40 protein-coding genes and 2 pseudogenes are annotated in these 50,878 nt (G+C 42.4%); 29 read left to right on the top strand and 13 right to left on the bottom strand.

Annotated elements, in window-relative coordinates; all coding sequences use genetic code 11:
• Nucleotides 1-571 precede the first annotated feature (571 nt).
• On the top strand, nt 572-718 hold the full coding sequence (locus tag HWQ23_RS33600; RefSeq protein WP_375466649.1) for a DUF6888 family protein: 147 nt from the start codon (nt 572-574) through the stop codon (nt 716-718).
• Nucleotides 719-744: 26 nt separating this feature from the next.
• Complete coding sequence (locus HWQ23_RS06605) at nt 745-969, top strand: DUF6887 family protein (protein ID WP_292825308.1); 225 nt, start codon at nt 745-747, stop codon at nt 967-969.
• Nucleotides 970-982: 13 nt separating this feature from the next.
• On the opposite strand, the gene rsmH is transcribed toward HWQ23_RS06605, so the two are convergent.
• A complete protein-coding gene (gene rsmH / locus HWQ23_RS06610) occupies nt 983-1,870 on the bottom strand; it encodes a 16S rRNA (cytosine(1402)-N(4))-methyltransferase RsmH (protein WP_292825311.1) in 888 nt (295 codons plus the stop codon).
• A gap of 340 nt (nt 1,871-2,210) precedes the next feature.
• Between rsmH and HWQ23_RS06615 the strand changes: the two genes are divergently transcribed.
• The 3 genes from HWQ23_RS06615 to HWQ23_RS06625 all read left to right on the top strand — a co-directional run bounded on the left by HWQ23_RS06615 (nt 2,211) and on the right by HWQ23_RS06625 (nt 7,575).
• On the top strand, nt 2,211-3,395 hold the full coding sequence (locus tag HWQ23_RS06615) for an NAD(P)H-quinone oxidoreductase subunit H (RefSeq protein WP_292825314.1): 1,185 nt from the start codon (nt 2,211-2,213) through the stop codon (nt 3,393-3,395).
• 526 nt (nt 3,396-3,921) lie between these two features.
• Nucleotides 3,922-7,356 (top strand): helicase-related protein, encoded by a 3,435-nt coding sequence (locus HWQ23_RS06620; protein ID WP_292825317.1) that lies wholly within the window; start codon nt 3,922-3,924, stop codon nt 7,354-7,356.
• Nucleotides 7,357-7,413: 57 nt separating this feature from the next.
• Nucleotides 7,414-7,575 carry a hypothetical protein gene (locus HWQ23_RS06625; RefSeq protein ID WP_292825320.1) on the top strand — a complete coding sequence of 54 codons (162 nt, stop codon included), beginning with the start codon at nt 7,414-7,416 and terminating at the stop codon, nt 7,573-7,575.
• 241 nt (nt 7,576-7,816) lie between these two features.
• Here the strand turns inward: HWQ23_RS06625 and HWQ23_RS06630 are convergent, their stop codons facing one another.
• A complete protein-coding gene (locus HWQ23_RS06630) occupies nt 7,817-8,011 on the bottom strand; it encodes a hypothetical protein (RefSeq protein ID WP_292825323.1) in 195 nt (64 codons plus the stop codon).
• Here HWQ23_RS06630 and HWQ23_RS06635 point away from each other — a divergent pair.
• From HWQ23_RS06635 to HWQ23_RS06670, 8 genes and pseudogenes are all read left to right on the top strand, one after another.
• Nucleotides 8,004-8,177, top strand: a complete 174-nt coding sequence (locus tag HWQ23_RS06635) for a hypothetical protein (protein ID WP_292825326.1) — start codon at nt 8,004-8,006, stop codon at nt 8,175-8,177. The genes HWQ23_RS06630 and HWQ23_RS06635 overlap by 8 nt on opposite strands.
• 337 nt (nt 8,178-8,514) lie before the next feature.
• Nucleotides 8,515-12,033 carry an Eco57I restriction-modification methylase domain-containing protein gene (locus HWQ23_RS06640; protein ID WP_292825329.1) on the top strand — a complete coding sequence of 1,173 codons (3,519 nt, stop codon included), beginning with the start codon at nt 8,515-8,517 and terminating at the stop codon, nt 12,031-12,033.
• A gap of 195 nt (nt 12,034-12,228) precedes the next feature.
• Nucleotides 12,229-12,765, top strand: coding sequence for a GAF domain-containing protein (locus tag HWQ23_RS06645; RefSeq protein WP_292825332.1), 537 nt, complete (start codon nt 12,229-12,231; stop codon nt 12,763-12,765).
• Nucleotides 12,766-12,856: 91 nt separating this feature from the next.
• On the top strand, nt 12,857-13,246 hold the full coding sequence (locus HWQ23_RS06650) for a VOC family protein (protein WP_292825335.1): 390 nt from the start codon (nt 12,857-12,859) through the stop codon (nt 13,244-13,246).
• A gap of 268 nt (nt 13,247-13,514) precedes the next feature.
• A pseudogene (locus tag HWQ23_RS33605) lies at nt 13,515-13,723 on the top strand (ATP-binding protein); the annotation flags it as partial.
• A 149-nt stretch (nt 13,724-13,872) separates the two neighbouring features.
• Nucleotides 13,873-14,058 (top strand): hypothetical protein, encoded by a 186-nt coding sequence (locus HWQ23_RS06660; RefSeq protein ID WP_292825340.1) that lies wholly within the window; start codon nt 13,873-13,875, stop codon nt 14,056-14,058.
• A gap of 103 nt (nt 14,059-14,161) precedes the next feature.
• Nucleotides 14,162-15,394, top strand: a complete 1,233-nt coding sequence (locus tag HWQ23_RS06665; RefSeq protein ID WP_292825342.1) for a class I SAM-dependent methyltransferase — start codon at nt 14,162-14,164, stop codon at nt 15,392-15,394.
• Nucleotides 15,395-15,882: 488 nt separating this feature from the next.
• Nucleotides 15,883-16,761, top strand: coding sequence for an NAD(P)-dependent oxidoreductase (locus HWQ23_RS06670; protein ID WP_292825345.1), 879 nt, complete (start codon nt 15,883-15,885; stop codon nt 16,759-16,761).
• A 238-nt stretch (nt 16,762-16,999) separates the two neighbouring features.
• Here HWQ23_RS06670 and HWQ23_RS06675 read toward each other — a convergent pair whose 3' ends face one another.
• Together HWQ23_RS06675 and hslO are read right to left on the bottom strand one after the other, a co-directional pair.
• Nucleotides 17,000-19,084 (bottom strand): chromosome segregation ATPase, encoded by a 2,085-nt coding sequence (locus HWQ23_RS06675; RefSeq protein ID WP_292825348.1) that lies wholly within the window; start codon nt 19,082-19,084, stop codon nt 17,000-17,002.
• A 153-nt stretch (nt 19,085-19,237) separates the two neighbouring features.
• Nucleotides 19,238-20,143 carry an Hsp33 family molecular chaperone HslO gene (gene hslO, locus HWQ23_RS06680; protein WP_292825351.1) on the bottom strand — a complete coding sequence of 302 codons (906 nt, stop codon included), beginning with the start codon at nt 20,141-20,143 and terminating at the stop codon, nt 19,238-19,240.
• Nucleotides 20,144-20,283: 140 nt separating this feature from the next.
• Here hslO and HWQ23_RS06685 point away from each other — a divergent pair, with 140 nt between their 5' ends.
• From HWQ23_RS06685 to HWQ23_RS06695, 3 genes are all read left to right on the top strand, one after another.
• Complete coding sequence (locus tag HWQ23_RS06685) at nt 20,284-20,670, top strand: hypothetical protein (protein ID WP_292825354.1); 387 nt, start codon at nt 20,284-20,286, stop codon at nt 20,668-20,670.
• A 1,295-nt stretch (nt 20,671-21,965) separates the two neighbouring features.
• The gene (locus HWQ23_RS06690) at nt 21,966-22,196 is read left to right on the top strand and encodes a hypothetical protein (RefSeq protein WP_292825357.1); all 231 of its coding nucleotides are present in this window, start codon (nt 21,966-21,968) and stop codon (nt 22,194-22,196) included.
• Nucleotides 22,197-22,662: 466 nt separating this feature from the next.
• Nucleotides 22,663-22,926, top strand: coding sequence for a hypothetical protein (locus HWQ23_RS06695; protein ID WP_292825360.1), 264 nt, complete (start codon nt 22,663-22,665; stop codon nt 22,924-22,926).
• Nucleotides 22,927-23,247: 321 nt separating this feature from the next.
• On the opposite strand, the gene HWQ23_RS06700 is transcribed toward HWQ23_RS06695, so the two are convergent.
• Nucleotides 23,248-23,439 carry a hypothetical protein gene (locus tag HWQ23_RS06700; protein ID WP_292825363.1) on the bottom strand — a complete coding sequence of 64 codons (192 nt, stop codon included), beginning with the start codon at nt 23,437-23,439 and terminating at the stop codon, nt 23,248-23,250.
• A gap of 789 nt (nt 23,440-24,228) precedes the next feature.
• On the opposite strand from HWQ23_RS06700, the gene HWQ23_RS06705 reads away from it, so the two are divergent.
• The 3 genes from HWQ23_RS06705 to HWQ23_RS06715 all read left to right on the top strand — a co-directional run bounded on the left by HWQ23_RS06705 (nt 24,229) and on the right by HWQ23_RS06715 (nt 26,460).
• Nucleotides 24,229-24,513 carry a hypothetical protein gene (locus HWQ23_RS06705; RefSeq protein ID WP_292825366.1) on the top strand — a complete coding sequence of 95 codons (285 nt, stop codon included), beginning with the start codon at nt 24,229-24,231 and terminating at the stop codon, nt 24,511-24,513.
• Between the two features lie 534 nt (nt 24,514-25,047).
• A complete protein-coding gene (locus tag HWQ23_RS06710) occupies nt 25,048-25,353 on the top strand; it encodes a hypothetical protein (RefSeq protein ID WP_292825369.1) in 306 nt (101 codons plus the stop codon).
• A gap of 861 nt (nt 25,354-26,214) precedes the next feature.
• The gene (locus HWQ23_RS06715; RefSeq protein ID WP_292825372.1) at nt 26,215-26,460 is read left to right on the top strand and encodes a hypothetical protein; all 246 of its coding nucleotides are present in this window, start codon (nt 26,215-26,217) and stop codon (nt 26,458-26,460) included.
• A 701-nt stretch (nt 26,461-27,161) separates the two neighbouring features.
• On the opposite strand, the gene HWQ23_RS06720 is transcribed toward HWQ23_RS06715, so the two are convergent.
• Complete coding sequence (locus tag HWQ23_RS06720) at nt 27,162-27,587, bottom strand: universal stress protein (protein ID WP_292825374.1); 426 nt, start codon at nt 27,585-27,587, stop codon at nt 27,162-27,164.
• Between the two features lie 408 nt (nt 27,588-27,995).
• Nucleotides 27,996-29,297: a histidinol dehydrogenase gene (hisD, locus tag HWQ23_RS06725; RefSeq protein ID WP_292825377.1), complete on the bottom strand. Its 1,302-nt coding sequence runs from the start codon at nt 29,295-29,297 to the stop codon at nt 27,996-27,998.
• A gap of 738 nt (nt 29,298-30,035) precedes the next feature.
• Between hisD and rpsT the strand changes: the two genes are divergently transcribed.
• The 6 genes from rpsT to HWQ23_RS06755 all read left to right on the top strand — a co-directional run bounded on the left by rpsT (nt 30,036) and on the right by HWQ23_RS06755 (nt 43,387).
• Nucleotides 30,036-30,338 (top strand): 30S ribosomal protein S20, encoded by a 303-nt coding sequence (gene rpsT, locus HWQ23_RS06730; protein ID WP_292825379.1) that lies wholly within the window; start codon nt 30,036-30,038, stop codon nt 30,336-30,338.
• 420 nt (nt 30,339-30,758) lie between these two features.
• The gene (locus tag HWQ23_RS06735; protein WP_292825418.1) at nt 30,759-31,556 is read left to right on the top strand and encodes a TatD family hydrolase; all 798 of its coding nucleotides are present in this window, start codon (nt 30,759-30,761) and stop codon (nt 31,554-31,556) included.
• A 736-nt stretch (nt 31,557-32,292) separates the two neighbouring features.
• Nucleotides 32,293-35,592, top strand: a complete 3,300-nt coding sequence (rpoB, locus tag HWQ23_RS06740; protein ID WP_292825382.1) for a DNA-directed RNA polymerase subunit beta — start codon at nt 32,293-32,295, stop codon at nt 35,590-35,592.
• Between the two features lie 137 nt (nt 35,593-35,729).
• Nucleotides 35,730-37,607, top strand: coding sequence for a DNA-directed RNA polymerase subunit gamma (locus tag HWQ23_RS06745; RefSeq protein ID WP_292825385.1), 1,878 nt, complete (start codon nt 35,730-35,732; stop codon nt 37,605-37,607).
• Nucleotides 37,608-37,680: 73 nt separating this feature from the next.
• Nucleotides 37,681-41,754 (top strand): DNA-directed RNA polymerase subunit beta'', encoded by a 4,074-nt coding sequence (locus tag HWQ23_RS06750; protein WP_292825388.1) that lies wholly within the window; start codon nt 37,681-37,683, stop codon nt 41,752-41,754.
• 304 nt (nt 41,755-42,058) lie between these two features.
• Nucleotides 42,059-43,387 (top strand): hypothetical protein, encoded by a 1,329-nt coding sequence (locus tag HWQ23_RS06755; protein WP_292825391.1) that lies wholly within the window; start codon nt 42,059-42,061, stop codon nt 43,385-43,387.
• A 157-nt stretch (nt 43,388-43,544) separates the two neighbouring features.
• Here HWQ23_RS06755 and HWQ23_RS06760 read toward each other — a convergent pair whose 3' ends face one another.
• The 3 genes and pseudogenes from HWQ23_RS06760 to HWQ23_RS06770 all read right to left on the bottom strand — a co-directional run bounded on the left by HWQ23_RS06760 (nt 43,545) and on the right by HWQ23_RS06770 (nt 46,109).
• Nucleotides 43,545-43,982 (bottom strand): response regulator, encoded by a 438-nt coding sequence (locus HWQ23_RS06760; RefSeq protein ID WP_292825394.1) that lies wholly within the window; start codon nt 43,980-43,982, stop codon nt 43,545-43,547.
• 171 nt (nt 43,983-44,153) lie between these two features.
• A complete protein-coding gene (locus HWQ23_RS06765; protein ID WP_292825397.1) occupies nt 44,154-45,542 on the bottom strand; it encodes a DUF3370 domain-containing protein in 1,389 nt (462 codons plus the stop codon).
• Between the two features lie 40 nt (nt 45,543-45,582).
• Nucleotides 45,583-46,109 (bottom strand): annotated as a pseudogene (locus HWQ23_RS06770) (C15 family peptidase).
• A 58-nt stretch (nt 46,110-46,167) separates the two neighbouring features.
• Between HWQ23_RS06770 and hisH the strand changes: the two are divergent.
• Together hisH and rsmD are read left to right on the top strand one after the other, a co-directional pair.
• The gene (hisH, locus tag HWQ23_RS06775) at nt 46,168-46,803 is read left to right on the top strand and encodes an imidazole glycerol phosphate synthase subunit HisH (RefSeq protein ID WP_292825400.1); all 636 of its coding nucleotides are present in this window, start codon (nt 46,168-46,170) and stop codon (nt 46,801-46,803) included.
• A gap of 67 nt (nt 46,804-46,870) precedes the next feature.
• Nucleotides 46,871-47,410 (top strand): 16S rRNA (guanine(966)-N(2))-methyltransferase RsmD, encoded by a 540-nt coding sequence (rsmD, locus tag HWQ23_RS06780; RefSeq protein WP_292825403.1) that lies wholly within the window; start codon nt 46,871-46,873, stop codon nt 47,408-47,410.
• Between the two features lie 75 nt (nt 47,411-47,485).
• Here the strand turns inward: rsmD and petG are convergent, their stop codons facing one another.
• Nucleotides 47,486-47,599: a cytochrome b6-f complex subunit V gene (gene petG / locus HWQ23_RS06785; RefSeq protein ID WP_292800335.1), complete on the bottom strand. Its 114-nt coding sequence runs from the start codon at nt 47,597-47,599 to the stop codon at nt 47,486-47,488.
• A gap of 209 nt (nt 47,600-47,808) precedes the next feature.
• On the opposite strand from petG, the gene HWQ23_RS06790 reads away from it, so the two are divergent.
• Both HWQ23_RS06790 and HWQ23_RS06795 read left to right on the top strand, forming a co-directional pair.
• Nucleotides 47,809-48,183: a c-type cytochrome gene (locus HWQ23_RS06790; RefSeq protein WP_292825406.1), complete on the top strand. Its 375-nt coding sequence runs from the start codon at nt 47,809-47,811 to the stop codon at nt 48,181-48,183.
• A gap of 539 nt (nt 48,184-48,722) precedes the next feature.
• Complete coding sequence (locus tag HWQ23_RS06795; protein ID WP_292825409.1) at nt 48,723-49,517, top strand: peptidylprolyl isomerase; 795 nt, start codon at nt 48,723-48,725, stop codon at nt 49,515-49,517.
• 126 nt (nt 49,518-49,643) lie between these two features.
• Here HWQ23_RS06795 and HWQ23_RS06800 read toward each other — a convergent pair whose 3' ends face one another.
• Together HWQ23_RS06800 and HWQ23_RS06805 are read right to left on the bottom strand one after the other, a co-directional pair.
• Nucleotides 49,644-49,826 carry a hypothetical protein gene (locus HWQ23_RS06800; RefSeq protein ID WP_292825412.1) on the bottom strand — a complete coding sequence of 61 codons (183 nt, stop codon included), beginning with the start codon at nt 49,824-49,826 and terminating at the stop codon, nt 49,644-49,646.
• Between the two features lie 567 nt (nt 49,827-50,393).
• The gene (locus HWQ23_RS06805; protein ID WP_292825415.1) at nt 50,394-50,582 is read right to left on the bottom strand and encodes a hypothetical protein; all 189 of its coding nucleotides are present in this window, start codon (nt 50,580-50,582) and stop codon (nt 50,394-50,396) included.
• Nucleotides 50,583-50,878 lie beyond the last annotated feature (296 nt).

Consider the following 50,878-nt stretch of genomic DNA (forward strand, 5'->3'; position numbering starts at 1 on the left):
TCCCTCCTTATGGATTTAGGCTGAACGAATCGCACTCCCCACCTTCAATGTACTCTAATGGTAGGTATAGGGAGCGGGGGGTGAGTAGGGCATAGGCGTATTGTTTTTTTGCGTCAGCAAAAACAATACGCTTATGGATGACGAATCCCCAAGATTTTCTGATAGAATTATTTGATATTGACCATCAATGCCATAAGCGAAAACCAAGCTAATAGGTATATGTTGCAAGAGAAAGATTTGGGTCTTGGGAACCAGGACTCCTGCCCTTGGAGGGAATGTCAGACCAACTAGAACTACGGAGTTCTCTTGGCTATTCCCAATGAATTGGGAAGCTCCGTCCGTCTTACGGCGGAGTAGTTCACCTCTCCAACAACGCTAGATTAACAGATCGTTGTTTTATAGCAATCCTGAATCATTCGTGAAAAACAAGATCCCCGACTTCTTTAAAGAAGTCGGGGATCTGCGGGTTAGAATACTCTTTGGGCTATCCTCAGTTTGGCCGATCGCGATCGCAGGTTATTGAGAATTTCTTTTTAGCAGTAACTTTAACAAATGTTAAGGAGTTTAGATTATTCCTACACCAGAACAAAAAACACAGTGCTACATATTGTGCTGCTGGTTTACTAAGCTTTACTTGCCTATTAATATCGTTCGTATGGATGAACGGACAAAAAATCTATTTTTATTAGCAGGTGAGGAAAATATCGTAGAGATATAGCCTAACGGTAAATGGAGATACATAGGATGAGCAAGCCTAATTTTCATGCAATGAGTCAGAAAGAGTTACATGATTACGTTCTTGCTCATCGGGAAGATCAGGAAGCCTTCTACGCTTATGTGGATAAGCTACATATCGAAGGTAATTGGATTGAAATGCCAGCGTTACAGCCAGAACAGGATTTAGAAAATTATCCTAAGTTCATTGAGCGTATTCGCAGCAGTTCTGAGCCACGAGATGGAGCAGTTTAAGGCTGGATTGTAGTTACAGCACCTTTTGGGCTATCCTCAGTTTGGCCGATCGCGATCGCGGATTATTAGCAATTTCCTCTTCTGATGCAATAATCGGCTTTTTTGTCAAGACCTTTAATAAAGGTGAATTTCTTAAACCATGCTTCACCGGACGGTCTTCTAAACTGTGAAAACTGATAATCGCAATTCTGCCACCAGGGACAAGGGCATTTGGTGCTTTATCTAGAAAGGTTTCGAGGGATTTTAACTCATCGTTAACGACAATTCGCAGAGCTTGAAAAACACGGGTAGCGGGGTGAATTCTACCATAACGGTATTTAGGGGGAACTGAAGAAGCGATCGCTTCTGCCAACTCAACAGTTGTGTGCAAAGGACGCCGTTCCACAATGCGTCTAGCAATGCGCCGCGATAATCTCTCCTCACCGTACTTAAAGAAAATGTCTGCTAAATCCGCTTCATCCCAATTATTAATCACATCGGCAGCAGTTAGCGATCGCCCTCGATCCATTCGCATATCTAAATTCGCGGATTGGCGAAAGCTGAAACCCCGTTCTGCCTGATCTAAATGGTAAGAACTTACTCCCAAATCGGCGAGGATACCATCGAAAGTGTTAGGGGTAAACTCGTAGGCAGCAAAGTTGCTATGAATAAATTGTACGCGATCGCTATATTCAGCTAAATTCTTCTGCGCTGCTGCTAAAGCATCTTCATCTTGGTCAATCGCCGTTACCCGCACATCCAATCCAGCTTCTAAAATCAAGCGACTGTGACCACCACCGCCTACCGTCACATCTAAATAATGCCCGCCTGGACGTACCGTCAAACCCTCAATTACTTCCCGACCCAAAACGGGAATATGGGAAAAATTCTGCGCTTCAAGTCCCTGATATCCAGCTTCCATATAATAATTGAAGAAGTGCAACAAAATGAAACATCAAGTAAAATCCCTCCTCTGTCACCCCCTCTCCAACATACCCCTGTATGGGCAATACATGTAGACGCTCTCAAGGTAGCTTCCCCTAAAAGTATTGCCCCTAATAATCTGCCCAGTTGAAATTGACGGGTTACGGCTGACGCTTCCCTGTCACCGCGTCTGACCATCGATACCCTTAACAGATTACTACAGTCCTTAGTTTGGCTTCACAAACAAGATAAATTGGGTCTGGTTGGCATCTGGGCGGTTCAATTCCAAATTTTGCCTTTGGCACGCTACACGAACACAACAGGAGAACACAAAATCTATGACCAGACTAGAAACCCGCACTGAACCAATGCTGCTAAACATGGGGCCACAACACCCCTCAATGCACGGGGTTCTGCGGCTAATTGTCACCCTGGATGGCGAGGATGTGGTTGACTGTGAACCGGTTATCGGCTACCTACACCGGGGAATGGAAAAAATCGCCGAGAACCGTACTAATGTTATGTACGTTCCCTACGTCAGTCGCTGGGACTACGCTGCGGGAATGTTCAACGAAGCCGTTACTGTCAACGCCCCAGAAAAGCTTGCAGGTGTCGCTATCCCCAAACGCGCTAGCTACATCCGCGTCATCATGCTGGAGTTGAACCGTATCGCTAACCACTTGCTGTGGTTTGGCCCCTTCCTCGCTGACGTGGGCGCTCAAACTCCCTTCTTCTACCAGTTCCGGGAACGGGAGATGATTTATGATTTGTGGGAAGCCGCCACAGGTTATCGGATGGTGAATAACAATTACTTCCGCGTTGGTGGAGTAGCAGCCGATTTGCCTTACGGTTGGGTAGATAAGTGTACGGAATTCTGCGACTACTTAATACCCAAAATTGATGAGTACGAACGCTTAGTAACCGATAACCCCATCTTCCGGCGACGTATTGAGGGTATTGGTACTATCACCCGTGAAGAAGCAATTAACTGGGGACTTTCTGGGCCAATGTTACGCGCATCTGGCGTGCAATGGGATTTGCGGAAAGTTGACCATTACGAATGCTATGACGATTTCGACTGGGACGTGCAGTGGGAAACCGCCGGTGATTGCTTTGCCCGTTACGTGGTACGGATGCGGGAAATGCGCGAATCTGTGAAGATTATTCGCCAAGCAATTAAAGGACTTCCTGGCGGCCCTTACGAAAATCTGGAAGCTAAACGTTTAGCCGCAGGTAAAAAATCAGAATGGGACGCATTTGATTATCAATTCATCGGCAAAAAAGTTTCCCCTACTTTCAAGATTCCCAAGGGTGAAATCTACTCTCGTGTAGAAAGTGGCAAAGGTGAATTGGGAATTTATTTGGTTGGCGATGATAATGTCTTCCCCTTTCGTTGGAAGATTCGCGCAGCCGACTTCAACAACCTCCAAATTCTCCCACATTTACTGCGCGGAATGAAGGTTGCAGATGTTGTGGTCATCCTCGGCAGCATTGACATCATCATGGGGTCTGTGGATAGGTAGATAATATCTATCTAAGTATTTTTTAGAGCAGTTGTATTACAGTGCAACTGCTCTATTTTTTTAGGATTGGGTAAAACTGCTGATTTTATCACAATACGTTTGGGTTAAGGCTTTTTCCTTCCTAACCTTTCTTTTGAAACTTGTTATTAGCAACATCTTTATAAATCTTCCGCTTCGTTGCCATCCCGCCTGGGAATAAATTCCAAGGCTAATAGCTAAAGTCCTCTCAAGAGGACTAAGGGACTGACAACAAATAAATTACCCAATCTTGTGGGGTGGGCATCTTGCCCGCCTCTGGCTTAAGGCTCTCGTGTCGCCCACCCCACAAGAAGTAGTTGAGTATTTTTTTATTTGTCAGTCCCTAACTCGTGCGTAAGTCCTATATTACAAAAATGTGGGTAAGAAGAAGCCAGTAGGGACGCACAGCTAGCTGTGCGCCCCTACCCGTGTATCTCATTCAAATGAGAAACGCTATAACATAGGTACGAAATATTTATAAATGCTCTGTTTTTAAGAGTTTTAAATAATGCCCCGGATTTTTGACAACATTGATTTACAACTGCTACCGATTTTACGAGAAACTCTCAAAGTCTCTTATCGGGCAGATTTTTGCGTTGGCTACTTCAACCTTAGAGGTTGGCGAAGAATTGATGATTTAATCGAACAGTATGTTGGTAGTGAAAAGGCTTGTTGCCGTTTGCTAATCGGGATGCAAAGCTTACCCAGTGATGAAGTTCATGCGGCATTTAGCCTTGGTAGTGTTGATGGACGGATTGATAACAGTAGCATTGTGCGGTTTAAAAAACGCATGGCTTCGGAATTTCGCAAGCAGTTGACTATCGGTGCGCCGACTAATCAGGATGAAGCGGGGTTGCGGCGGTTAAGTCATCAGCTAAAAAGTCAGAAACTAATTATTAAACTGTTTCTCCGTCACGCCCTCCACGCCAAGTTATATCTTGTGCATCGTAATGATCCCAATACTCCAACTGTGGGATTTTTGGGTAGTAGTAATTTAACTCTTCCAGGATTGGCGAAACAAGGGGAGTTAAATGTTGATATTTTAGATCACGATGCTTGCAATAAACTGCAAAAATGGTTTAGCGATCGCTGGCAAGATTACGGTTGTGTAGATATATCTCAAGAACTAGCAGAGATTATTGATCAGAGTTGGGCAAGAGTTGAGTTAGTTTCACCTTACTACATCTACCTGAAGATAGCTTACCACTTATCCCATGAAGCGATCGCTGGACTTTCAGAATTTCGTATACCCCGCGAATTTAACAATTTGTTTGACTTCCAAAAAGCCGCCGTGCAGCTAGCAGCGCGTCATGTAACTAGGCGTGGTGGCGTGTTAGTGGGCGATGTGGTTGGTTTGGGTAAAACTTTAGTTGGAACCGCCCTAGCTAAGATATTACAAGAAGATTGTTATTTAGAAACATTGATTCTTTGCCCGAAAAACTTGGTGCCAATGTGGCAAGAATATGTAAATAATTATCGGCTACTTGCCGAAGTTATGTCCATTAGTCAAGTACAAAATAAGCTACCAAAACTCCGCCGTTACCGAGTTGTGTTAATTGATGAAAGTCACAACTTACGTAACCGCGAAGGTAAACGTTATCGAGCGATTACAGAATATATTGCTGCTAACGAAAGCAAATGTATTTTATTATCTGCTACTCCTTACAATAAAAGTTATCTTGACCTTTCAGCCCAACTGCGGCTATTTGTGCCAGAAGACGAAGATTTAGGGTTAAGGCCAGAAGCTTTAATTAATCAACTTGGTGGCAGTTCTATCGGAGAATTAGAGTTTATTAGAAAGCATCAATGTTCTGTGCGTTCCTTAGCTGCCTTTGAGAAAAGTGAACATCCTGATGACTGGCGAGAATTGATGAAGCGTTACATGGTGCGGCGCACTCGCTCTTTTATTAAAGATAATTATGCCCATACAGATGAAACAGGGCGGAAATATTTAGAATTTTCTGATGGCAGACATTCTTATTTTCCCCAGCGCGTACCTCGGAGTCTCAAGTTTCCTTTACAAGGTTCTAACACTGACTTTTATTCTCATCTTTACTCAGAGTTAGTAGTCGAAGTAATTAATCAACTTAATTTACCTCGTTATGGGCTAGGAAATTACGTTATTGCTAAACCCAAACAACCCGCTACAGACACCGAGCAACGCTTTATTAATAGCTTATTTCGTGGTGGTAGGAGGTTAATGGGTTTTTCTCGCACTAATTTGTTTAAACGTTTAGAAAGTAGTGGTGTTGTTTTTATCCAATCAATTCAACGCCACATTTTACGGAACTTCATTTATTTATATGCCTTAGAGCAGGGGCTTGATATTCCGATTGGAACTCAGGATGCTGAGTTATTAGATACAAGGAATAATGATGAAGATGCTGATTCTGTGGCAGCAGCTTTGTTTGATACTGAAACGGAAGAAGATGATTCTACTACTTTGCTGCAAGTAGAGACAGAGGAAGGAGAAGAAACTGCTTTTTTTAACGACGATGACAAGGCATCTAAAACAGAGAAAGTTTTTCGTCAAAGAGCAGAGTCAATTTACCAAGAATATACAAGCCGATATCAACGACGATTTAAGTGGTTGCGTTCTACACTTTTTGATATTAAAAAACTGAAACGGGATTTGTTAGAGGATGCCAAAGCACTGATTAACGTGTTGCAAGACTGTGGCGAGTGGAATCCTCAAGCAGATGAAAAACTTGCTGCTTTAATTAAACTGCTAACAAAAACTCATCCTAAAGATAAAGTACTAATTTTCACACAGTTTGCCGATACAGTCCGCTACCTTGCAGATAATTTGCAGTCGAGTCATATTACTAATGTAGCTGGGGTGACAGGTCAATCTAAAGACCCGACAGTAATGACGGGAAGATTTAGCCCTGTGAGTAATGGAAAACGTGAGCAAATTTCATCATCAGATGAGTTGCGTATTTTAATAGCTACCGATGTTTTGAGTGAAGGTCATAATTTGCAAGACTGTGCAATTATCGTCAATTGGGATTTACCTTGGGCGATTATTCGTTTAATTCAACGCGCCGGAAGGGTAGACCGCATTGGACAAAATGCTGACCAAATTCTTTGTTATTCTTTTTTACCAGCCGAGGGAGTAGAACGGATTATTAATTTGCGGGGACGACTCCGCAAACGATTGCAAGAAAATGCGGAAGTGGTAGGAACTGATGAAGCTTTTTTTGAAGATGATGATGCACGGGTAATTCTTGACCTCTACAACGAGAAATCTGGAGTTTTAGATGGTGAAGAAGATACAGAAGTTGACTTGACATCTGAAGCATTTCAAATCTGGAAAAAAGCCACTGATGGTAATCCCGGCTTGAAAAAGACGATTGAAGAAATGCAAAATGTGGTTTATTCTACTCGCGCCCATACTTCTCAACCTGTGCAACCGGAGGGGGTATTGCTTTATATGAAAACCACTGAGGGAAATGATTCTTTGATTTATGTTGACCGCGATGGAAATAGCGTTACTCAATCACAATTAACAGTTCTTCGGGTGGCGGCATGTGAAGAATCTACCCCAGCGATACCCAGAGACAAACAGCATCACGAGTTAGTGAAAAAGGGCGCTGAATTGATTGCTGAAGAAGAGAAAAATGCCGGCGGTCAATTGGGGCGACCATCAGGTGCAAGGTTCCGCACTTATGAACGGCTGAAGGGTTATGTTGAAGATATGAAGGGAACACTATTTGTTAGTGAAGAACTTTTAAAAGCAATTGATGAAATTTACCGTTATCCTTTGCGACAGTCAGCCATTGATACTCTGAATCGTCAACTGAGAAGCGGGGTTAATAATCAGCAGTTGGCTGAGTTAGTCGTGTCGCTACGGATAGATGACCGTTTGTGTATTGTGACTGAAGAAATGGAGAAGCGAGAACCTGAGATTATTTGTTCTTTGGGATTATTCGAGGGTTCCTAATTCGTAAATTAAAGTTTGTAGTAAGGACTTTAGTCCTAATAATCCTTGTTTTGAACGATGATACCTCGTTCCCAGTCTCCGACTGGGAATGCCTATTTTGAGGCTCTGCATAAGTTGCCAGAAGTAAAATATAATCATGATAAATTGACTGTTCTTAATGTATTAGCAGATTGGGAAATTACGCCAGCAGATATATTTAGTTGGTTAATGGTGAAATAGTTGAAGAAGAATTCAGAAGTCAGAATACTCGTTCCCAGTCTCCGACTGGGAACGCATTCATTGAGTCTCTGACTCAATTTCTGATTGGAGGCAGAGCCTCTAATCAGGCATTCCCAGTCGGAGGCTGGGAACGAGATAAATAGAAATAGATTCGGGAGCGTCTCAGATATAGTAGGTTGGGTGAGCGGAGCGCAACCCAACATATATCAGGATGTTGGGTTACGCAAAGCCTCCACCCAACCTACAATTTTTTTACTGATTTTACTTGCGTAAAATACTCAAATGAGAAAGCAAAAGCTTCTTTTGAGTAAGTAAAAGCTTGTTTTGCTTGCAGAAAACACCAAAATGAGTAAGCAAAAGCTTGTTTTGAATAAGCAAAAGCTTCTTTTGAGTAGTAAAAGCTTGTTTTGCTTGCGGAAAACACTAAAATGAGCAAGCAAAAGCTTCTTTTGAATAAGCAAAAGCTTGTTTTGCTTGCGGAAAACACTAAAATGAGCAAGCAAAAGCTTCTTTTGAATAAGCAAAAGCTTGTTTTGCTTGCGGAAAACACTAAAATGAGCAAGCAAAAGCTTCTTTTGAATAAGCAAAAGCTTGTTTTGTGAAAGCATTTAAGTATTTTGAGAAAGTAATTAGGTATTTTTATAAAGCAATGAGGCTGTTTTGATAAAGTAATCAGCAAATATACGTGACGATTAAAAATTGTGGCTGCACAAATAAAGTCAGCGCTGAAATAAATCAATAACTTTGGGTAATATTACTCAACCTTAATCAAAGATAAAGGATTTATAAAGGTATCAAGAGCATGGTTAAAAATTTAACTCGTATAAATAGGGTATTTTAAAGTCCGCGCTGGTGGATTTTATTTTTAGAGCCACAGATTTCTTTTCTGAGTGGCTAGTTTACCATGCTTGTTTTTCCCCAAGCTATTTAAGGTAAATTATGTCACTTAATTTTCAACGAACACGCGATTTACTCTATAACTTTCAATTTAGTGATTTGTTTATAGAAGAATTAGGTTGGTCTAAACCTTCCAGACAAAAACCTGTCACCTTAAAGATTGAGAATAAGTCATATCTATACCAGAAAATTGCTGAACTTTCAGGTGTTGCAATCTTTGAAATCACCGCAAAAGATGGGAAAATACCAGACGCTAAAGCTAGAGTTGATATTCACAAAGAAATTACTAAACTCATAGCTGAAAATCTCTTAATCTTTATTACCCAAGAACGCACGCGTAGTCTTTGGTATTGGGTGAAACGAGAAGGAAGTAAAAGCTTTGTTCGTGACCATTTATATGTGAAAGGTCAACCCGGAGATTTATTTTTAAGCAAGCTTGGTTCTTTAGTCATTGATATTACTGAATTAGAACATGGGGAACCGACTGTTGTCGAAATTGCTTATAAACTACAACGTGGGTTTGATGTTGAGCCAGTCACTAAGAAGTTTTATAAGGAATTTCAAGAGCAACACCAGAAGTTTTTGCTGTTTGTTCAAGGAATTGATAATGAGACAGATAGACGTTGGTATACATCGGTAATTCTCAATCGCCTGATGTTTGTTTATTTTCTCCAACGTAAGGGTTTTATTGATAATAAGGATTTAAATTATCTTCAAAATAAGCTGGAGTTAAGTAAGCAAAAAGGTGATAATTATTTTTATAGTGAATTTCTCAAGGCTTTGTTTTTTGAAAGCTTTGCTAAACCTGAGATTGACCGCGATTTATCTGTACAGGAATTGGTAGGAAAGGTTAAATATCTGAATGGTGGTCTATTTCTCAAACATCATATTGAAGATAAATATGATATTTCTATAGTTGATGAGGCGTTTGAACAAGTTCTAGATTTATTTGAGCGTTATTCTTGGAATCTGGATGATACGCCGGAAGGGAAAGATGATGAGATAAATCCCGATGTTTTAGGATATATTTTTGAAAAATACATTAATCAAAAGGCTTTTGGAGCATATTATACTAGACCGCAGATTACAGAATATCTTTGTGACAGAACTATTCACAAGTTAATTGTAGACCGCGTAAATGATACGCTATCTGATAAGTATAAGCCATTTGAGGATATCAATGAACTTCTCATCAAGTTGGATACAAATGTTTGTCATCTGCTAATGGAAGATATTCTTCCTAATTTATCAATTCTTGACCCAGCTTGCGGTTCGGGTGCTTTTCTTGTGGCGGCGATGAAGACGCTAATCCAAGTTTATAGTGCGGTAATTGGGACAATTCAATTGATGGGTAATTGCTCTCTGAAAAAGACGCTTGAAGATATCCAAAGTTCTCATCCATCAGTACTTTATTTTATCAAGAAGCGGATTGTTTCTGATAACCTCTATGGTATAGATATCATGGCGGAAGCAACAGAAATTGCTAAATTACGTCTTTTCTTAGCTTTGGTTTCTTCGGCTCACGATGTGGAAGAGTTAGAGCCTTTACCTAATATTGATTTTAATATTATGGCGGGTAATTCGTTAATTGGATTGATTAAAGTTGATGATACTGCTTTTGATGCTGTGGGAAATTCACTACAAGGAAATCTATTACAGTCTTTAGCCGCAGATAAATATCAGAAAATTCTGGAAGAAAAGAATAAATCTGTTGAACTGTACAAAAAACACGCTTTTTTATCTAAAGAATTACCCGATACAGATACTCCTCAAGAGATTCGATTGATACACATCCGCACAAATATTGAGGAACTCAACAACAAATCGCAAGAAAAGTTAAATGTTTTGCTGTTGGATGAGTTTAGTAAGCGTTTGGGTATCAAGTATGAGGAAGTTCAGTTAACTGGAAAATCACTGAAGCGGGTTTTGAAGGTTGAGGATATTGCAGCTTTGAAGCCCTTTCACTGGGGTTATCATTTTGACAAGGTTTTAGAACGCGGCGGTTTTGATGCAATTATCACGAATCCACCTTGGGAAGTATTTAAGCCGAATGCAAAAGAATTCTTTGCCCATTACAACGATTTAGTCACAAAGAAGAAGATGGACATTCATGCTTTTGAGCAGGAACAAGAAAAACTTCTTAAAGACTTAGAAATTGCTGCGGCTTGGCTAGATTATCAAAAACAGTTTCCTTACATCAGTGATTATTACCGTTTATCTGAACAGTATAAAAATCAAGTCCCTATTATAAACGGTAAAAAAGTAGGCACTGATATTAACCTTTATAAAATATTTTTGGAGCAGTGCTTTAATTTATTAAGTCCAGGTGGTGAGTGTGGCATCGTTGTTCCTAGTGGTATCTACACCGACTTAGGAGCAAAAAAACTACGGGAAATGTTATTTAATCAAACTCAAATATCTGGATTATTCTGCTTTGAAAACCGTAAAGAAATCTTTGAAGGAGTTCATCGTAGTTTTAAGTTTGTTGTCCTCACATTTGAGAAGGGTAGTAAAACTGAAGAATTTCCAGCGTCATTCATGCGCCATGATGTGCAGGAACTGCAAAACTTTCCCAATGATGAAAGCTTCTCTATCAGTGTTGAATTAGTACGCCGTTTCTCACCTGATTCTATGTCAATAATGGAATTTAGGAGTAGAGAAGATTTAGACATTACTGAAAAGTTACTGAGTTATCCATTGCTCTCTGATTCTCACTTGGGTTGGGGACTTGAGCTTTACGGTGAAGAGCTTCACATGACTCGCTCAAAAAAGTATTTTCAGCAATCAGCAACTAAGTATGCCTTATATGAAGGAGGAATGATTTGGCATTTTAAGCATGACTATGATAAACCTCATTACTGGATTAAAGAATCAGATTTAAGAGAAGTATTTTTGCATAAACGTGCGAAAAGAATAGGATTTAATGGGAAAGTTACCGAAGATTTAAAAAATGATTATGAGGTTTATAGACTGGCAATACGCAAAATAGCTTCCAACACCAATGAAAGAACGTTAATATCTACTGTAATTCCAGCTTGGTCATTTGCTGGTAACTCGCTTACAGTAAATTTTCCTTTCCATCACAATACAGATAGATATAACGATTTAAGAATATCAAATTCGGAGTTACTCGTTCTTTCTTCATTACTAAATACCTTCGTAGTTGACTATACTCTTCGCTCACGTATGACTACGAATCTTAATTCTTTTTATCTTTACCAGTTACCCGTCCCACGTTTAACAAAAAACGATCGCTACTTCAACGATATTGTACAACGCGCTGCCAAACTCATCTGCACGACACCAGAATTTGATGAACTCGCGCAAGAAGTCGGTCTAGTTTCCCATCAACAAGGCGTTACCGATGAAACAGAACGCGCTAAGTTACGCGCTGAACTTGATGGGATGATAGCACACCTTTACGGTTTAACTGAAGATGAGTTTAGCTACATCCTCACTACATTTCCGATTGTGAATGCAACTGTTAAAGAAGCAGCATTGTCAGCTTTCCGTAGCTTTGCGCCAATGTTTGGAGATTCAGAAATATTAGCATCTATCTAATCGCGGAAGAAAACCTCACCCTGGTTATGCTACGCAAAACCTGTCCCTCTCCTTAGTAAGGAGAGGGATGTTTGTTAGGACGGGGTTAGGTTAAAATGAATTGTTGGTATAAATGCAAGAATGTGTTTATATAAGGTCTAATAAATTACTATATAAATCCGGCAGCATTTACTTAGTCGTAATTATAATATAACTGTGCAAATTCATTCTGACTCAGAATTTCACCATAGCCGCGATCGCCGTGAACAGGGTTTGCAAAATTTGCTCGATCGCCTTGTTAAAACAATGCAGCGCGATCAGTTAGTCCGGCAAACAACTAATCAACTCAGAGAATCGCTTCAGGTTGATCGCGTGGTGTTGTATTATTTTTACGGGCAGTGGCAAGGACAGGTGACTTTTGAATCTTTGAGTTCTAAAGAATTCTCAATACTTGGTTCCACTGGCCCAGATGATTGTTTTAACAACGAGTATGCTGGTTTATACTTAGGAGGACGGGTAAGAGCGATCGCTGATATTCAATTAGAGCCAATCCAGCCTTGCCACCGCGATTTTCTCCGCAATATGCAGGTTCGCGCCAACCTAGTTGTACCAATTTTGATTAAGAGAGGATTATGGGGATTGCTAGTAGCACATCACTGCCAAAGTCCTCATCATTGGTCGCCATTAGATATAGAAATGATGCAAACAGGGGCACAAACTCTCGCAACAGATCGTAACATTCTGGAGAGTTAAAAGGGCGGTTAGAAACCGCGTCTACACAAGCAAAACCCACCTTCGTGGGTTGGAAATACTCAATTTGATTTTTATATAAGGAGAAAAAATTGTGAAATTTGGTTACACGGTCATTTGGGTAGAGGATGTAGTTAAGACGGTTGAGTTTTACGAAAAAGCTTTTGGTCTAGTTCGTCGCACTCTGTTAGATAAGGGGCAATCTATCTGGGCGGAAATCGAAACCGGAAGCACTACACTAGCTTTTTCCTCCAGTAACGAAGCGCAGAAGTTATTTCCTGGCGGCTTCCATGCCAACGATGCCACACAATCACCAGCATTAATCCAGATATCATTTATCACTCCTGATGTTGGTAGCGCTTATATGAGAGCAATCGGGGCAGGCGCAAAAACACTAGATGCCCCTAAAACCCATCCTGGGGGACAAACTATTGCTCGTGTCCGCGATCCCAATGGCGTGCTGGTGTCGTTGGTGAGTGCCTAAGTTGCAAGTTGTCTTACTTGTACTTAGTAGTTGCTGCTGAAAGAAGCTTTTATAGTTTAATTTGGCGTTGGACACAATTGATTGCCCAAGCGATCGCGATCGCTTGGGCAAAAATCAATACCTAATAAACTATTTTTCAGCAGGCAGAAGTAATTTAATTTTTAGACTTCCTTAATAAAGAAATTAGTCTAAGTAAACAAATATAAATTAACGCACCCTACAATTTAAATTTCTTAACATAGTTATAAATATTTCCACTTACCTACTTATTAATATTAAAGATAATGGTAAGGGGATGAATGAAGAAGTCAAACAAAAGCTTTTTGATCATTTGTTTACCACTAAAGCCGTTGGTAAAGGAACAGGATTAGGATTAGCGATCGCTCGTCAGATTGTCGAAGAAACCCACTGCGGAAAATTGAGTTTTAGTCTGTTCTGGGTGAGGGTACAGAATTCTTCATTGAAATCATGGTGTAAATTTTTGCTTTTAGAGGTTATTTATAAAGGTTTATCCGCTTACTGCGACCCGCAGGCTAACACGACAATGAAAAGTGAGTATCGCGAGTTGGTGAATGAAGTCCTAAGAAAAATAGGACGAAAAAACAAACACAGATAAAATAGGTGATATGACTTTGCTGGCAAGAGCGGAAAAATTTATTAAGAGTCAAGGCCCTGAGTGTATGCCTAATAAATATGGAATTAAGACACTAAAAGGTATTTTAAAGGCTTCTGGCTTATTTGAAATTACCGAGCCTCAAGATAGGGAGCAGAATAGCGTCTTTATTTTATATAAAAGTAAACTTCCGCACTAACAAATAGCTGCACTAAACGACAGGTTTAAATTTTTACACTTCGGTTAAATTGATTGTGCTGCTGGCAAGCATTTATTATCTGTACTCCCCAATATCAAATTTTATGGATTCAAATCCAGCATTGTGTGCAGCGATCGCTCATCAGATTACCACCACTCCTCAACAACGAATTACTTTCGCCCAATTCATGGATATGGTATTATACCACCCTGAACACGGCTACTATTCCAGCGATGCAGTCAAAATTGGCTTTCAAGGTGGTGATTTTTTTACCTCTCCAAACCTCTGTGCTGACTTTGGCGAGTTACTAGCAGAACAATTTTTGCAAATGTGGGAGATTTTAGGAAAACCTGTACCCTTTTCTTTGGTAGAAATGGGAGCAGGTCAAGGATTGCTGGCATTGCATATCCTCAAATATCATCAGCTACGCTACCCAGATTTTTTTAGGGCGCTGGAGTACATCATTGTTGAAAAGTCCCCAACTTTAAGACAAGAACAGCAGCAACGCTTGCAAGATTTACCTGTGCGTTGGTGCAATCTAGAGGATATACCACCGAATGCGATCGCAGGCTGCTTTTTTTCTAATGAGTTAGTAGATGCTTTCCCCGTGCATCAATTCATTCTAGAAACGGGAGAACTGCGAGAAATTTATGTGACAATCCAACCTCCTTCCCAAGAAACTAAGGGTGAATCTTTCTCCCCTCCCCGCATCGGGGAGGGGTTGGGGGAGAGGTCAAATTTTGCATTTGTAGAAGTTACAGGAGAACCTTCAACGCCCCAACTAGCTGAGTATTTGAATTTACTGGGAATCAACTTTGCTCAAAGTGCATATCCAGATGGCTATCGCAGTGAAATTAATTTGGCTGCTTTAGACTGGTTGAGTATAGTAGCAGACCGCTTGCAGCGCGGCTATGTGTTAACAATTGATTATGGCTACCCCGCAAGTCGTTACTATAATCCCAGGCGATCGCAAGGAACGCTACAGTGTTATTATCATCACCGTTTCCATGACAACCCCTATATCAATATTGGAAGACAAGATATTACTGCCCATGTTGACTTTACGGCTTTGGAACGCTGGGGCGAGAAGTACAATTTAAGGAATGTTGGTTTTATTCAGCAGGGATTATTTTTGATGGCGTTGGGGTTAGGCGAACGCATTGCTGCCCTTCGTGATCAACAGCAATCCCTCTCACAGGTACTAAAGCGGCGGGAGGCACTACACCAACTTATAGATCCCACAGGACTAGGTGGTTTTGGAGTCCTAGTTCAAAGCAAAGGTTTGGACAAGAGAGAAATTTCTCAACCACTAAAAGGATTGACTCTGCCAGAGTAAACGTAAAAAAAGAAAAGTTAAAATAGCATCACAGTGATTACTGTAAAGTTAAACACACTACAAAAGTAATAATTATGAACACTCACGACCTTTTAATGCTAGTAACCTTACTTACTCCAGGTATTTTACTTTCAGTGATAATTATGGCGACTTTTGCTGCTGGTGGTTGATTGCCAGAGTTAGGGAGTAGGGAGTAGAGAAACTGGGATTTGCGATCGCATCTTAAATCTTAAATAACTACTTCCTTTATTAATTTGAATCAAACAATGCGATCGCGATGTCCACGATGGTCTGTTCGCGCAGCGCCTCCAAGAGTTAAGCCTGAATTTATACTCGCTCCGCCAGAAGGAAGCTACGTGGAATAATTCTAAAATCCAAAATCTAAAATTAAATGACACAGCTAGTGGCTTGATTGCTCTTTTCTTCAATCCAAAATCCAAAATCCAAAATCCAAAATTGTTTGACGCTGTACCAAAGGAACATGAAAAATGAAGGTGGCATTTCTGGGAACTGGACTGATGGGACTACCAATGGCTCAAAGGTTATTAGCCGCAGATATACAGCTAGTTGCCTACAATCGCACCCCAGAAAAATTAGCGCCACTACAAGCAGCTGGGGCTGAAATTGCTACACATCCGCGCCACGCCATTCGTGCTGCTGAGTGTGTAATCCTCATGCTTACTAATGCCTCCGCTATTTATAATGTGTTGCTTTCAGATACTGCTTGGCAAACTCTAGAAGGGCGCACGATCATCCAAATGGGAACAATTACTCCCACAGAAAGCCAGGAAATTAGAGATGCAGTTGTTGCAGGTGGTGGTGAATATTTAGAAGCACCCGTATTAGGAAGTATCCCGGAAGCAAAAGCTGGCAAGTTGAGCGTTATGGTAGGCGCCGAACCAGAACAATATGAACGCCACTTCAAGTTACTCCAAAATTTTGGGACAGAACCTTTACTTATCGGGCGAGTGGGATCTGCGGCGGCGCTGAAATTGGCACTAAATCAACTAATAGCTTCTTTAACAACTAGCTTTGCTCTGAGTCTAGCTTTTGTCCAGCGTCAGGGTGTCGATGTGGATGTGTTTATGCAAATATTGCGCGACAGTTCACTCTACGCACCTACTTTTGACAAAAAGCTACAACGGATGTTGGATGGCAATTATGCTGATCCCAATTTCCCCACAAAACACTTGCTTAAAGATACAGAATTGTTTATCTCGGAAGCGAAATCTCAGAATTTGGATCTCAGCAGTATTAAAGGAGTGCGGCAAATCTTGCAGACAGCCGTGAAAATGTCATTTGCTGATGATGATTACTCATCACTATTTTCTGTAATTAAAGAATGGGGAGAAGCGATCGGGGAATAAATTTTCGTAGAGCCTGGGCGAATAGAATAGAGCCTCCGGCACGCTGACGCGTAGCTTGCTTCTCCGTAGGAGTACGCGGCTATACAAACAAAGCCCACCTGCGTGGGCTAAGAGAACATTAAGGTTTTTAACCCGCGTTCGCCCTTGGCGTTTCGCAGGAAAGGCGGGTTTTGCCTGTATAGAGGCGGTTTCTAACCGCCCTTTTAACGTTAAGTTGACTGAATCCTTAATAAGGATATTACTGTCCATTAATAGTAGTTGATGGTGGCAATTGTGGAGACTCAAGCTGAGGCTGCGGTTGCGGATTGAGAAATTCTTCCCAAGCCTTAATTTGCTCTCGCGCCGCACTGTAAGCAGCACTACCGCGTGGAATCGATTTGGCAATGTCAATCCCTCTGGCCATATCAGACTGACCTTGAGAGCGTGCTATTTCTAACAATTGCTGACTCCACTGGTCAATAGCCTGATTCGCATCCATACGTAAGATGCTACTGTCTGAAACTCGATTTGCCAGCCGTATTGCCTCAACTAAGGCTTCTGGCGTACCAGCCGCGCCCACTTCCTGTGCTTTTTTCCAGTTTTCTGTGGTGCGGATTTGCCCTTCCCAGTCATTTATCGCAGCTTGTGCTTCCCCAGAAAGCGCCCTTCCCGACGAGGCAATTTGTTGAGCTACCCCAATGGCGGCGGTGAGATTTCCACTTTGAGCCAGTTCTTGTGCCTGATCTAAGTAGGGCTGGTCTTGAATTCGCTGAATCTTTCCTATCCAAGTGCGAATTTTTTTCCGTGCTTCTGGATATAATGCACGACCTTTACGGATTTCGCTGGCCTGAGCGATCGCAGCTTGCAAGGAGTTAATATCCTCAAATACGGCTATCTGGTCAGCGCGGTCTAAGTAAGGTTGGTCTTCAATTGTCTCCACTTGGGCACGCCAGCGATCGCTCTCTTGCCTAGCTTCTGTGCCTCTGGGATTACTAGCAGGGATGAGATCCACTTGGGCGATCGCTGCTGTTAAATTAGGGACTGTTCCCTGACTAGCCAATATTCTCGCTTTTTCCAGATTCGCAACATCTTCAATTTCCACCTGCCAACGAGCAATGAGTTGCTGTGCTTCGTTATACACTGGTCTGGAAGGATCAATTTGTTGTGCTTGGGCGATCGCTGCCTCTAAACCAGAAACATTACCTATCCAAGCACTCCTTTTCGCATCAGCTATGGCGATAAAGTCATCTATTTCGGCTTGTATTTTTGCACTTTCCGGTATTTGTCTGGCAATATTCAGCGCCTCATCCGCATCCCGCTTGTCTAGTTTTGCCTCTGCCAATTCCAGCATTTTGCGTCCAAATGCGGGAATCGCTGACTGAGCTTTTTGGTAAAGGTAACTTTCCTGCCCAATCGACTCGGCTAGCTTGATCGCTTCTAGTAAATTATCGACTACTTTGCTACTTGCTAAGTTTTCAGCTTTTCCTAACTTATCGCCATCTTCCCGCGCTGTCGCAATTAGACGATTCAATTGGTCGTATTTAGTACCCGCCCAGTATTGATTGTCTACGCGCAGCATTTTCGCGGATAACATGAATGCCGATTGCCAGCGCCGTTCTCGCACTTCGGCGATCGCACCGTTGTATGTAGCTTCTGCCTTTGACCAAATCGACTGCCATTTGCCAATTTGCTCATCGACTAATTTATAAGCTGCCACGTCTTGGGGTATTTTCTCAGCAGTAGCGATCGCTTCATCTAAATTCCCTGTTTGGAAACTTTGATCAGCTAGCTTCAAAATATCCCGTGACCATTCTTCTATGAAACGATCAATTTCTCCATGCAACGGGTGATTTTGTGGTAGTTGCTTCACCAGAGCGATCGCTTGCAATAGGTCGTTCACTGTCTCCTTAGAAGCCGCCAACTGAGCGCAATGTAGCCGCACAGAAGCACTAGCTAGCGGCCAGAAAATCGATGGGCAATTAGGGGCAGCTGGCAACTTCAGCAGCATTGCCATTGCCAGGACTCCTACACTGCCGGGAATTAACATTAGCAGTACTAGCCACAACGTCCAGCTTTTCATCCAGCGTGGCCATTTCCCAGAACTTCTACTTAGTTGGGCAGTTTCTTCTGAATCGCTATTTATATGTAATCCTTCTCTACGAGACGCTTTGCGATCGGTATCGTTTTTTTTTCGCCGCTTCACTGACTTGGAGGTAGAACCAGTAGCTGGAACACCAAATGGTTGAGTTTCACCGAATTCTTCTGTTCGGGATAATCTTGTGTTTTGATCTGGCTCTCTTCCACTGGCTGAAGACCAACTGTCTGGAATATCCCGCTCTGTCATCTCTCACACCAAAATAATTGAATAGCGCTCTGTTTTAGATTGATAATTTCATTGTTGACATAGTAACTTTCTCGTGATTAAAAAGCTACTTTTTGATTATCTCTCTCCACAGAATACCATTATTAATCTCAAAAATTAGTGCTGTTTTATACTTTATTCTGAAACAGTAGATTCAGCTTGCAAATCGGCAATGAGTTGAGCTAACTGATCGCTATTTGCCTGGTAAACAGTGCCGCAAAACTCGCAAGTTGCTTCAGCGCCATCATCTTTAATAATCATATCTTCCAGTTCGGCTTCTCCCAAAATCTTCAGTGCCCCCAAAACGCGATCGAAAGAACAACCACAGTGGAAGCGCAGCATTTGCCGTTCGGGAAAGATTGACAGCCCCATGTCTCCCAACAGGTCGCCAAAGATTTCAGTCAATGACTTCCCAGCTTGCAACAATGGCGTAAATCCTGCTAGGCCAGCTACCCGTGATTCCAACGTTTCTACTAGGGCTTCGTCTCTGGCAGCTTTGGGTAATATTTGTACCAGTAACCCTCCAGCCGCAGTTACTCCACCTGCTCCTACGAACACACCTAAAACTAAAGCTGAAGGTGTTTGTTCGGAATTTACCAGATAATGAGCCACATCATCCCCAATTTCTCCAGAAACTAGTTCAACAGTACTAGAGTAGGGATAACCATAACCGATATCTCGCACAACGTAGAGGTAGCCGCCACCCACCGCACCACCAACGTCTAGCTTACCTTTGGCATTGGGAGGCAATTCCACAGATGGATTCCCGACATATCCGCGTACCGTACCATCTAAGCCTGCATCTACTAATATGCCACCCAAAGGCCCATCGCCCTTGACTCGGACATTTACCCTCGACCCAGTTCGCTTCATACTAGAAGCCATTAACAAGCCTGCCGCCATAGTCCGACCTAGTGCTGCCGTTGCCACATAGGAAAGCTTATGGCGTCCCCGTGCTTCTTCTGTTAAACGTGTGGTGATCACACCTATGGCACGAATTCCACCTTCGGCTGCTGTTGCACGAATTAACTGATCCGCCATGAATAACCTTACATTTCTTAACAAGTTCACTTTTTCTATTCTAAGTTCTCTGCTGCCAGAAAAGTGACGCGGTAATAATCAGTGATTGTATTTGCAATATTAGAAATAGCGATGTCTCACCTTTAGGTAATCGGATAAAAATGCTGGGTAATTTTCAACAAAGCCAACTACGGATCGAAATCGAAGCATCAACAGATGCAATTCGTGAGAGTCTGCTGCATCCGGTGCAACTAGAAAAATGGCTCTTAGGGCAACGCTTTGCGCCAGGAATGCCAGAAGAACTGCTTCCCGGATTCCAGTTTACTACCTGGACTGGGCCAGTTGCGATTCATCATCAAGTAGACGTTGTGAAATTCAACTGCCTCCGCTTAGTACTTAGCGGAGGCATTGACGGGTTCCACGAATGGTACTGGGGAGAAGGTTGGGTACAATCCCGCTTGGAAGGAGTTTCAATTTTGCCCTTGAATTTGGGTCAAACGCTGAGTTTATTGAGCTTGCGTCAGTTTTTGGCAACTCAAGGGCGTTGAATTGACTGACGTAAAGGGATTGGGGATTGGGGATTGAGCATTGGTTATTCTTTGCTTTATTAATAGGACTTACGCAAAACTACACGCGGTAGGGGCAATTCATGAAATGCCCCTACCTAAAAATCATTCTTTTCAGCTATTGTTTGCGTAAGTCTTGATTAAGCTAATTAGAGCGATCGCCCCGGTATATCCCATCTGCTGATATTGGTTCATTTCCTGCCTAGCTTAATTCAGCAAAGGCTTCTGCTTCTTGCACTTCTGTCTGAGTTGTAATTCCCCTGTCCCGATAGTCCCGTTGGTTGCGACTAATATCTGCTTTTACAGATGCGCGTAGGCGTAGCCAGTCGTAGACATCGCCTGTTATATTGCATTGGACTCAGTAGCCATTTGAATTTTTAGCGCTTTGAGTTGTGCATCGATTTGCGATCGTCATAACTGATTCTGCCGAGTATTGCCGTCTTCTCTTTAAATGAGCTTTTTTGCAAAACTCCCATAATTTGGCGTTTTCGCCATCCAGGGTGAAAGCGATCGCTTTTGCTTTTATTACAGATTAAGTGCCTTGACTATATTGAGTATGTAAATATCAAGTTTATATACAGCTAGGTTTGATATATCAATTGGCGCATTTTACTATAGTATCAAATCTTTATAATTTTATCTGAAATTTTATCTTTTCTTTATTTACTTTCAAAAAATTTGTATTAGCAGAATAAAGCTTTTTCAAACTAATTAATAATTAAGCAAACTTAGGAGTTTTTTTATCAAGATAAATTATATATTTTGAATTAATGGGTGTATAAAATGATGATTTTAAAAACTACATTTTTATATAATAATACTTATTCAAAAATCAGAATCCCAGTTTGGAGTTTTATAAATTTATTGAAGCACTAGTGGTATAAAAAACTTGTTTAATTTGCTTGATTATATCTTTAATTCTAGGCATTTTGGTTAATTTATCAGTATTAATACTTAATCAGCTTAATTTATCCATTTTTGGATAAAATTAAACTTTTAGAGCGCCATACTTATATCAATATATATTAACGCCTACGATTTTTTGATAAATTCAAGCTTATTTGTAATTAAATTTGTATAAATACTAACTATGTAATATCTGTTTTGATGATGTGTAATACACATTTCTTAAACAATTAGTTGCTTGACCTATTTAGCAAAAGCAGTACAATACTTACATGATCACAAAAAAGTTACAAGATATACAGTTTACGTTTATATCTAGTAGTTTGGAGTGACCTGATTTTAATCCCAACAATCAAGTGAGAACTAAAAATATGCAAAGCACACTATTTACCGAATTAACCGCTAGTGAAGAGGCCAACCTATCTGGTGGTGGTGGTAATCCTCCTGGTGGTAATCCTCCTGGTGGTAATCCTCCTGGTAAAAAGGATAAGGATAAGGGCGGTTTCTACAGTAAGATTGGAGACGTTACCGGCGGTACGGTCGGCGATACCACTATCAGTGCAGATAACATCATCAATGTAGGAAATAAAACAAAATCGTGAAAATGATTGATTAAGTTCAGTAGAAGGGAAATAATAAACGCAAAGACACGATTAATCGCGTCTTTACAGAGATAAGATGTTTACGGTAAAAATAATTTAACCTGCGTCAACAGGGTAAATTACTTTTACGTTTGGCTTAATTGCTAATTGACTTAGTTTTAGAAGCTTACGCGTAGAATCTTAACAGACGTTCATTATTACCCACCTGCTTTTGTTAACAAACTTAACAAAAACTGATTGACTGTTGTTTCATAGCCACAGTCAATCGGGATTTTTAGGGCTTTTTAGTGATGCTTTTGCGGATACGATAGCCTGTAGCATTGGACTCAGTAGTCATTTAAATTTTTAGCGCGTTGAGTTGTGCATCAATTTGCGGTCGTTGTAACTGAATTCTGCCGGATATTTCCGAGTATTTGGCTTTTTTTACTAGTTGAAGATCGACTTTATTTATCAAAATTTAAAATTCATGAATGACAGCGAAACTCTTTTTACTGATCTCACTTTAAACGAAGAATCAAGTCTGTCTGGAGGTAAAAAATCTCCTAAGACTGAAAAGCCTCATAAGCTGGCGAAGAAAAAAAATATCTATTCTAATGGAAAGATTATTGGGGTTAGCTATAGCACAGTTAGTGGTAGTAGTGTCGTTTTTGGTAATTTGGGTGATGTAAGAGGCGTTTCTGCGGATAATATAACTGTCATCTCTGATGTAGTCATATCGGTTAATGATTGAAGTTTTAAAATTAGGCATCAGGGAGCGATAGCTGACATCATGACTTTAATCAGGGCAATAAACGTTGATACAAGATGTATCAACGTTATTTAACAAAGCAAATTTAAGATAACCAATAAAAGTTGATAATGATAACCCTCTAAGTCTTAAAATCACCAAGATTATATCTATTGATATAACAAAATATACCCATTCTGGTACACGCTAGCTCTCGTTGTTGAAATATTACAAAAGAAGCAAGTATGTCTGGAGGGAAAAACTTGGCAAGGATAAAAAGCCTAATAAGCAACCCAAAACTGTAACCATAAATTATATCAATTTTTATGGAAATATTGCTGGCGCAGGCAGTGGTGCTGCTTCCGGTGGTTCCATTGGTGGCAACTCTGGATCTCCCACTGGCGGCTCTGGTGTAGTTATAGTCGTTTGATTTAAAGTTTCCAAATCATGCCTGATATGAATTAGCAATGTTTCTTCTTTAATCAGTATGAACCATCTAGCTTCAGCAAAAACCACGCTGTTATTGGGATTGAAAATTTAAATGTATCCCAACCCTACAAGGGTTGGGATTAGGTTTGAGAGAAAGCCGCATATTGCGTTAGATTAGTTAGTATGTTAATATCAAGGTTATATACAGCTAAGTCTAAATAATTAGCGTATTTTAGTAGTAACACCAAATCTTGATAATTTTTCTTTAAAATTTTATCCTTTCTTCATTTATTTCCATAAAATTTGTATAATCAATATAAAACTTTTTTCCAATTAATAAATCTTTGAGCGAAGTAAACCCTTTTATATTAAAAGAAATTATATCTATTCAAATTAATGTTGTATAAAATAATTACCGCAAACAGATTATTACGTACTAAGTTTCTTCAAAAATACAGAATCTCAGTTTTGAGTTTGATAAATTTATTTAAGTATAACTCGTATAAAAATGTTCTTTGGTTTCCTTGACTATATCTTTAATCCTATGTATTTTCGTTGATTTATCAGTATTAATACGTGATAAGCCTAATCTATACATTTTTGACAAGATTAAGTTTTTAGCTCGCTATATTTATATCAATATATATTGACCCCTGCGATTTTTTGATAAATCAAAACTTATTTTTAATTAAGTTTGTATAAAGAAGAACCATGTAGCATGGTGCTTTAGACGTGTAATACATATTTCTTAAACACTTCCTTGCTTGATATATTGAGCCAGGGCCTTATAATACATTTAGTGGCACAAAAAAGTTACCAAAGATACTTTGGAGTGACGCGACTTAAAATCCCAATAATCAACTGAGAACTAAAATCATGGAAAGCACATTATTTACTGCCTTAAGCCCCACCGAAGAAGCGAACCTATCTGGCGGTAATTACAAGGCTCCCACCAAGAAATACTACAACAAGAAGGTTACAACTATTACCTTGACTGGCGGCAATGGCGGCAATGGCGGCAATGGCGGTGCTGGCGGCGCTGGCATCAACAATACCGGCAAGGGCAAGGTTATTGTTAAAGACAAAGCCGAAGTTAAAGGTGGAGCTGGTGGAGCTGGTGGAGCTGGTGGAGATGGTGCGCCAGCCATCAAACTTGGATAGGGCAATAGGCAAACCTTTGAGGTTTAGTAAAAGGGAAACAATAAACGTCAAGACATGATTAGCACGATTAACTGCACCTTTAAAGAAATAAAGCGTCACGTTTGAAATAATTTACCCTGTTGCCGCAGGTTAACCTACTTTTGTACGTGCCTTAATTGCTAATCGACTTAATCCTAGCTAGCTATTAGCTGTTTCTTTATCGCAGTAATCTTAACATAGCTAACATAGGTTTATTAGTACCCACCTACTTTTCTTCAACAAAGTTAACATTGGTGTTGCCCACCAGCAACCGTAGGTAAGGTTCAGCAGCGCTTTTTCCTAAACATACTGCTCACCTTTGAGTAGTGCAGTAGGGAAATAAGCGCTGCTACTTGATAAACAAGGTAAACATACCAAAATTCCTGATATTTTCTCTGTTGAGATATCGAATCTAACGATTTTGGTACGTGTTTGCTCTGGTTATTTTAAGTAAAAACAGCTTTGTTAAAATCAAAATAAAAGTTCAAAACTGATAATTGGCAACTCAGGTTAAATATGGAAAGCACTCAAACATCCCCAATGTTTATCTCACTCAATGAAACCGAAGAAGCAAACTTGTCTGGTGGTGAGGTTAACGTTACTACTACAGTTATAAAGAACGGAGCATCTGGAAAAAACGGAGCACCGGGAAAAAACGGAGCACCTGGATTAACCGGAGGATCTGGAGGAAAGGGAGCACCTGGAGGAAAGGGAGCACCTGGAGGAAACGGATCACCCGCAGTAAGAATAAAGGGAGCATCTGCGCGACGTATACAAAATCTGCTCAGATCGATTTTGGGAAGTCTATTCTTCGGACTATAAAAGTCTATGAGAATGATAAGACAAAGAGGCTATTGGTGAAATTTTTAACTATGCAGGGATAAAACTCTGCTATTTTTTTGGGTTTTGTCAAGTTGCTGACCCAACCCAGATGTTGACATCCGTTATGTCTCTAAAAAAAGTTAATCAAGGGTTGGTCAGATAAACCCGCATAGCGCATTTTAATAGAAATACCCAATTATTATCAATTTCCTCTAAACTTTTACTCTTTCTTCATCTATTTGTAAAATATTTGTATAATTAACATAATAAAGCTTTTTTCCAATTAATAAATAATTAAGCAAATTTAAACCTGTTTCTATTAAAATAAATTATACTCACTTGATTTGCTGTTGTATAAAAAAATTGCAAAAAAAACTTATTACATAAAAATACTTATTCCAAAATCCAGAATCCCAGTTTGGAGTTTTAGAAATTTATTTAAGTACAACTCCTATAAAGAATGTTGTTTGGTTTGCTTGACTATATCTTTAACTCTGGGCATTTTCGTTAATTTATCAGTATTAATACGCAAAAAGCTTTACTTGTACATTTTTTGAAAAACAAAATGAAGCTTTGCGATCGCCATACTTATATCAATATATATCGATGCCTGCGAGTTTTTGATAAATAAAAACTTATTTTAACTAAATTTGTATAAATACTAACTATGTAACATCTTTCCTGAAGAGGAAGAGGTGTAATATTTTTTTCTTTCTTTAAAAAATAATCTCTTGATCTATTTAGTAAGAGCCGTATAATACTTCTAACGGCACAAACAAGTTACTAAATATACTCTTATTTATATCTATTACTTGGGAGTGACGTAACTTTAATCACCACAATCAAACGAGAACTGAGATTATGGAAAGCACATTGTTCACTACATTAACCGACAACGAAGAAGCGAATTTCTCTGGTGGTAAGAAAAATTCCAATAAGATACCTGTTAAAGTGTCTCTACTTAACTCTCTAATTAAGTTAATACTTAAACTGTCTGGCGGCGCTGGCGGCGCTGGCATCATAAATAGCGGCTCTGGCAGTGTTTTTGTGAGTGGAGGCACTATTACTGGTGGAGCTGGTGGAACTGTTAATGTGACAGCAGCTTAACTATCCTATTAGGGCAATAGGCATTATGAGGTTTAGTAGAAGGCAAAGAATAAACGTAAAGACACGATTAACCGCATCTTTACTGGAATAAAGGCTCTTAAATAAACTACCCTGTTGGAGCAGGTTAAGTTACTTTTGCGCCTGTCTTAATTGCTAATCTACTTAAGCCTGTCAAGCTATTAGCTAATTGTTTGATCGCAGTTATCTTAGCATACGTTTATTGTTACCCACAGACTTTTCTTCAACAAACTTAACAAAGTCTATCAACGGTTGCTAGTAGGCAACTGTTGATAAACTTAAGCGGTACTTTTCCCTGAAGATACTGCTCACCTTGAATAGGAAAGTAAGCGTTGCTATTTGAGAAATCAACCAGATTGATCACAATTTAGTAATTTGTGAACGATAACGAAACTCTTTTTATACAACTTACTCCAAACGAATAAGCAAGTCTATCTATTCGTTTGGAGTAAGTAAGCTGAACACACCAAAATTCTCGATATTTTCTCTATTGAGATATGGAATATAAGTATTTTGGTACGCGTTTGCTCTGGTTATCTTAAGGGAAAACAGCTTTGTCAAAGGTCAAATTTTTAACCATGCAGGGATGAAAACCTGCTACTTTTTTGGGTTTTATCAGGAAGTTATTGGGTACTAAGGTTAGCTTTGGCGTGGTTATAGTCATTGCTTCCTGTTGCAAATTTTTACCTTTGTTTGACGACTAACACTGAACAATTAGCCTCTTCCACAACTTCACTGCTAACAGAACCCTGGACAATTCGCTTCATCCCAATCAACCCCCGACTGCCAATTATAATCAAGTCAGTTTTGTAAATATTGGCAAGGCGAATAATCTCTTCAGCAGGATCACCAGTTACCAGTTCTAACTCACTTGTGACTGATAAGTTTTCCTGATATGATTGCAGCTGTTTTTCAATATGAAAATAAGAAAATATTGGGGACTCTGGCTGAGGACTATCAGCAGGTAATTCCATCTCTGACTCTGGTGTGGGAAACACATGACAGAGAATAACCTTGGCATCTTTTGACAACACCAAATTATCTAAAGTCTGAATTACTCGTTCTGCAATTTCCGAACCGTCCAGAGCCACCAAGATATTCTTTAGCACCGCTCTCGTCTCCTCAAGAGTAGACCCCTTACATAAGTATCTAGCAAAATTGGTGACAGCTACACTAAATTAATTTTCCATCTGCCTACTTAGTTTATATATTCGAGGCTGTGCCATAGGTCGGTTTCATCCCACTTTAACGCTAGTGCATTGTAGCAACTGGCGTCGAAGACCTTTTGTCAGTTCTTTGGGGAGGTCTACCCTACTGGCGTCGGTAGCGTCTCCGAACAGGAGAAGCTACTGTCGTCGGCAATGCCTCACTTGTAGACGCGTGCCAGAAGGCTTCCCTTCGAGTAGCAATTGGCACGCGTTAGCCTAGCTTACCGTAGGTATCGCCATCCAAACTTTTAGTCTGAACCTATCGCGTGACTTTTGCCAACAGTATAGGAAAAAATTAAACATTCCAAATCACTCTTCTTGCTGAATTCGGCGTCGTACTGAATCAGCATGGGAAGGTAAGCCCTCTGCTGTTGCTAGCACATCAATGGCACCAGCCACATTTTGCAGTGCTGTTTGGGAGTATTGAATAATACTGGAGTGTTTGAGGAAAGTTTCAACCCCTAATGCCGAAGCATAGCGGGCAGCACCAGAAGTTGGCAAGGTATGGTTAGGGCCTGCCAAATAGTCTCCTACAGCTTCTGGTGTTGAGTAACCCAAAAAGATTGCCCCAGCATGGCGAATCTGTGGTAATAGTGCCCAAGGGTCTTTGATTTCTAATTCCAGATGTTCAGGGGCAAATTCATTTGAAAATTCTGCTGCTGCTTGGAGGGATTCCACAACGACAATCAAGCCGTAGTGAGCGATCGCTTTTTCTGTGTCTATTCGCCGTGGGTGATCCACTAACTGTCTTTCTAAGGCTAATTGCACGTTTTTCGCCAAAGCAGCATCTGTCGTCAGCAAAATTGCTGCCGCCATTGGATCGTGTTCGGCTTGGGCCAGCAAGTCAGCAGCTACATGCACCGGATTTGCGGTTTCATCGGCGATCACCAGCACTTCGCTCGGGCCTGCCAAAGAATCAATGCCGACGGTGCCATAGACAAGTTTTTTCGCTAGGGTGACATATATGTTACCAGGGCCAGTAATCACATTCACTTTCGGAATCGTTTGTGTGCCATAGGCTAAAGCAGCGATCGCTTGTGCGCCCCCAATGCGATAAATTTCTTGCACCCCTGCTTCTTGGGCAGCTACCAAGACTGCTGGGTTAATGGCACCCCCTGGGCCTGGTGGTGTTACCATCACCACATGGGGTACAGCAGCAACATGAGCCGGAATTGCATTCATCAGCACTGTACTGGGATAGGCGGCGCGACCACCAGGCACATACAACCCCGCTCGGTCTACGGGGGTGTAGCGTTTGCCCAGTACTATTTCATCGTCGCCAAAGTGTACCCAGCTTTTCGGTACTCGCTGACGATGAAACGCTTCTATTTGGCGGCAAGCTAGCCGAATTGCCCCCAACAACTCCTTTGACACCTGCTGATAGGCTGCATCCAGTTCCGAGCCTGTAACTCGGAGTTCTTCTGCTTTCAGGGTTTGTTTGTCAAATTCGGCTGTGTAATGCAATACAGCTTTGTCGCCTTGGCGCTTCACTGCTTGCAAAACTTCCCGCACCGTTGCTTCTTTGTGAAGCACCTGTTCGTCATGGGTGCGATCGCAGATCCGTTGTAGTTCTGCTCTGACGTCTGCCTGCTGAGTAATGATTCGCAGCATGGAGTAAGGACAATGCCAAAATTATAATATTCACACCTGAGATTTAGTATTGCTCTTGACCAACTGGGGTGTGGAAGCTGACTCTAATTCTCTTCTCTAGCTTAACCTGGATTTTTTTGATACTCTCTCTCAAGGCTGCCAGCACATGGTTTACTTGAGAAGGCGACTTAATTGCTCTGTCCGACAAGCCTCGGCAGGCTAGCGGCAGGAAGTGGGCGTGGCTATTTACCACTACCCTTATACCCTGACCCTCACTCCTTGCTCTAATGCAGGTAGTGTCTTTGTACATCCAGTCCCCCGGATTTACAGGGGGTAGGGTCTGAGTATAATTTTTACTTATTTTTCTAACTTTTAGTAGTTAACATGTGTACAGACACGATCTATCGGTTTTATACTTTGAAATCCCCGAAACTTACCTGTTTAGAGTTCCTTGCCTTGGACAACATATCCGTTTTAGGGAAAGATTATGGCAATCGCATTGATTAACTTACGTGATGAGTTAGGGTTACTATTTTATTTGATGTATCTCATTTTAACGCATTTCCTAAATTGATGGCACACCCAATTAAGGACTGGGGATTAAGCAGTGGGGACTAGGGACTAAATTCTTCCCCAATCTCCAGTACCCAATCCCCAATGAGAGAATTTTTTTAGGAAATTATAACATTGGCAATTTAGATGCTATATTAGTAAGTCTAGTAGTGTGTGTACATATTAATAGTATTTTTGGAATTGACTGTGGCGAATACAAAGTCTGCTCTCAAGCGTGCCGGAATCGCAGAACGTAACCGACTGCGTAATAAAGCTTACAAATCAGCAGTCAACACGCTGATGAAGAAATACCTGAATGCTGTAGCTGTCTATGCAGCTAATCCTACCCCAGAATTAAAACAAGAAGTAGAAGCTCGGTTATCTGAGGCTTACGGCAAAATCGATAAAGCGATCAAACGGGGTGTCCTTCACCCCAATAATGGGGCAAGGAAAAAGTCGAGATTGGCTCATAAACTAAAACCCCTAACTCAAACAGTAGCAGCTGAATAGTCATTGGTAAGCCAATGCGCTCTTGTGACTCAGGGAGCCAGTAGGTTACAAACTTTCCTAAAGTTGTAGCAAGTGGCGTGAAATACTTTCTTTGCATAGCGCAGCGTCTTCTGGTTCAAAGACGCTAAAGCGAACGAGTCCGCGAGCGTCTAACAAGCCAGTACAATGTTGAGGGTTTGCACGCCACTTGCTCTATGTCTGTTAACCCGTTCAGCGCAGGGCTGCCCCATGAGCGGACTGGCATTTGCTCTGCAAAATTAAAACAAGTGGCGGGCGTAGTTTCCCTGTTGAGCAGCTGGTGATTGCGAAGCGTATGCCTTTGGGTAGCTTCTTTGACAAAAGAAGGATTCACCCGGAGGGTCATTTGTTCTTAGTCGTGATCAGGGCTAATAATTTATGACTAATGACAAAGGACAAAGAATGCAACTGATAGACACGCACGTTCATCTCAACTTTGATAGTTTCCAGCCGGATTTAGCAACAGTGCGATCGCGGTGGCAAGAAGCAGGTGTAGTGCGTTTAGTACATTCCTGTGTTCACCCTGATGAGTTTTCCAGTATTCAATCCATAGCCCAAGAGTTTCCCGAAATCAGCTTTGCTGTGGGATTACATCCTTTAGATGCTGAGAAATGGAATAGCGAGACAGCCGAGAAAATCAAAACTTTAGCGAGTTCTGACTCGAATGTGGTAGCAATTGGGGAAATGGGGCTGGATTTTTACAAAGCTGATAACTATAAGCAACAGTACATGGTGTTCGAGTCACAGTTAGCGATCGCATCTGAACTCAACTTACCAGTGATTATCCACTGCCGTGATGCTGCTGTGGCAACCAGAGAAGTGTTGCAAAAATGGCGCGAACTCAAAGGAGAAAGAGTGCGGGGTGTGATGCATTGCTGGGGAGGAACGCCAGAAGAAACTCAATGGTTTCTCGATTTAGGCTTCTACATCAGCTTTAGCGGGACGGTAACGTTCAAAAACGCCAAAGCGATCCAATCCTCAGCTGCGATGGTGAGTAGCGATCGCCTACTGATTGAAACAGATTGTCCATTTCTGGCTCCAGTTCCTAAACGGGGCGAGAGGCGCAATGAGCCTGCCTACGTGCTTTATGTAGCCGAACAAGTAGCTAAACTGCGTCAGGAAACCCTAGAGGCGATCGCCCATCAAACCACCCAAAATGCCTGTGAATTATTCGGTCTGTCAATATCAAGTGTGCCCTAGTCTCTTTTGTTAAGTTGTGCTAAAAAAAATAAAACTATCGGGGGATAAAAATATGCTAGTATTATTCCCTCAAAAACATTTTGCTTGCGCCATAATGATAAAGGAAGGAACCTAAAAGTTCTCATCTGAATTTTCCGTGCTGTTATGGCTTGGCCATCCTCCAAATCTCTACAAGCGGATGCTCTCCACACATGACTAACCGTGCCAACCCAAATTGAGCTAGATTGCACAACATCGGCTTGGTGTGTATTGAACCTATTGAAAATCGTTAAACAAAATTGCCTTGTGAGTACAATTGCACAAAATGAAGTGATTCTGATTCAAAGCCGACAAGGTACGGATCATTCCCTCAGTCTGAGAATATCTAGGATATCACTGAGAGTATAAACATCAAGGTGGATTTAAGACACACCTGTAGAGCTGCGTCAGAAAATTAACGCGCTTTTTGGAGGGGAAGTGAGGAAAGTAGATCAAACTCAGGAATATCTCAACTGTATATTCTTGTTGAATCAAGACTATAGTAGGCTTTTGGCTTCTGAGTCACAGATTAGGGGCGATTACCCGCTTGTGAAAATTGCTGATTCCAGCCAGCTTTAATCGCTGCGTTTGCCGACAGGTGTAAATAGCAAGTGTGTAAAAAAAGTTCCCAAACAGCTAAGGACACTGGCTAGCAGTGGGAAGCGTCAAATAGCAGTGTCCTTTTGAAAAATTTAACCAGGTTGACAAAGGTAGAGGCATGACTAAAGAAACGTATATGGAACCCGCCTTTCTGTTGCCCGACTTGATTGAAATCCAGCGATCAAGCTTTCGCTGGTTTTTGGAAGAAGGGCTGATAGAAGAACTTAATTCCTTTAGTCCGATCACAGATTATACGGGCAAACTAGAACTGCACTTTTTGGGTCATAACTACAAACTCAAGGAGCCAAAGTACAACGTCGAAGAGGCCAAACGGCGGGATAGTACTTATGCCGTGCAAATGTATGTTCCCACACGCCTGATTAACAAAGAAACAGGGGAAATCAAAGAGCAAGAGGTATTTATTGGGGATTTGCCTTTGATGACCGATCGCGGCACATTTATTATTAACGGAGCCGAACGAGTAATTGTCAACCAAATAGTGCGATCGCCAGGGGTTTATTACAAATCAGAAATAGATAAAAACGGGCGACGCACTTATTCAGCTAGCTTAATTCCCAACCGGGGAGCATGGCTGAAATTTGAAACAGACCGTAACGATTTGGTGTGGGTACGCATCGACAAAACCCGCAAACTCTCAGCGCAGGTACTCTTAAAAGCTTTAGGGTTATCAGATAACGAAATCTTTGACGCCTTACGTCATCCAGAATATTTCCAAAAAACCATCGAAAAAGAAGGGCAATTCTCTGAAGAAGAAGCCCTGATGGAGTTATATCGCAAACTCCGTCCTGGTGAACCACCTACGGTGTTAGGCGGACAACAGCTTTTAGACTCTCGTTTCTTTGATCCCAAACGTTATGACCTTGGTCGCGTCGGACGCTACAAGCTCAACAAGAAATTGCGCCTTTCTGTCCCCGACACAATGCGTGTGCTGACTGCTGGCGATATTTTGGCAGCCGTGGATTACCTGATCAACCTAGAATATGATATTGGTAATATCGATGACATTGACCACTTGGGTAACCGTCGGGTGAGAAGCGTCGGTGAATTGCTGCAAAACCAAGTGCGGGTGGGCTTAAATCGCCTAGAGAGAATTATTCGGGAACGCATGACCGTATCCGATGCGGAAGTGCTGACTCCTGCTTCCTTGGTGAACCCCAAACCACTGGTAGCAGCAATCAAAGAATTCTTTGGTTCCAGCCAGTTAAGTCAGTTCATGGATCAAACCAATCCCCTAGCAGAACTGACCCACAAACGCCGCCTGAGCGCCCTTGGTCCTGGTGGTTTAACCCGCGAACGCGCCGGGTTTGCTGTGCGAGATATTCATCCTAGTCACTATGGACGCATTTGCCCCATTGAGACACCAGAAGGCCCCAACGCTGGATTGATTGGCTCCTTGGCAACCCATGCCCGCGTCAACCAGTATGGCTTCTTAGAAACGCCATTTAGACCCGTAGAAAATGGACGAGTGCGATTTGACGTGGCTCCGGTGTATATGACCGCCGACGAAGAAGACGACCTGCGTACTGCTACTGGTGATATTCCCTTGGATGATGATGGCTATATTAAAGGCCCGCAAGTGCCAGTGCGCTATCGCCAAGATTGGGCTACTACAACGCCAGAGCAAGTTGACTACGTAGCAGTATCTCCCGTACAGATTGTGTCCGTAGCGACCAGCATGATTCCATTCTTGGAGCATGATGACGCTAACCGAGCGCTGATGGGGTCGAACATGCAACGGCAAGCAGTACCCCTGCTCAAGCCAGAACGTCCTCTGGTGGGTACAGGTTTGGAAGCGCAAGGAGCAAGAGACTCTGGGATGGTGGTTGTATCGCGTACCGATGGCGATGTCACCTATGTGGATGCCACAGAAATTCGCGTCCGTCCGAAACCAGCAACCCCCGAAATTAAGTACACCCTTTCCAAGTACCAACGCTCAAACCAAGACACCTGTTTAAATCAGAAACCCCTCGTCCGCATTGGTGAGCGTGTTGTTGCTGGTCAGGTGCTAGCTGATGGCTCCTCCACCGAAGGCGGAGAATTGGCACTGGGGCAAAATATTGTAGTTGCTTATATGCCTTGGGAAGGCTACAACTACGAAGACGCAATTTTAATTTCTGAAAGACTGGTGCAGGATGATGTCTACACCTCAATTCACATTGAAAAATATGAAATTGAAGCTAGACAGACGAAACTGGGGCCAGAAGAAATCACCAGAGAAATTCCCAACGTCGGGGAAGATGCCTTGCGCCAGTTGGATGAACAGGGAATCATTCGCATTGGGGCATGGGTAGAAGCTGGAGATATATTGGTAGGAAAAGTTACACCCAAAGGTGAATCTGACCAACCACCAGAAGAAAAACTGTTGCGTGCAATTTTCGGTGAAAAAGCGCGGGATGTGCGGGACAATTCCCTGCGAGTACCAAACGGTGAAAAAGGGCGCGTGGTTGACGTGCGTTTATTTACCCGTGAACAAGGCGATGAACTGCCACCGGGAGCCAATATGGTAGTCCGGGTGTATGTTGCCCAAAAGCGAAAAATCCAAGTTGGTGACAAAATGGCAGGACGCCACGGTAATAAAGGGATTATTTCTCGGATATTACCAGCAGAAGATATGCCTTATTTGCCCGATGGCTCACCAGTGGACATCGTACTCAACCCCTTGGGCGTACCCAGTCGGATGAACGTCGGACAAGTATTTGAGTGCCTTTTGGGTTGGGCTGGTCAGACCTTGGGAGTGCGATTTAAGATTACTCCCTTTGACGAAATGTACGGTGAAGAGTCATCCCGCCGAATCGTGCATGGCAAATTGCAAGAAGCACGAGACGAAACAGGCAAAGACTGGGTATATAACCCAGATGATCCAGGCAAAATCATGGTGTTTGATGGTCGTACAGGCGAACCCTTTGACCGACCAATCACTATCGGTGTGGCTTACATGCTGAAACTGGTGCATTTGGTAGATGATAAGATCCACGCCCGTTCCACAGGCCCATACTCACTGGTGACTCAGCAACCCTTGGGTGGTAAAGCCCAACAAGGTGGTCAGCGGTTTGGGGAAATGGAAGTGTGGGCATTGGAAGCCTTTGGTGCAGCTTATACCTTACAGGAGTTGCTCACAGTTAAATCTGACGATATGCAAGGAAGGAATGAAGCGTTAAATGCGATCGTTAAAGGTAAGGCAATTCCTCGACCTGGAACTCCAGAGTCCTTTAAGGTGCTAATGCGCGAGTTGCAATCATTAGGGTTAGACATTGCCGTACACAAGGTAGAAACCCAAGCAGACGGCAGTTCCCTAGATGTGGAAGTCGATTTGATGGCAGACCAATCAGCCCGTCGCACACCTCCTCGTCCCACCTATGAATCTCTTTCCCGCGAATCGCTGGAAGAAGACGAGTAAAGAGTGCTGAGTGCTGAGTGCTGGGTGCTGAGTATTAAAAAACTCAGTGATTGGCATTTAGCACTTGGATCTCTGTTAATTCAAACCTTAAAACTAAATATACTCAAAACTCAAAACTCATAACTCAGCATTTAAGTATGAGACCTGCCCAAACTAATCAGTTTGACTACGTAAAAATCGGCTTGGCTTCCCCTGAACGCATTCGACAGTGGGGCGAGAGAACATTGCCCAATGGTCAGGTAGTCGGTGAAGTTACCAAGCCAGAAACGATTAATTACCGAACTCTCAAGCCAGAGATGGATGGCTTATTTTGTGAGCGCATCTTTGGCCCCGCGAAAGATTGGGAATGCCATTGTGGCAAGTATAAAAGAGTTCGTCACAGAGGTATTGTTTGTGAGCGCTGTGGGGTAGAAGTTACCGAGTCACGGGTGCGTCGCCACCGTATGGGGTATATTAAACTCGCCGCACCAGTAGCTCACGTCTGGTATCTCAAAGGCATTCCTAGCTATATTTCCATCCTGTTGGATATGCCCTTGCGGGATGTCGAGCAGATTGTCTATTTCAACTCTTATGTTGTCCTAAGTGCAGGTAATGCCGAAACTTTAACTTACAAACAGCTACTGAGTGAAGACCAGTGGTTGGAAATAGAAGACCAAATTTATAGCGAAGATTCTGTGCTGCAAGGCGTAGAGGTAGGTATTGGTGCTGAAGCACTCTTGCGCTTGCTTGCCGATATTAATTTAGAACAAGAAGCCGAAAGCCTACGCGAAGAAATTGGCAACGCCAAGGGACAAAAGAGAGCCAAGCTAATTAAGCGACTGCGGGTGATTGACAACTTCATCGCCACTGGTTCCAAACCAGAGTGGATGGTAATGGCAGTTATTCCCGTGATTCCCCCCGACTTGCGCCCAATGGTGCAGCTAGATGGCGGACGGTTTGCCACCAGCGATTTAAATGATTTGTATCGGCGGGTAATTAACCGCAACAATCGTTTGGCACGCTTGCAAGAAATTTTGGCACCAGAGATTATTGTGCGGAACGAAAAGCGGATGCTGCAAGAAGCAGTAGATGCTTTGATTGACAATGGTCGTCGGGGACGGACTGTGGTAGGGGCAAATAACCGACCCCTAAAATCTTTGTCCGACATTATTGAGGGTAAGCAAGGACGTTTCCGACAAAACTTGTTAGGTAAACGGGTTGACTACTCTGGACGTTCTGTAATTGTTGTCGGGCCAAAGCTGAAAATTCACCAGTGCGGTTTGCCTAGAGAAATGGCGATTGAGCTATTTCAACCATTTGTGATTAACCGCCTGATTCGTAGCGGTATGGTGAATAACATCAAAGCTGCGAAAAAGCTGATATCGCGTAATGACCCCAGTGTATGGGATGTGCTGGAAGAGGTGATTGAAGGACACCCGGTGATGCTCAACCGAGCGCCGACACTGCACCGATTGGGTATTCAGTCTTTTGAACCGATTTTAGTAGAAGGTAGAGCGATTCAACTGCATCCTCTAGTGTGTCCAGCGTTTAACGCCGACTTTGATGGCGACCAAATGGCGGTACACGTCCCTCTATCGTTAGAAAGTCAGGCTGAAGCGCGGTTGCTGATGTTGGCTTCTAACAATATTTTGTCCCCAGCCACAGGGAAACCGATCATCACGCCCAGCCAAGACATGGTATTGGGGGCCTATTACTTAACAGCAGAAAATCCCGGTGCGACAAAAGGCGCAGGAAAGTACTTTTATTCGCTGGATGACGTAATTATGGCTTTCCAGCAAGAGCAAATTGACTTGCACGCCTATATTTACGTGCGGTTTGACGGTGAAATAGAATCAGACCAACCGGATACAGAACCCCTGGAAGTGACGGAAAACGATGATGGTAGCCGGACATTACTTTATAAGTTCCGCCGAGTCAGACAAGACGCTAAGGGCAATGTAATTTCCCAGTATATATACACAACGCCTGGTCGCGTTATTTACAATAATGCCATTCAGGAAGCACTAGCAAGTTAGTGATGAGTGCTGAGTAGGAAAACCACTCAGCACTCAGCACTCAGCACTCCCAATGACTCAGGACTCATGACTAATGACTAACGAAAAAATGATTTTTCGCAATCGTGTGGTTGACAAAGGTCAACTGAGAAATTTAATTTCTTGGGCTTTTACGAATTTTGGTACGGCGCGAACCGCAGTGATGGCGGACAAACTCAAAGATTTGGGATTTCGCTACGCTACCAAAGCAGGGGTTTCCATCAGTGTAGATGACTTGATGGTGCCACCAACTAAGCGATTGCTATTAGAAGCAGCCGAAGAAGAAATTCGCGCCACTGAAACCCGTTACCAACGGGGAGAAATTACGGAAGTAGAACGCTTCCAAAAGGTAATCGATACCTGGAATGGTACCAGTGAAGCCTTGAAAGATGAAGTAGTCGTCCACTTCAAGAAGACTAATCCTCTGAACTCCGTATACATGATGGCATTCTCCGGCGCGCGGGGTAACATCTCCCAAGTGCGGCAATTGGTGGGGATGCGGGGACTGATGGCAGATCCTCAAGGGGAAATTATCGATTTGCCCATCAAAACCAACTTCCGCGAAGGACTAACTGTGACGGAATACATTATTTCGTCTTACGGTGCCAGAAAAGGATTGGTAGATACTGCCTTGCGGACGGCTGACTCTGGTTATCTCACCCGCCGTTTGGTGGATGTATCCCAGGATGTGATTATTCGGGAATTTGACTGCGGCACCACCAGAGGAATTCCGATTCGACCAATGACAGAAGGTGCTAAAACCTTGATCCCTCTAGCAACCCGCTTGATGGGACGAGTAATTGGCGAAGATGTGGTGCATCCGGTGACAAAAGAAGTGATTGCACCACGCAATTCCCCAATTTCTGAGGACTTGGCGAAGAAAATTGAAAAATCTGGGGTGGCAGAAGTTATGCTGCGATCGCCCCTAACTTGTGAAGCTGCACGTTCCGTCTGTCAACACTGCTACGGCTGGAGTTTAGCCCACGCCAAAATGGTGGACTTGGGCGAAGCTGTGGGGATTATTGCCGCCCAAAGTATCGGTGAACCTGGTACCCAGTTAACCATGCGGACATTCCACACGGGTGGTGTGTTTACTGGAGAAGTGGCGCAACAAGTTCGTTCTAAAATCGATGGAACTGTTAAGCTTCCCCGCAAACTGAAGACCAGAACATATCGTACCCGCCACGGTGAAGATGCCCTCTATGTTGAGGCTAATGGCATCCTGCTTTTGGAACCAACAAAAGTAGGTGATGTTACCCCAGACAACCAAGAAGTTCATCTGACTCAAGGTTCAACACTATATGTATTTGATGGAAATAAGGTAAAACAAGGTCAGTTGTTGGCAGAGGTTGCCCTTGGTGGACGTACAACTCGGACTAATACAGAAAAAGCAGTTAAAGATGTCGCCTCTGACTTGGCAGGGGAAGTGCAATTTGCCGAAGTAGTTCCAGAACAAAAAACCGACCGTCAGGGTAATACCACAACTACAGCCGCACGCGGTGGCTTGATTTGGATTTTGTCTGGGGAAGTTTACAACTTGCCGCCCGGTGCAGAATTGGTGGTGAAAAATGGTGATGCGATCGCCTCCAATGGAGTTTTAGCAGAAACCAAGTTAACCACTTTGCACGGCGGTGTAGTGCGCTTGCCCGAAGCTACCCCTGGTAAGAGTACCAGGGAAATTGAGATTATCACCGCTTCTGTAGTCTTAGACCAGGCAACAGTAACAGTCCAAAGTTCCCAAGGTCGCAATAATTACTTAGTCTCCACTGGCAATAACCAGGAATTTAACCTCCGGGCTACACCAGGCACAAAAGTGCAAAATGGTCAAGTAGTAGCTGAGTTGATTGATGACCGCTATCGTACAACCACTGGTGGATTTTTGAAATTCGCGGGTGTAGAAGTCCAGAAAAAAGGCAAAGCCAAGCTGGGTTATGAAGTCGTGCAAGGCGGTACTCTTTTGTGGATTCCCGAAGAAAGTCACGAAGTCAATAAAGATATCTCCTTGCTGTTGGTAGAAGACGGTCAGTTTGTGGAAGCTGGCACCGAGGTCGTGAAGGATATCTTCTGCCAAAACAGTGGTGTCGTAGAAGTGACCCAGAAAAACGACATCCTGCGGGAAGTCGTGGTCAAGCCAGGGGAACTGCTGATGGTGGACGATCCAGAAGCAGTTATCGGGCGAGATAACACCTTCATCCAACCAGGTGAGGAATTCCAAGGCAGCGTCGCCACGGAATTGCGCTATATCCAGTATGTGGAGACACCAGAAGGTCCCGCCCTGTTGAGTCGTCCAGTAGTTGAGTTTGCCGTACCGGATAATCCAGATGTGCCATCAACTACATCGATAAGTCAACAAACCGGGCGATCGATTCAGTTGCGGGCTGTGCAGCGACTACCTTACAAAGATTCGGAACGCGTCAAGTCCGTTGAAGGTGTGGAACTGCTGCGAACCCAGCTAGTGCTGGAAATTGAGCAAGAAGGGGAACAAGACCACAATGCTTCGCCTCTAGCAGCAGATATTGAATTAGTTGAGGATACTGAAAACCCAGAAGTTCAACGCTTGCAACTGGTAATTTTGGAGTCCTTAGTAATTCGTCGAGACATTACCGCCGATGCCACCCAAGGTAGCACCCAGACCACACTTGAGGTACAAGATGGGTTAACCATCTCCCCTGGTTCTGTGGTCGCACGTACCCAAATCTTGTGTAAAGAAGGCGGGGAAGTGCGGGGCGTCCAAAAAGGAACCGAAAACGTGCGTCGCTGCTTGGTGTTACGCGACATTGACAGGCTGATCACCAATACTACTACTCAGCCTAAGGTGAAAGTGGGTGACTTGCTAGTAGAAGGTACAGAAGTTGCTCCGGGAATTTTTGCCCAAGAATCAGGGAAAGTAGTGGACGTTAAAAAGTTAGGAGTTAAGAGTGAAGAGTTAGGAGTTAATTCCGAAACTCCTAACTCTTCACTCCAAACTCAAAACTATGCTATTACTACCCGCATCGGTCGCCCTTATCGAGTCAGCCCTGGTGCTGTGTTGCAGATAGAAGACAGCGATTTGGTACAACGGGGTGATAACTTGGTGTTGTTGGTGTTTGAACGCGCCAAAACCGGAGATATTATTCAAGGTTTGCCCCGGATTGAGGAACTGCTTGAAGCTCGTAAACCGAAAGAAGCGTGTATTTTATGTCGGCGGGCGGGTGAAGTTAAGGTAGTTTACGCTGAAAGTGGTGATGAAGCGATCGCCATCAAGGTCGTAGAATCAAATGGCGTGGTAACAGATTATCCTCTAGGCCCAGGACAAAATTTGATTGTGCCAGATGGAGCGACTGTGTTAGCTGGACAACCGTTGACCGATGGCCCATCCAACCCCCACGAAATTTTGGAAATCTTCTTTAGCCTGGGTTCCGAAGACGGAGTTTATGCTTGTGCTAGCCATGCTTTGCAGAAGGTACAGAGTTTCTTGGTGAATGAAGTGCAAATGGTGTATCAATCTCAGGGGATTGATATTTCTGATAAGCACATTGAAGTAATTGTTCGCCAGATGACCAACAAAGTCAGGATTGATGATGGTGGTGACACCACAATGCTTCCCGGCGAATTGGTAGAACTGCGCCAAGTTGAGCAGGTGAACGAAGCTATGGCAATTACAGGCGGTGCTAGGGCACAGTATACCCCAGTATTATTGGGTATCACCAAAGCATCGTTGAACACCGACAGCTTTATTTCCGCCGCATCCTTCCAAGAGACGACACGCGTACTAACCGAAGCAGCTATCGAAGGCAAATCCGACTGGCTGCGCGGATTAAAGGAAAACGTGATTATCGGGCGATTGATTCCGGCTGGTACTGGGTACAATACCTATGATGAACCCGGTGCGATCGATGATTATGCTGCTGAGATTAGCAGTAGTGTCTTGGATGAAGTTGATGATCCCCTAGATATGGTCTTAGATGACCGCACAGCTCGCACCTATAATTTAGATTCTCCTACTCTTGGGGAATCTGGTTTTGGTAGCAGACGTGCAGAAAGGTCAATTCTAGAGGACGAAGATGAATTAATCGCCGATGAAGTACCAGACGACGACGATTTTGAGGAAGAAGAGGAAGACGAGGAAGATGATTTCGACGAAGAGTAGAGACTTGAAATTTCGCGTCTCTATTAAAAGGTAAAAGGTAATATTAAGTCTGCTGAATTACCCATAGGAAAACTATCCCACCTTGCCAAGGGGAGGGATAAACCACCTGGACATTATATAAAAAGGCAAAAGAAATCTTCTTTTGCCTTTTTATTTTGCTTTCCAGAAACACATGACCTACACTAGTACAGCAAGCTGACGCCTAAATCCGCTAAGTGTGCATCTCTATAAATCTAGCAATAGCTAGATGCTGTAATTCTTTCAAAAGCTATAATTTACATCTGTTGCACCGAGAGATTAACTTGTGGATGTCATATTAGAACGATCGCAGGAATTAAAACAAGCTTTAGTTGATTTTGTCCTTGATGCTGAAGGCGAACTGGCACAAGCACTGGAAACTTATGCAGCAGCACAGTTGCGCCGTGGAAGTGGCGATAGTACACAGCAGGACTTAATCATCGATAGCTTTCTGACAGCAGGGAAAGTCGGTGAAAAGTCACCATTAGAGTTGTTTATCGCCAGCCATCCAGATTTGGAGCAGAGCGATCGCAGCCTGATCAACAGTTGGCATCATAGTTTTATTGGCTTATTTGCCATAACTAATATTCTACCTGATGGCTTTGAATTGACGAACTGGTTGACAGATAAACCCTACATCGTCAAGCCAAACAATACTCAAACATTACAGGCAATATCTCGGTTGAAAGTAGGAGAAATCTTGCTAACTCGCATTTCTCCTGTTACCGATAGCTACTGGATGTTTTCTGGCCCTTACACAGTGATGGGTAAATTGGGTAAGCCAAAACTTGCTGTAGCAATTGGTAATTTTAAAGAAAACTATAAAAGTAATCTTTACAGCGATGCTCCAGACTTGCTAGAAGAAGCTTGGCAGTCAGTAGGAGAATATCATCAGCAGTTTGTGGACTTTTTTGGCACTGATGAAATCACACTACCTGGATACCAGCTTAATAAAAAAATAGCGGAATTTCAAGAAGTAATTACTGAAAAAACCTTTGCAGCAGCAGGGATTGATACTTCTAAATCCTTGGCAGAAGTGGCAGAAGCGGCTGGTATTGGAGACGAAGAAATCAAAGCAGCAGCACAAGAATTTGGTGCTGACTCAAATGCAGTTTCTCAGATGTTTAACAGCAAAAGTGGCAATAGCAAAATGGTTATGCCAAAAGTTGATTTACCTGCTGAACTAAAGAAAGCTGAACAGGTAACGGCTCTTTCTCATCCCCGTTGGGGACAAATGTTTTTACCAACATATAGTAAGGTACAAGCAATTTTATCGGCAGAGGATTGGCAAAGTGTTCAAGGCGCTGAAAAACTAGTTCGCTACTACTTGGAAGATAAAAGTATTAATGCCTTTATTTGGCATCGATTAGCGCAACAGTATCCAACTAAATTAGAAAATGTCTTGCAAACACTTTTGCAACGTCCAGAGTTTCACCTTGAAAGTGACTTGAATGCACTTTTGCAAGAATTCCACAAACCGATTGAGCCAGAATTACCAGACATTGCCAGTGTACCCATACATTTGCATAACTTATTTCAAGAAGCTTTAGGAGAAGTTAACAAATCTAAGCCCAAGGGTAAGGGGCAACAAAAGCCAGGAAAAGGTTTTCAATAAAATTAACAAATATATCCAACATCTCACCCTACCCACTTAGGGTTATATGGTTTCGCAGGTAGAGTCGTTTGTAGGAGTACACACCAAGGTATGTACTCCTACAAACGCATGGGGTGAAATCAACGTTAAAAACCAGATGAAGACCGGGTATTTATATCTAAAGATCGGTAGATAGCAGGTGAACAATCTCATCTACGATTTCCTCTGGACTCTCAAGCTTGACTAGAAATCGATTAAAGCCAGCATTCAAAGCCTTATGAATTGATACCTCCCGTGTATAAGAAGTGATAGCGATCGCGGGTAACTCTCTTATAGATGGGCAAGAATGCAATCGAATTTGCTGAATTAACCAGTTTCCATCATGATGAGGCAACTTCATATTGCACAGCAGAATATCGGGATGAAGCGATTCTACCAAAGCAAGGGCTGCTTCTGCATCGGTTAAAGCCATCACCTCTGCACCTGCTGCTGACAAAATGAAGATGAGCAAATCTGCTATATCTGGCTCATCCTCTACCAGTAAGATCAGGGTTCCAATAAGTTGCTGGAGCGAATTTAACTCAGTTTCTTGATTGATTTTTTGATCGGTTGCCATGCCGTCCTTTTATTGTCTGCTAAAATCTGCTATTTTTATTGCAACGCATGGAGCGGAATAAGTATTCACCCTAAATACACAAACTTGGGGTGAAAATCTTTAGAACAGGCTTTAATTATTTTTTGCTAACAGGTAATTGGAGAAAAGCTATTACCCATTACCCATGACTCATTACCGACTTTCCGCCTGAGTTGACACTGTTAATACTTGCGGTGGTGTGGCATCCGGTGGATAGAGAAAGTCTACTTCTACTAAGGAGCGATCGCCTGCTTTCATATTTAATAAAACTAACGGTTCCCCTGGTTGACCTCTCTTTTGCACTAAATGCACAAACTCTGTTTTTGGCTGACCTTGGTCATCTTTGTAACGTACCCGCACCGTTCCTCGGAAAAATACTTGAGGGGCTGGTGTACTCAAAAAGCGTAACCCCGGTTTTCCCAACTGATCCTCTTTGAGTGGCGTTTGTATGGACACACTAACAGTTTGAGGACTTTGAGTATTGTTGTATAGCGGCAACTTGAGACTATATTGAACTCCGTAGTTCCCATGAGCGCGATATGCGGTGTCAGGATAGCGCACCAGCATGGTAGCACTTTGAATTTGACCAGTTCCTAACGTACCACCATGCAGGGTGCTCAGAGCGTAGGAAAACACTTGACCAGGCTGGGGAATAGTTAGATACCTTTTTTTGGGATTATCTACTAATAAGGCTCTCCATTGGGAACCACCAGCTACTCCGGCTACACGCCCATAAACTCTAGGCTTACCAGTTTCCTCAAGGGGAGTAGGAGTTTTATCTCGTGGGCCAGCTAAATCTCCATTATCTAGTAAATTTTGCCATTCTTCTAAAGTAGGCGATCGCTCACTACCATCGGGATTTACACGCGCAAACATCGCTAGGCTAGCTGCATAGACAGTGCCATTAGTCCACAGTCGCATCAAGGTAGACCGACCATTCAGAGGTGGTGTCAGTCCCTGCACAGGAATTGGCAGATTGAGTAACATCCGACTTTGCCCTGGTGGAATCTCAATTTGGGCAGGAAAAATCTCTTGTCGCACTCCCCTAAGCACATCAGACATGACGCGATCGCCTGGCCCAGCAAAAACTGTACCTAAAAGATTTTGACTAAAAGATGGTAACTGAATAAATGGTGCATCCGGTTGACTCAAATAACTCGCCGCCTGCCAAATATTTACCTTCACTGCTTCAGAACCAGGGTTATGCAAAATTATCCCCAGATAGAGCGATGTCTCCGACGGGCTACGCCGAAGCAAATTTTCTGGTGGTTCCGCCTTAGTAATGTGGTGGGCAAAAATATCAAATCGCCCCCGAAAGGGAAAATTCAAATGCGCCGTTGGCACTTTTTTACCATCTGGTGGAAAAGTCGAAAGTAAAATCCCTTCTTTCAATACCAACTCTGGACTATTACTGTTAAACGTTGGCACTGTATCCAGTTGGCCTGGTAAAGGACGCACTTGTTGTGGTTGCACCACTTCTTCAGGTGGTGGTGTGGCAGGAGTTGTTTGGCCAAGCAGAAAATTTAGTAACAATGGCAACATAAATTTAAATATTTTCTCCACCATATAGACACCGAAAAATTTATGAAAGTGCCAGGTTGTTAATAATTGATACGAAATCTGCAAGTATCTCGCTTAAATTTTCTTGATTGAAACCGGAACGTGGACAAAAATACAACAAGCCCTGAGTTGTTTTTGGCTTAACTAGTCCAACGGTCAATAGTAAAGACACTCTGGTGCGTCCGCTACGCAAACACAGACAAATTTCCCCCAGTCGTGGCTAATCTGAATTGCCGCTACTTCTACCACAAATTTCTCTAAATCAACCTTTGTGTGCAAAATACTTTCTCCACATCTAGCTTCCACACTTAATTTTGTGCGACTTGCAGCCATGCCACAACAGATGATGTAATCAGGTTGGATTGCATTGATTTTTTCAATTACCCGATCACTGGCAAGTTGGACATCTACGGGTAACTGGTGCAAAAAAGTGAAGTCATGGGGTATCAACTCAAGTTTGGTAACTTCAACTAATAAATCATCATCAGAATTTGACTGTTGATCCTTTAGCCAAATATCAAAAGAAGTTAATAGAATTCTTTTCTTCATAACAAATATTATTTAGAATAGAAAAACCCTCCATAATAAATTTACAAGGAGCAGGTAAATGCCAGTTATTGCGGTCGTAGACTACGAGATGGGAAATTTGCACTCAGTCTGCAAAGGCTTGGAAAAAGCTGGGGCAACTCCTAATGTTACTTATTCTCCAAAAGAATTAGAGCAGGCAGATGCAATAGTCCTGCCGGGAGTTGGAGCATTTGATCCAGCAGTGCAACACCTGCGATCGCGTGGTTTGGAACAACCGATTAAAGAAGCGATCGCATCTGGTAAACCTTTTTTGGGAATTTGTTTAGGATTGCAAATTCTCTTTGAATCAAGTGCAGAAGGTATCCAACCAGGACTGGGAATTATCAAAGGAAAAGTGCGGCGGTTTCGTCCAGAACCTGACATCACTATTCCTCACATGGGTTGGAATCAACTGGAAGTGACTCAGCCAAAAAGTATTTTATGGGATCATTTACCGTCCGATCCTTGGGTGTATTTTGTCCATTCCTACTATGTTGACCCAATAGACCCGCTAATACTTGCAGCAACCGTCACCCACGGTACTCAAACCGTAACAGCTGCGATCGCCTACGAAAACCTGATGGCAGTCCAATTTCACCCCGAAAAATCTTCTAATATCGGATTGCAAATCCTGTCTAATTTCGTTGCTCAAGTCCGCGAAAAAATTCCTGCCTAATATTCTTTTTGTCATTTGTCATTTGTTTTTTTGTTAATACCTGAAAATGCCCATTCACCAATGACCAATGAGTCTGAGAATTTACGGCAATCGCCAGCTAAAAACTTTACCAGGTAAAGAAACTAGACCCACCAGTGCGCGGGTAAGAGAGGCAGTCTTTAATATTTGGCAGGGACAAATTACAGGTTGCCACTGGCTAGATTTGTGCGCCGGTACTGGTTCAATGGGTGCAGAGGCTTTGTGTAGAGGAGCTAACCTAGTAGTGGGAATTGAACAATCGAGCCGAGCCTGTGCCACCATCGAACAAAATTGGCAGCAGGTATCTAATGGCGAGCAAGAATTTCGGGTATTGCGGGGAGATATTACTCAGGAGTTAAAGACTTTATCAGGCAAGCAATTCGATAGAATCTACTTTGATCCACCTTATGCCAGTGGATTATATGAGCCAGTATTAGAAGCGATCGCTCACTATCAACTTTTAGATCCTAGCGGTGAAATCGCAGTTGAACACACCTCACAAGGTTGGACACCGCCAGAGATTCCTGCTTGGGAAATTTGCCGCAAAAAAGTTTACGGCAACACATCACTTACTTTCTACAGAATTTAGGAATGAGAGGATCACAGAGAGCAGGGGGAGAAATAACTCCTGCCTCCTGCCTCAGCACTCAAAACTGAGCACTCCTCATCCCCCCAACTGATTGGGGCGCTTGTATTGCTGATAGGCAGCGTAAAACAGTCCGGCGAGGGTGACGAAAACTAGACCAAGGACAATACCTGATAGCAGGGGTTCAACCACTGTAAATCTCCTCTTTGTAATTATTAAATATTCGTTGCCTGTTTTTGATTTTACCAAATTTGGTATGAATCCTGCGCCCTACAGCCTTTTTAGAAGGCGACTACCCACAATAAAATAGTCTCTGTGCTTGCAGACACAATCAAGAACTTTTAAGCTATGTGTAGGAAATGAAAACTTTTTAGCACACCTAGACTTTCACAGCAAACCTTTTGGATAACCAAATTATCAAACCTGAAATTTTGATTCAGCGGATCGTTTTATTGACGCTGGCTATACTGCTAGCAGTCCCTTTGGGCTTTTTTGGTGTTCAGTTGGTTCAAGCCTCCGATCCATACGTCAAGAGTGTTCTATCCTTAACAGGAAACCCAGTTCAAGGACACGCGATCTTTCAAATTAACTGTGCTGGTTGTCATGGCTTGGAAGCAGATGGGCGAGTGGGACCAAGTTTGCAAGCTGTTTCAAAGCACAAGTCTCGGTATGGACTGATTCACCAAGTGATCAGTGGCGAAACACCGCCAATGCCAAAATTCCAACCTAGTGCCCAAGAAATGGCGGATCTTTTGAACTATTTAGAGTCGTTGTAGACATTAGAATTTTTGGTTGCGGGATACATAAATCCCTCATGGAAAAAGGCAGCATTGGACGTGCTGCCTTTTTCCATCTCTGAGAACTTTTAATAGACGACGAGAATTTGTAGATGTGCAAGGTAAGCGCGGCTTATCACCAGGAGTCCATGTGTGGGGGCACCTTCAGAATGAAACAAAGCTAGAGTTAGAGTGAGTATTTTTACTTAACTAAAAACACCTTTGTTAGGAGAGGGTTATCTCAAAGCACCCTAACTCAGTCTGATAACTTCGTCTTCTAGCGTTGCAGTGGCGAAAACTGTCATTAGTCATTTTCTTTTGTCCTTGTCTTCACATCTGGTCGTACTTACGTAGAATCTTTGATAAAAACTCATATAAACTGTATATTTTAAAGTATGTTAAAGTCACTATTTAATTAATTATTGCGAAAGTGAGGTTAGCGTACCTAACTCGGTAGGATTAAGACAAAAGCTCCCAGTGAATGGGCTACGGTATAGGTTCTTTAACAAACTAGATATTCTTGAGATGCCCGAAAGCTAATGACTGAAGCGATCCAAATCGGTAATCGTACAATCACAGTTAGTGAACTGATTTCCTTACTGGCAAATTACCAAATGCTCCCACAGTTGCAGCGCGAATTGATCATCGATGAGGCGATAGAGCAAAACTCGCGCTCCGCAAATGTAGCAATATGTACGCCAGAGGAAGTAGCCCAAGCTAAACAGCAGTTTTATGCCGAAAAACAGTTCAAAAATGAAGAAGACATCCAGGCTTGGATGGCACATCAAGGGCTGACTCCCGAACAACTAGAAGTTATTACCACTCGTAAGCTGAAAATTGAAAAATTCAAGCAAGCCACTTGGGGTAATAAACTGGAATCCTACTTTTTTCAGTCCAAGGCAAAACTAGACAAAGTAATTTATTCCCTGCTGCGAACCCAGGATGTAGGGATTTCCCAAGAACTTTACTTCCGGATTCAGGCAAAAGAAAACTCTTTTGCTGACTTGGCGCGGGAATACTCACTCGGTCCAGAAGCCCAAACAGGCGGTTTAGTCGGTCCGATTGAACTCAATGCACTACATCCGGTAATGGTGCAAATGCTCTCTAGCAGTCAACCAGGTCAGATATTGCCCCCTACCCGCATCGCTGACTGGTTTGTGATTTTGCGGCTGGAAAAATTTATTCCAGCACAACTGGATGAATTTATGAAAGTGCGCCTGCTGAATGAACTCTTTGAAACCTGGCTACAAGAACAGCAAAAGCAAATCATGTCTGCACCACAGGAGGAGAAGAGCACGGGATCACGCAAAGAAGGCGATAAACCTTTAACCTAAGCATGGGAAGTGACTCCCATGCTTGGCTTCCAAACCGGAGGTAGCGAGCGATCGCAGATGTGGCGTGAGACTTTTCCGGTGACACGGGAGCAAACATCGTTTATGTAAGGAAAACTTTTAGTCGCCTTATATTTTTATAAAAGTTAGATGTTCGCCAATAGCCATAAAGATGAAAAAAATACCCACCAAACCTGCAACCACACGAGCTACTGCGCCAAAACGGGATTCACCACTGGTATTTATAAGCCCCATGAGTAAAAAGAATGAGCCAATAAGTAAGAGAATCATCTCAAATATAAAGTTACCCATTTTTTACTATCCTTTGACTAAATAAATGTCAAAAATGTTAAAAATTTGAGTAAGCGTTCAGGTGACGAAAACATGGCAGCTCACCCTGCTACCCCCTGAACGCTTACAAATTTGAAACTATGCAACCGAATGATTATATGTATACGCTAACCACTAGTAGTAATTAAGTAAATTAGGATAATTACGGAAATCTTAAAGTTTTAATGAGAGTAACAGCTATTTCATATGGCGTAATAACTGGAGTTTAGACTAGTCAGGAGTGCGAAACTGTTGAACAAATCAGATATAAAGCTTTGTTAATAATCAATAGTTACATGTGCCAAGTATTGATTATTAACAAAGCTAATTTTAACTATCCCCCGCTAGTTTTGATACTGTAGCATTTAATTGACGTAACATCGGATATCTATTGAGCCTGCTAAGAAAGTACTACTCAAAAACATACTTAAGAACGATTAACTATTAAAATTTCCTCAAAAATAATTGACAAAAATTCATCTTTCATTGAGATTCAGCCATCATTTTTATTCCCAGAGGTTTAAAGAAGAGAAAATCGCGCTCGTCAATTTATTTTTTCTGGCGATCGCCTACAGTGGGCGGAATGCCATTGCCGGAGAGTGCATTGTAGGCGATTGCATCCTTGATTGCTTTGGTAATACTTAGTTCAAATATACTATATATTTCCTGCTGAAGTTTTGGGTGGGTGCGCTTATATTTGATGTACATCAATTGCCGTAAAGGTTTGGAGTTTCGCACTCCTGACTAGTCTAAACTCCAGTAATAATTAGCGGTAGTCAAAGTAAATGTACGTTGGGTAAAGCGCAGGGCTATTTCATTCTAAAATGTCACGTTTTATGATTAGGGTTAATTGTCACAAAATGGGCATTTTTGAGGGTAGGTTCGTTTCTAAATTATTGTTTTTCCTAAAAAGGTTCGTAAAAACTACAAACAAAAACCCCCTAGCTCATATCATTGCTAGGGGGTTTTTGTTGTAATTATAAAACCTGGCATCGAGCTATTTTTGCGTAGGGCTACCCCTAAACTATCGTGGC

Origin of the sequence: Nostoc sp. JL33 (assembly GCF_017114985.1) — a bacterium.
Classification (GTDB): Bacteria; Cyanobacteriota; Cyanobacteriia; order Cyanobacteriales; family Nostocaceae; genus Nostoc.

Excerpts from the sequence above, each read along its gene's own strand:
- HWQ23_RS06605 (WP_292825308.1), top strand. The coding sequence starts at position 745 with ATGAGCAAGCCTAATTTTCATGCAATGAGTCAGAAAGAGTTACATGAT.
- rsmH (WP_292825311.1), bottom strand. The coding sequence starts at position 1,870 with ATGGAAGCTGGATATCAGGGACTTGAAGCGCAGAATTTTTCCCATATT.
- HWQ23_RS06615 (WP_292825314.1), top strand. The coding sequence starts at position 2,211 with ATGACCAGACTAGAAACCCGCACTGAACCAATGCTGCTAAACATGGGG.
- HWQ23_RS06620 (WP_292825317.1), top strand. The coding sequence starts at position 3,922 with ATGCCCCGGATTTTTGACAACATTGATTTACAACTGCTACCGATTTTA.
- HWQ23_RS06625 (WP_292825320.1), top strand. The coding sequence starts at position 7,414 with ATGATACCTCGTTCCCAGTCTCCGACTGGGAATGCCTATTTTGAGGCT.
- HWQ23_RS06635 (WP_292825326.1), top strand. The coding sequence starts at position 8,004 with ATGAGCAAGCAAAAGCTTCTTTTGAATAAGCAAAAGCTTGTTTTGCTT.
- HWQ23_RS06640 (WP_292825329.1), top strand. The coding sequence starts at position 8,515 with ATGTCACTTAATTTTCAACGAACACGCGATTTACTCTATAACTTTCAA.
- HWQ23_RS06660 (WP_292825340.1), top strand. The coding sequence starts at position 13,873 with ATGACTTTGCTGGCAAGAGCGGAAAAATTTATTAAGAGTCAAGGCCCT.
- HWQ23_RS06665 (WP_292825342.1), top strand. The coding sequence starts at position 14,162 with ATGGATTCAAATCCAGCATTGTGTGCAGCGATCGCTCATCAGATTACC.
- HWQ23_RS06670 (WP_292825345.1), top strand. The coding sequence starts at position 15,883 with ATGAAGGTGGCATTTCTGGGAACTGGACTGATGGGACTACCAATGGCT.
- HWQ23_RS06675 (WP_292825348.1), bottom strand. The coding sequence starts at position 19,084 with ATGACAGAGCGGGATATTCCAGACAGTTGGTCTTCAGCCAGTGGAAGA.
- hslO (WP_292825351.1), bottom strand. The coding sequence starts at position 20,143 with ATGGCGGATCAGTTAATTCGTGCAACAGCAGCCGAAGGTGGAATTCGT.
- HWQ23_RS06685 (WP_292825354.1), top strand. The coding sequence starts at position 20,284 with ATGCTGGGTAATTTTCAACAAAGCCAACTACGGATCGAAATCGAAGCA.
- HWQ23_RS06690 (WP_292825357.1), top strand. The coding sequence starts at position 21,966 with ATGCAAAGCACACTATTTACCGAATTAACCGCTAGTGAAGAGGCCAAC.
- HWQ23_RS06695 (WP_292825360.1), top strand. The coding sequence starts at position 22,663 with ATGAATGACAGCGAAACTCTTTTTACTGATCTCACTTTAAACGAAGAA.
- HWQ23_RS06705 (WP_292825366.1), top strand. The coding sequence starts at position 24,229 with ATGGAAAGCACATTATTTACTGCCTTAAGCCCCACCGAAGAAGCGAAC.
- HWQ23_RS06710 (WP_292825369.1), top strand. The coding sequence starts at position 25,048 with ATGGAAAGCACTCAAACATCCCCAATGTTTATCTCACTCAATGAAACC.
- HWQ23_RS06715 (WP_292825372.1), top strand. The coding sequence starts at position 26,215 with ATGGAAAGCACATTGTTCACTACATTAACCGACAACGAAGAAGCGAAT.
- hisD (WP_292825377.1), bottom strand. The coding sequence starts at position 29,297 with ATGCTGCGAATCATTACTCAGCAGGCAGACGTCAGAGCAGAACTACAA.
- HWQ23_RS06735 (WP_292825418.1), top strand. The coding sequence starts at position 30,759 with ATGCAACTGATAGACACGCACGTTCATCTCAACTTTGATAGTTTCCAG.
- rpoB (WP_292825382.1), top strand. The coding sequence starts at position 32,293 with ATGACTAAAGAAACGTATATGGAACCCGCCTTTCTGTTGCCCGACTTG.
- HWQ23_RS06745 (WP_292825385.1), top strand. The coding sequence starts at position 35,730 with ATGAGACCTGCCCAAACTAATCAGTTTGACTACGTAAAAATCGGCTTG.
- HWQ23_RS06750 (WP_292825388.1), top strand. The coding sequence starts at position 37,681 with ATGACTAACGAAAAAATGATTTTTCGCAATCGTGTGGTTGACAAAGGT.
- HWQ23_RS06760 (WP_292825394.1), bottom strand. The coding sequence starts at position 43,982 with ATGGCAACCGATCAAAAAATCAATCAAGAAACTGAGTTAAATTCGCTC.
- HWQ23_RS06765 (WP_292825397.1), bottom strand. The coding sequence starts at position 45,542 with ATGTTGCCATTGTTACTAAATTTTCTGCTTGGCCAAACAACTCCTGCC.
- hisH (WP_292825400.1), top strand. The coding sequence starts at position 46,168 with ATGCCAGTTATTGCGGTCGTAGACTACGAGATGGGAAATTTGCACTCA.
- rsmD (WP_292825403.1), top strand. The coding sequence starts at position 46,871 with ATGAGTCTGAGAATTTACGGCAATCGCCAGCTAAAAACTTTACCAGGT.
- HWQ23_RS06795 (WP_292825409.1), top strand. The coding sequence starts at position 48,723 with ATGACTGAAGCGATCCAAATCGGTAATCGTACAATCACAGTTAGTGAA.
- HWQ23_RS06800 (WP_292825412.1), bottom strand. The coding sequence starts at position 49,826 with ATGGGTAACTTTATATTTGAGATGATTCTCTTACTTATTGGCTCATTC.